This window comes from Desulfovibrio sp. (genome assembly GCA_016208105.1).
Taxonomy (GTDB): Bacteria; Desulfobacterota; Desulfovibrionia; order Desulfovibrionales; family Desulfovibrionaceae; genus Fundidesulfovibrio.
The window spans coordinates 229,554-275,089 of the sequence record JACQYS010000008.1; the positions used below are offsets into that span (position 1 = coordinate 229,554).

Consider the following 45,536-nt stretch of genomic DNA (forward strand, 5'->3'; position numbering starts at 1 on the left):
CATGTGTTCTTCAAGGTCATCCTGCCGGGATCGCTGCCCTTTATTTTCACCGGCCTGCAAATCAGCATGGGCTACGCCTGGTTCTCGCTTGTGGCCGGTGAAATGCTCTCCGGCGAATACGGCCTTGGCTACCTGATCTGGAACTCGTTCATCATGGTTCAGTACCCGGTCATCGTTATCGCCATGGTTACCCTGGGCGTGATCGGCTGGCTCTCCAGCGCGCTCATCCGCATGGTGGGCGATCGCCTGATGCAATGGAAAGTAAGAGAGGATGCCCGATGAATACTGGCGACGCTTCTTCACCCAAAAGCCGCGGACAGATAAGCATCCGCAACGTCTCCAAGGTGTACGATCCCGACGGCGCGAAAGTACTGGCCGTGGATGACTGCTCCATGGAAATCGAGGCCGGAGAGTTCTGCGTGGTCGTGGGGCCTTCCGGATGCGGCAAGACAACCCTGTTAAACGCCATTGCCGGATTCCATGGCATTACCTCGGGCGAGATACTCCTCGACGGACAGGTGCTTTGCAACGCGGGCAAAAAGGCCGCGCCTGGCTCCGACCGCATAGTGGTTTTCCAGAACGGAGCCCTGTTCCCCTGGTACACTGTGCTCGAAAACGTGACCTTCGGCCCGGTGGTTCAGGGTGGAGTCTCTGACCGGGACGCAAAGGACAAGGCCAGGGAAATGCTTGGCCAGATGGGCCTCCAGGGCATCGAGAACAACTACCCCAGCGAAATATCCTCCGGCATGCGCCGGCGGGTGGAAATCGCCAGGGCCATGATGAACGACCCGAGCGTCATGCTCCTGGACGAACCCTTCCGGGCCATGGACGCCCTGACCAAGACGGTGGTCCACCAGTTCCTGCTCGACGTCTACGACAAGAGCAAGAAGACCATCTTCTTCATCACCCACGACCTCGAGGAGGCCATCTTCCTGGGCTCCAAGGTCTACATCATGACCACCAGGCCAGCGCAGATAAAAACCATCCTGGACGTGGACATCCCCAGGCCCCGCGACTTCCGTGCCCTCTCCTCCTCCACCTACATCAGGCTGAAGAAGGAATGCATCGAGGCAGTGCACGAAGAGGCCCTGAAGGCCTTCACCGCCGGCGAGCGGGAAATGGCCTAGAAACGGGCCCAACATACCGGAGATTTCGCCATGGCAACAGCAGGCAGCCAACAGTTCAATTGGGTCAAGCTCAAGAAGAAGATATTCAGCAGGTCAGCATACCGCGGTATCTTGTCCATCATCATATTCACGGTGTTGTGGGAGATATGCTCGCGCCTGAATGCGCCCATCATCGGCAACGTCCCACCTCCATCGGCCGTCCTGGCCGCCCTGGGCAAGCAGCTCGTCAGCGTGGAGTACTGGTTGTCCTGGCGCGACAGCTTCGTACGCATTCTGTCCGGCTTTGCCATAGCCCAGGTTCTGGGTATTCCGATGGGCCTGCTGCTTGGCGTAAACCGTACCGCCAGGGAGCTCATCTATCCCCTGTTCGAGATCATGCGGCCCATCCCGCCCCTGGCCTGGGTGCCGGTGGCGGTGATCTTCTGGCCGACCACCGAACTCTCCATGATGTTCGTCACCTTCCTCGGTGCCTTCTTCACCATGGTCCTAAACATCGTGGGCGGAGCCCGCAGCATAGACTCCCGCTACGTCCGGGCGGCCCACTCCCTGGGCTCCACGCGTTCGGACATCTTCTGGCGGGTAATGCTTCCGGCCACCCTGCCCAGCATCGTGGTGGGCATGACCGTGGGAATGGGCATCACCTGGGCCGTGGTTGTAGCCGCGGAAATGATCGCCAGCCGTTCGGGCCTGGGGTTTCTGACCTGGAGAGCATACGTGGCGGGTGAATACCCATTGATCGTTATCGGCATGATGAGCATCGGCATCGCAGGCTACATTTCCTCGGCCCTTATCCGCCTCATCGGCAGCCGCCTGACCCCGTGGTTGCGGGTCTACTAAGGAGCACTTCTCATGAGCCAGACCCAACTGACCGCCGGCATGGGCGCCGGAGAAATGGTGGTGACGAACGTTTCCAAGGGCTTCGGCCTTGGCCCCTTGCACCAGCAGGTGCTGTGCAACTGCTCCTTCACCCTGGAGAAAGGCAAGCTGACCGTGCTCATCGGGCCCTCGGGCTGCGGGAAAAGCACCCTGGTCAACGTGCTGGCCGGGTATGAAGCTCCGGACACCGGCACTGTCTGCCTGGATGGCAAAAGTGTTTCCGAACCGGGCCCGGACCGTCTGGTGGTGTTTCAGGAAACCGCGCTGTTCCCCTGGATGACCACCTATGAAAACGTGAGCTACGGCCCGCGCGTGCAACGCAAGCTCCCGGAAGAGGTGTTCGCCAAGGAGACCATGAAGCTCCTGGAACTCGTTGGTCTCCAGGACTTCAAGGACAAATACCCATCTCAGCTCTCCGGCGGCATGCAGCGCAGGGCCGAACTGGTCCGAGCCATGATCAACCAGCCCAAGGTGATGCTCATGGACGAGCCCTTCCGGGGCCTGGACGCCATGACCCGTGCACTCATGCAGGAGTACTACGTCCGCCTGTTCGAGGAGCACCGGGGAACCAACCTCTTTGTCACCTCCGAGCTTGAGGAGGCCATCTTCCTGGCCGACAGGCTGCTCATTCTCACTAACAGGCCAGCCAGCGTGAAGAAAGAGATCGAAGTGTGCCTGCCAAGGCCACGCGAATTCAGCATGCTTACCTCCAAAGCCTACCAGGATTGCAAGATGGAGGCCCTGGAGCTTCTCCACGAAGAGGCCATGAAGTCCTTCGCCTCGGGTGCCGTCAACGCCGCGGACTTCCTGGAAGCCTGCTCCCAGATGGGCCAGGACCAGGCCGTGCCTTCATGCAAGGCGGACGAAAGCGGTTCCCCAAGGCACTAGACATTTGTGCCGAGGGCCTCACGGCCTGTGTCGCGGCGTTTCCGGCCAATCACGGCCCAAAGATTCGAGGAGTTGCCCCTGGAGGCACGCATGGCCAAGCGAATCATCACGGAAGCGGACATCCTGAAGGCGCACGCCGACGGAGCCAAGGAACTGCCCGCTTCGTCCGGGGAATGCATCGTCACTGAACAGGCGAGGGACAGGGCGCTCGAGCTGGGCATAGCCCTGACCGGCGATTGCGCGTCCGACGGCTGCTGCCCCATAAGTCCCGCGAGTCAGGGAGGCGGCCCTGGCATTTCAGGCCCTGCGGTCCGGTCCGGTTCGGGAACGGACGCTTCGCGCGGATCCACGGACACCGACCGTCTGGTAAGCCAGGTCGTGGCCGTCATGCGCGACAAGCTTCCTTCCGGCGCTGATGACGCCATGGTGGAACGCCTGGTGCGCGAAGCCGTGGCCTCCAAACTTGCTCCGGCCTCTCAAGGTGCCGCCTCAGCCGAGCCCATGGCCGACGAGACCGGCGTCCGTTTCATAGACTCCGCAAAGCTCTTAGCCCAAAGCGGCCAGGTCCCCCTGCCGGGAAAAGCCGTGCTGGCCGAAGCTCTGGGCCGGGCAGGGGAAACCAAGCTCGCTGCCGGGTATCTCTGTTGGGAACGGGCCTCCTTCAACCGGGTGGTGGACGCCCCCGAGGTGGGGGTGGTCATCGCCGGGGAGCTCCATCTCACCGTGGGCGGCCAGACCATGATCGGCAAACCGGGCGACATGATCTACCTGCCCAAGGGCGCCAAGGTCATCTACAGCACTCCTTCCAAGGTCACGTTGGCCTGCGTCAACGGACCGGCCTAGGCAGCGCCCCATGGACATACTTGACCGCTGCGTGCGTGCCTGCCGGGAAAAGCCCGGTGTCGTGGTCTTCCCGGACAGCCTGGACCAACGCGTTCTGGCCGCTGCCGCCCAACTGAAGGATGAAGGCCTGGCCGAACCAGTGCTCATGAGTTCCCCTTTCGCGGTCCGAGAAAAGTTGCGTGGAGCAAATATTAGCCCCGCCGGGCTGAGCGTGGTGGACCATTCAAGCCCGACCCTTCTCAAGAAAAACGCCGAGACTTTCTTCGCCATCCGCCAGGAAAAAGGAAAGCCCGTAACTGAAGAGGATGCCGAGAGGGCCATGCACTGTCCCCTGGCCGCATCCGCCATGATGGTCAGGCGTGGCGAGGTGGAAGTCGGGGTGGGGGGGAATCTGTCCTCCACCGCGGACATGCTGAAGGCTGGCCTGGCCATCTTGCCTAGGAAGGCGGGCATCAAGACCGTTTCCAGTTTTTTCCTCATGGTCTCGCCTGATGGCCAGCGCCAGTTCGTGTTCGCCGACTGCGCGGTGGTTCCCGAGCCCACGTCAGAGATTCTGGCGGACATCGCCATCGCCTCGGCGGGCATGGCCCACACGCTCCTGGGCGAGGACCCCAGAGTGGCCCTTCTCTCGTTCTCCACCAAGGGCAGCGCGGAACATCCCAGGGCGGCCATGGTCCGGGACGCCGTGGACCTGGTGAAGAAGCGCGCCCCGGACATCTCCGTGGACGGAGAGCTGCAGTTCGACGCAGCCTCCCTGCCCGAGGTGGCGGCCCTGAAGGCCCCGGGCAGCGTTCTGGAAGGCCGGGCTAATGTCTTCGTCTTCCCGTCTCTCGAGGCCGGGAACATCGGCTACAAGATGGTGGAACGCCTGGCGGGGTATACAGCCCTTGGGCCATTCCTCCAGGGATTCGAGGGTGGCTGGCACGACCTCTCCAGAGGGTGCAGCGCCAAGGACATTTTCAAGGTCGCCGTTATTGGGCTGTGCCTACGGCGTGGCCAACTGCCCCATTAGGGGATTGGCCGGGTTAACCGCCAACACGAAGGAGGCTTTGCATGGATTCCATGGACGCATTGGGCATGATCGAAACCCGGGGGCTGACCGCCCTCATCGAAGCGGCAGACGCCATGGTCAAGGCCGCGCGCGTGCAGTTGGTGGGCTACCAGCAGATCGGCGGCGGACTGGTCACGGCCCTGGTGCGCGGTGACGTGGCCGCCTGCAAGGCAGCCACCGACGCCGGAGCCGCAGCGGCCAAGCGCGTGGGCGAAGTCATCGCCGTACACGTCATCCCCCGCCCCCACGGCGACCTGGAAGACGTGTTCCCCCTCAAGAGGAAATAACCGGAATACCCGAGGGAGCCACGCGGCATGTCAGCACAGAGCGGCGTCTTGGACGCAGCGGCATTGATCCAGGCTGTCCGCCAGTCAGGAGTGGTCGGCGAGGGCGGTGCCGGGTTCCCGGCGCACGTCAAGTACGGCGCGCAGGTTGGAATCGTCATCGCCAATGGCTGCGAATGCGAACCGCTCCTGTACACCGACCAGCACCTCATGCGCCTTCACGCCAAGGACATCGTCCGGGCCCTCTCGGCAGTGATGAAGGCGGTGGGGGCTGGCCGCGGGGTGGTGGCCATCAAAGCCAAGTACCAGAACGTGGCGAAGGTCCTCGAAGAGCCATGCGCCACGGCTGGAGTGGAGTTGGCCCGGTTGGACAACTTCTACCCGGCCGGGGACGAACATATCCTGGTGCATGAAATCACGGGCCGAACCATTCCGCCACTGGGCCTTCCCAAGGAAGTGGACGCTCTCGTGGCCAATGTGGGAACGCTCGTAAGCGTGGCCAGGGCCATGGAAGGCGTACCCGTCACCAGGAAGGTGCTCACCGTGACCGGCGATGTGGCCAGGCCCGGAATACTCGATGCGCCAATCGGCATGAGCCTGACCGAATGCCTCGACCTCTGCAGCGGAGCCTCCATAGCCGATCCCGTCTTTTTGCTGGGCGGCCCCATGATGGGCCGCTTCATCGAAGACGCGCAGGCCCTGTCCCGGGCCGTGGTCACCAAGACCACGGGCGGGCTCATCGTGCTGCCCCGGGGGCACTACCTGCACGAGGCGGCCACGCTCTCGCCAGAAGTCATGCGCAAGCGCGCTTCAACCGCCTGCATCCAGTGCAGGTACTGCACGGACATGTGTCCCAGGTATCTGGTGGGGCACGCCTTTGAGACCCACAAGGTCATGAAGGCCTTTGGAGCCGGAGTGGATGCAGCCCAAGGGGCGCAGCAGGCAATGCTCTGCTGCGAATGCGGTGTGTGCGAGCTGTTCAGCTGCCCCATGCGGCTCTCCCCCAGGCGCATCAACTCCCTGTTCAAGGCGAGCTTCAGGGAACGCGGCCTGCGTTACGAAGGTCCGCGTGAAGTCCGCCCCCAGCAGGCGGCCCTGCGCCCGTACAGAAAAATCCCAACGCCTCGCCTGGCCATAAAGACCGGCCTGGCCGGATACCTGGACATCCATCCAGAGTTCATGGGCGAGTGCGCACCCAGTACAGTCCGCATTCCCCTGAGCCAGCATATCGGAGCCCCGGCCGAGGCCGTGGTCAAACCTGGAGACGCGGTGGCACCGGGAGACGTGATCGGTGAAATCCCGGAAGGCGCTCTGGGCGCTCGCGTCCATGCCTCCATCCGGGGAGTGGTTACGGAAGCCGGCGACTCGGTCGTCATAGAAGGAGCCTAACGTGATGACCAGACTCCAGGCCGTGGGCATGATCGAGTTCAACAGCATCGCTGCTGGGATCGAAGCGGCGGACGCCATGCTGAAGGCTGCCAGCGTCTCGCCGCTGATCATGAAGACCATCTGCCCGGGCAAGTTCGTGGCCGCCGTGCACTCGGACGTGGCCTCGGCCAAAGCAGCAGTGGGCGCCGGTCTCGCCTGCGGAGCCGATACGGTTGTGGATCATTTCCTTATTCCCAACATCAGCCAAAGCGTCATCTCGGCCCTTTCCTGCGCAGTGGAACATGTGCGCGGATCCGCCGTGGGCGTGATCGAAACATTTTCGGCAGCCTCGTCCATCGTGGCCGCCGACGTTGCCGTTAAAACAGCGGAGGTGGATCTCATCGAGGTGCGCCTGGCCATGGGGCTTGGCGGCAAGGCCATCTGCCTGATGGCGGGTGACGTGGCGGCCGTGCAGGCCTCGGTGTCGGCCGGGGCGGCGGCGGTGGCCGAGTCCGGACTCTTGGTGCGCAAGGTGGTGATCCCTGGCATGACGCCTGAACTTTTGCCCTACATCATGTGAGGAGGGGCTCGTGGCTTTAGACCAAACAAAACCATCCCAAGGCGACGCGCTGGGCTTCGTGGAAGTATTCGGCCTGACAGCTGCCATCGAAGCTGCGGACGCCATGGGCAAGGCCGCCCGCGTACGAGTGAAAAGCGTGTGCAACGCGGACGCCGGGATATTGAGCGTTGTCTGCGAGGGAGATCTCGCGGCCTGCAAGGCGGCGGTGGATGCGGGCAAGGCCGCTGCCGAACGCCTGGGGGGGCTTCTTTCAAGCAACCTGATCGCACGGCCCTACTCCGACACGGACGTTCTGGTCTCGGAGCACGTGGGCTCCATGTTCAAACCTAAGAAGGCCGCTCCTCCCAAACAGGCCAAGGCGAAGAAATAATACGTCCGGACCGTGAAGGCTCTCCGGGACTCTCATAACCGAAAAGACGCAAGGAGAAGGACCATGGATGCTCTGGGCATGATCGAAACCAAGGGACTCACAGCGCTTATCGAGGCGGCCGACGCCATGACCAAGGCAGCGCGAGTGCAGCTGGTGGGCTACGAGAGGATCGGCGGCGGGCTGGTCACCGCCCTGGTGCGCGGCGACGTGGCCGCCTGCAAGGCCGCCACCGATGCCGGTGCCGCAGCGGCCCAGCGGGTGGGCGAAGTGGTCGCGGTACACGTGATCCCCCGCCCCCACGGAGACCTGGAAGGCATCTTCCCCTTAACAAAGAAATAGCTGGCACACCTGTCGGACGATCTTCTCGTCCGGCTGCGCCGGAAACGGTGGGAGGGGAACATGGAACTTGGCAAAGTTGTCGGACAGGTGGTGTCCACGGTGCGCGATCCGGGATTGCCGAACCTGAAGTTTCTGCTGGTGGACATAGTGGACGCCCAGGGCAACGTCACCTGCCCCGGGCAGGTGGCTGCGGACATCCTGGGAGCTGGCGAAGGAGAAATGGTGCTCATGGTCCGGGGAAGCTCCGCCAGGCTGGTCTTGCAGGCCAACACCCCGCTGGACTTAAGCGTCATCGGCATCGTGGATCAGATTACCTCCAGGGAACAGACGTTCTACAACAAGTAAGTTAAGCTAAGGGGCTTCGCCCATGCGCAATGAAGATATCGAACGGATTGTCGACGAAGTGATCAAGCAGCTCGGCCGCAGTGTGGCCGCAGCCCCGGCCGCACCAGCCCAGGGAGACTGGGGGGTGTTCGAGCGGCTCGAGGACGCTGTGTGCTGCGCCGACGAGGCCCGAAAGCACCTGGAGACCATCGCCACCAGGGAAAAGGTGGTCAGGGCCATCCGGCGCGCCGCCAGAGCCAACGCGAGGCGTCTGGCCGAAATGGCCGTGGACGAGACCGGCATGGGCAGGATCGAGGACAAGGTGAAAAAGAACCTCCTCGTGGCGCACCGCACCCCAGGCCCGGAGATACTCGCCCCGACCGCCATGACCGGCGACGCGGGCCTCACACTGGTGGAAAACGCCCCCTGGGGAGTGATCGCCTCGGTGACCCCGTCCACCAACCCCGCGGCCACGGTCATAAACAATTCCATCAGCATGCTCGCCGGCGGCAACGCAGTGGTTTTCGCGCCCCATCCCGGGGCCAAGCGCACCACCCAGGAAGCCATCCGCATCCTGAACAAGGCCGTGCACGAGGCCACGGGCATTAACAACCTGATGGTCTGCGTCAAGGAACCCACCATCGACGTGGCCAAACAGCTCTTCACCTACCCCGGAATAGACCTCCTGGTGGTTACAGGCGGCGAGGCGGTGGTGGAAGCGGCGCGAAAGACCACCAACAAGCGCCTCATAGCCGCAGGCGCGGGCAACCCTCCGGTGGTGGTTGACGAAACCGCGGACCTGGCCCGCGCGGCCCAGGGCATCTATGACGGGGCCTCTTTCGACAACAACATCATCTGCGCGGACGAGAAGGAAATCATCGCCGTGGACTCCGTGGCCGACGCCCTGAAACAGGAGCTCAAGGCCGTGGGTGCGGTGGAGATAACCAAAGATCAGACCGAGGCCGTGGCCAGGGCCGTGCTGCTCGACTACCCGGGTCCCAATGCCCGTCCCAACCCCAAATGGGTCGGCCGGGACGCAGCTGAGCTGGCAAAGGCCGGAGGATTCTCCGTGCCGGAATCCTGCCGCTTGCTCTTCGTGGACGTGGGCCGCGACGTTGACCACGTGTTCGCCCGCCTCGAACAGATGATGCCCCTTCTGCCCCTGCTTCGGGCGCGCGACATCAAGGAAGCCATCGACTGGGCCATGCTCTTGGAGCGCGACCTGCGCCACACGGCGGGCCTGTATTCCCGCAACATCGAGAACATGGACGCCATGGCCAGACGCATGAACACGAGCCTTTTCGTAAAGAACGGTCCCCACGTGGCGGGGCTGGGCGCTGGCGGCGAGGGGTGGACGTCCATGACCATCTCCACTCCCACCGGCGAGGGCGTGACCAACGCCCGGACCTTCGTGCGGCTTCGCCGCTGCACCCTGGTGGGCAGCTTCAGGATCGTGTGAACCATGCCTATCAGTTGGGACGAGGCGCAAAAACGGCTTGAGAAGGCCGCGAGCATCCTAAACCGCGAGGAACCCGTCAGTGTCAGGGGTCCCATAAGCGTGGGAGTGGACCTTGGAACCGCAGACGTGGTGCTCATGGTCCTGGACGCATCCGGGGAACCTGTGGCCGCATTCCTGGAGTGGGCCGAAGTGGTTCGCGACGGGGTGGTGGTGGACTACATGGGGGCGGTGGACATCGTACGCGACATGGTGACCAAAGCCCGCAAGCGCACCGGCATGGAGATCACCCACGCCTCCACCTCGTTTCCGCCCGGAACGGACCGTCGCCTCTCCACCAACATACTCGAAGCCGCCTGGCTCGAGGTGGCGGCCGTGCAGGACGAACCCACCTGCGTGGCCGAGCTCTTGAGCCTCCACAATGCCGCCGTGGTGGATATCGGCGGAGGCACAACCGGAACGGCGGTCGTCCGGGATGGAAAAGTGGTTTTCAGCGCGGACGAAGCCACCGGGGGCAGGCATCTGAGTCTGGTCCTGGCCGGACATTACGGCATCTCCTTCGAAGAGGCTGAGAAGAGGAAACGCCAGGCCGCCAAGTACGACGTCTTGAACCTGGTGCGGCCGACCTTGGAACGCGTCGGGGACATCGTGGCCAGGCACATCCATGGGCACGACGTCGAACGCATCATCCTCTCCGGCGGGACCTGCTGCCTGCCGGGCGCTGCCGAGGTGCTCGCCTCCGAACTCGGACTGCCGGTCACCCTGCCGTGCGAGCCGCTCCTGCTCACACCTCTGGCCATCGCCTCGCTCTCCCAGAGCAATGCTCCCATGTCCCATGATTCTCACATCTTTCAAGGACCATACATAGGAAAGGGGTTGAGACAATGAAGGTCATTGACTTCCGCTTCAGACCAAACACGCAGCAGACCATCTCAGGCATCCAGAACAGCAAGATGTTCAAGGGGCTCTGCGAATCCATCGATTTTTCCAAGATGAAACCGCAGACCGTGGAAGAGGTGGTTGTCGACCTGGACCAGAACGGCGTCGAATGGGCGGTGATCACCGGCCGCGACTGCGAGACCACCTACGGAGCCAAGTCCAACAACGACAGCGTGATCGAGTTCGTCAAGAAATTCCCGCGTAAGTTCTTCGGCTTCGTGGGGCTCGACCCGCACAAGGGCATGCAGGCCGTGTACGAGCTGCGCGCGGCGATTAACGACCTGGGCCTGCACGGAGCCGCCGTGGACCCTTACCTTGCCCAGATCTACGCCAACGACGCCAAATACTACCCCATCTACGCCAAGTGCTGCGAACTGGACGTGCCGTTGGTGTTCACCACCGGTCCGGCTACGCTCGTTCCCGGCGCCATAATCGACCACGTGGCACCGCGCTACATCGACTTCGTGGCCCGGGATTTCCCGGATCTTAAAATCATCATCAGCCACGGCGGGTACCCCTGGGTGAACGAGGCCATCATCGTGGCCCAGCGTAACCGCAACGTGTACATCGAGCTTTCGGAATACGAGTTCTCCCCCATGTCCGAAGCATACGTGCAGGCCGCCAACACCATGATCGCGGACAAGATCCTCTACGCAAGCGCGCACCCCTTCGTGGACTTCAGGGAAGCGCTCAAGACCTACGCGCAGCTGCCGTTCAAGCCCGATGTTCGCCGCAAGATCATGTACGACAACGCGGCCAAGCTCCTGGGGATCAAGTCCGAAGCCCCGGCGGTAATACAAGGGGACGGCGGCAACCGCGACGCCGTGGCCGAAATTGTCCGCGAGGTATTGGCTCGTTTGAAGGCCTGAACTCCAGACGTTCCTGGAAGTAGCTGATTTGCTCCATTAACCGCATCCCGGAGGGAGAGCCGGCCTCGTTGCGGCTTTCTCTCCCCAACGGACGATTGCCTGCAATAGGCGTGGCCCCATGTGGCCTTGGCATGTTTTTCGGGAGGAGGTTTTCCCAATGTTCAAGGACATGAAGCTCGGGGTGAAACTCGGTCTGGGTTTCGGAATCTTGGTACTGCTAACCTGCGCGCTCGGCCTTTTGGCCATCGCGAAGATGCACTCCGCCCAGGAGGGCGGAGAGGACATGGCCCTGGCGCATATTCCCGAGGTGGTCATCGCCAACGGATTGGAGCGCTCGGTGCAGATGGCCATGCTTTCCATGCGCGGCTATTCCTTATCCTACAAGCCCGCATACTGGGAGGAAAGCCAGAAGTGGCTCGCCCAGGCGCGAGAATTTCTGGAACAAGCCCAGGCTCACCTGCAAAAATATCCCGCAGCCGCCCAGATCAAGGAAGGCGAGTCCAGGGCGACGGCTGAGGTGGATCGTTACGCTAAAGCTGCGCAGGAAACCAAGGCTATTGTCGACCTGATGGTCAAGGAACGGGGCTTCATGGACAGAGCCTCCGAAGAATTCAATGCCAACACCTCAAAATACCTTGAGAACAGAAAAAAATGGCTCCTCTCGCTGATTGATGCCAACAAGTCCGGAATGTTTCTGAAAGAGGGCCTGGAAGACGTTTTCGCCATGAACAAGATTGACGACCTCGGCTCCCAGATCCTGCTCAAGACCTTCAAGGCCCAGGCCCTGTTCGATGTGAAGCAGGTGGAAGGAGTGAAGGGCCAGTTGAAAGAGCTTGGTGAACTTCTCGACAAGCTCAAGGCGCGCACCAGCGACATGGGCGCCATGATGGCCCTGGAAGGCCTGAGCGCGAGCGCCGAGGCCTACGAAGCGACCATCGGGGACTATCTCAAGGCCTTGCAGCGCCTGGAAGAGGCGAATCGGGCCCTGGACGCCACAGGTGGCAACGTGGTGGCGGTCGCCAGGGAAATCGCCGACGCCGGAATGAAGCAGGCCCAGTTGATCGCGGACCGGTCCGCGAAAGACCTGGGAGCCGCCATGTACGGGCTCATGGGCGGTCTTGGCGTCGCAGTGGCTCTGGGTCTGGGGGTTGCCGTGTATCTGACCAGGAGCATCACCGCGCCCATGACCAAGGGAGCGGCCTTTGCTTCCGCCGTGGCCTCGGGAGACCTGGACCAGACGCTGGACCTGGACCAGAACGATGAAGTGGGCGTGCTGGCCAAGGCCATGACGCTTATGGTCGCCACCTTGAAGCTCAAGATCGCCGAAGCCACCAAGCAGGAGGTCCAGGCCAGGGAAGCGGCCACAGAGGCCAAATCGGCCATGGAGCAGGCCCAGCTCAAGGAGCAGGAGGTCAGCGAGCTGCTCGCCAGGATGAACGCGCTGGCGGACCAGGCCCAGTCGATCTCGGAGAGGATGTCCTCGGCCACGGAGCAACTTTCCGCACAGACTCAGGAAATATCCTCGGGAGCGCAGTCGCAAAGCCAGCGCATCGCCGTAACAGCCACAGCCATGGAACAGATGACCGCCACGGTCCTGGACGTGGCTCAAAACGCCTCAGAAGCCTCGTCCAACGCCGATCAGGCCCTTCACAAGGCCACCCACGGCGCAACCGTGGTTGGCCAGGCCGTCACCGGCATCGGCGGCGTGCATTCCATCACCCAGGATCTCCAGCACAACATGGAAGATCTGGGTCACAAGGCCGAGGCCATCGGCACTGTGCTGAACGTCATCTCCGACATTGCGGACCAGACCAACCTGCTGGCGCTCAACGCTGCCATCGAAGCAGCCAGAGCGGGAGAGGCGGGACGTGGATTCGCGGTGGTGGCGGACGAAGTGCGCAAGCTTGCTGAGAAGACCATGGGCGCCACCAGGGAAGTCGGCGACAGCATCCAGGCCATCCAGAACGCTGCGCGCCTAAGCGTGGTGAAGATGCAGAACGCGGCTTCGGAAGTGGAAAAAGTCACCGGCCTGGCCCAGCAGTCAGGCACCGTGCTCTCCGAAATACTGGGGCTTACCGAGACCAACGCCAAGCGTGTGGAAGGCATCGCGGCCGCGGCCGAGGAGCAATCGGCCTCAACCGGAGAAATCAACCGGGCCATCGAGCATATCAACCGCATCGTGAGCGAAACCGCCGAGGGGATCAACCAATCGGCCAAGGCCATCGAGGATCTGACCGTGATGTCTTCCGAGTTGAACGAGCTCATCGCGCACCTCAAATTCGCGGATGAGACGCAAGGTCCGAAAATGCTTTTGTAACACTGTCGATAGACTCCCGGCCCGCATGCCGCGCCAGACACGGGCCGGGACAACGACATATGGCAACCAAGAACGCATCCCCCGTGGGACGCGGGGGTACGCACAAGAATGATTTCCTTGGCCGTAATAGCCTTTTTCGTGGGCATGCTCATCGGCACCGTGGGGATCGGTGGGATTCTTCTCATACCGGCCATCAGCGCCTTCACGGGCATGGGCACCCGCGAGGCCATGGCCACGGCCCTGTTCAGCTTCATCTTCACCGCGGTGATAGGCACCTACCTCTTCGAACGCCGCAAAAGCATCGACTGGATGATCTCAGTGCCCATCTGCCTTGGGGCCCTTCTTTTCGGCTATCTGGGGGCCCTGGTGAACTCCATGGTCAACACGCTCTGGCTCAATGTCGCCCTCTCTTTGGTCATCATTTTCGCCGGCGCCTATGTTCTCATCCCCAGTCTGGGGACCAGACAATTTGAATTCGACAAGCGCTCCGCGGCCCACCTGGCCCTTTTGACCGGAATCGGAGGCGTGGTCGGCTTCGTCTCGGGCCTCACCGGGGTTGGCGGCCCAGTTCTGTCCGTACCCATCATGGTGGTCCTGGGATTTCCTCCGCTAACGGCCATCGCCACTGGCCAGGTGATCCAGGTTGCCGCGGCCAGCTCCGGCACGGTGGGCAACCTGATTCACGGATTCATCGACTTCAGGGCGGCTTCCTGGCTTTCCGTGGTCCAACTTGGCGGCTTGATACTCGGGGTGCGCTTCGCGCATTCCTTCAAGACCAACCAGCTGCGCAGGCTCGTGGCCATCGTCTGCCTGCTGGTGGGAGGGTTTCTTTTCGTCCGCTGCGCAGCAGGTATGCTGGCCGCATTCGGCCTTCACCTGTAGCCTCGCTGTTAATCAAACGCGGCCCTCCCATTTTTAAGAAGAACTTGACGAAAGCCCGCCTCTTGCGCTCCCATACATAGGTCTTTTTCACTGACACCACTTTTGGAATCGATCCAGGCTTTACGCCACGGGAGGTTGCCATGAACAGTCTGAAACACGCCTTACTGCTCTGTTCGCTTCTCGTCCTTTCGTGCCTTGGTCCAAGCGGAGCGGCCGCCAAGGAAGAGCTGATGGGAAAGACCTCGGTGGGCGACCTTACGGTCTTCATTCTCTCGGACGGATACCGCGACCTGGACGCCAAGCTCTTCCTGGCCACGGATCCCTCGCAGCAGGCAGCGGTGAAAGAAATCTATCCTCAGGGCAAGACACGCAATTCGCTCAACACCTTTCTCATGAAGTCCGCTGGGAAGCTTATTCTGGTGGATACCGGCGGTGGGGCGCTTTTGGGGCCTGACGCGGGAGGACTTCCCAAAGCCCTGGCCGCGGCCGGTTTTTCCCCGGGGGACATTACCGACGTGCTCCTGACCCACAACCATCGCGACCACATCGGCGGTCTGGCCCTGGACGGCAAGGCCGCTTTTGCCAACGCCACAGTCCATCTGTCCAAGGCCGAGCACGATTTCTGGATGAACCCCGCCAACGAGGCCACTGTCGCGGAGCGGGCCCGGACAACCTTCGTGGCCACCCGTGAGATGCTGGCCCTGTATCCGGGCAAGGTCCGTACCTTCGAGCCCGGGCAGGAGCAATTCCCCGGAGTAAAGACCCTCGCCGCCTACGGGCACACACCCGGACACATCGCCGTGCTGGTGAGTTCGAAAGGCGACAATCTGCTCATCTTTGGCGACCTGCTGCACGGCATTGACCTGCAACTCGCTCGCCCGGACATCGCCATAGCCTTCGACTCAGACCCTGCCGCCGCCGTCGCGTCCAGGAAAACCCTGCTCAGCCGGGCCGCAACCGAGAAATGGAGCGTGACCGGTGTTCACGTTCCAGGGCCGGATACGTACCGCATCCAGGCGAAAGGGGACGGCTTCGCCTTTGTTCGTTAAAATTCGTTGGTGAGTATAATCTTCCAGGGCCATACGGCCTGAAACAGATCAGACAAGGCAGACCAAGCAGCATGACGACGAAAGGACAAGAAGCGGCCACGCCTTCCTCAACACGCATCGGTTGGATCGGCACCGGGATAATGGGGCTTTCCATGTGCGGCCATCTCATGGACGCCGGATATGCGCTCACGGTTTTCAATCGCAGCAAGGACAAGGCCCTGCCGCTTCTGGAAAAGGGCGCCGTGTGGGCTGAAACTCCCCGGGAAGCGGCGCGCTCTTCAGACGTTGTTTTCACCATGGTGGGCTACCCCAAGGACGTGCGCGAAGTGTACTTCGGGGAAAACGGTGTGCTGGCCGGGGCCAAGCCCGGTGCGACCCTGGTGGACATGACCACCAACAGCCCGAGCCTGGCCGAGGAGATTGCGGCCGCGGCAAGCAACGCCGGATTGTTCGTCCTGGACGCCCCGGTTTCCGGTGGCGACATCGGAGCGAGAAACGCCACCTTGTCCATCATGGTGGGAGGTGACGAGAAGGTGTTCAAAGCCGTTCGCCCCCTGTTTGAAGTGATGGGCAAGACCATCGTGCTCCAAGGCCCTGCCGGCTGCGGCCAGCACGCCAAGATGTGCAACCAGATCGTCATCGCCGGGCACATGATAGGGGTGTGCGAGAGTCTGCTCTACTCGGTGCGGGCGGGACTTGCTCCGGAAAAGGTTCTGGAGTCCATTTCCACCGGAGCCGCGGCCTGCCCCGCCCTGACAGGATTGTGGCCGAGGATCCTTAAGAATGATTTCGCGCCCGGCTTCTTCATCGACCACTTCATCAAGGACATGGGCATCGCCCTGGAGGAATCGAAAAGAATGGGACTTCAGCTCAAGGGTCTGGCTCTGGTGGCCGACGTCTACCGAGAAGCCCAGGCCATGGGGTTCGGGCAAAACGGCACCCAGGCCCTGTACCTGGCCCTACAGAAGCTGGCCGCGTAATTCGGTCAGACCGGTCCCAACCTGCGCATCCTGCGCCACAAGGTGGAGCGGCTGACTCCAAGCAGTTTGGCCGCCTCGCCGACCCTGCCCCGGGTCTCGGCCAGGGCTTGTCCGATCTGCTCCCCTTCGTTCGGCATGGAGCAGAGCACGGGCGAAACCGGAGAGTCCTCCAGAAGCTGGCGGATCAGGCTGCCGGAAATCTCTCCTTCCTTCAGCATGGCCGCCACCCGGGCCATGACGTTCTGCAGCTCACGGACGTTGCCAGGCCAGGCGTGGCGTTTGAGCTCCTGCAAAGCGGCTGCGGAAAGAACATGCCCCTGCCCCCGGGTTTGCGCCATGGCCAGAAAGTGTTCGGCCAGGATGGGAATGTCCTGTAGACGCTGGCGCAGGGGAGGCAGTTTGAGGCGTAGGACGTTCAAACGGTAGTAGAGGTCGCTGCGGAACGCCCCCGAGTGAACGAGTTCCGTAAGGCTCCTGTTCGTTGCAGCCACCACCCTCACATCCACGGGTATCACCTGGTCGCTGCCTAGGCGCATGACTTTCTTCTCCTGAAGCACTCGTAAGAGTTTGCCTTGAATCCCGGCATCCATCTCAGCGATTTCGTCCAAAAAGATCGTCCCACCGTGGGCCAGCTCGAACAGACCCGGCTTTCCCTTCTGGCTGGCGCCGGTGAACGCACCCTGAACATAGCCGAAGAGCTCGCTCTCCAGGAGCTGCCCGGGCAAGGCCGCACAGTTCACTGCCACGAACGGTCCAGCGGAGCGGTCGCTTGCGTTGTGGATGCTCTGGGCGAAAAGCTCCTTGCCCGTTCCAGTCTCTCCCCGTACGAGCACCGTGGCGTCGTATTGGGCGAAGTCGATACCCATGGAGATTGCTTGGCGCAAAATCTCGCTGGTGCCCAAAATATCCTTGAAACGCACCGTGGCCACGTGGCCGGAAGCCAGGATGCTTTTTCTTACGGTAGCTTCCATCTTTTGAATCTGGCGCACGTCGTGGAAGGTGGCCACCGCGCCAACCGTCACACCGCGCACGGTGATGGCTGCCTTGTTGCACATTATTTCTTGGTCGAAGACACGTTCTATCTGTCCGGCATCCCCTTTCCCGGTGTCGAGCACCTTGTCCAGCCCGAGCCTTGGCCAAACATCGGCGATGGGGCGGCCCAGTGCGTCGGCCTCGGTCAGGCGCAGCATGCGCCCTGCCATAGGGTTGAACACCGTAACCGTCCCGTCCCGGTCTACAGCCACGATTCCGTTATCCGTGGAGGTGAGCACCGCGCGCATGAGCGAGCTTTTGGTTTTTTCCACAGCCCGCGCATGAGCGATGCGCCTGGCTTCCTCAACTGCGGAAAGAATGCTTCTGGGGCCGGTCTCGACCGGCTGACAGGGAACACCGAGCTCTTTGGCAACCTGGGCCATGATGAATCCGCCGACCACAATCGCGGCACCCTCGTCCCTTGCCTTTATGATCTGCGGGCCGATATCCTCCTCGCGGAATAATTCGTAAACCCCAATATCCACTCCGAACATGCGCCCCATCTCTTTGACCCCGCCGGTCATGTAGGGAAAGGCCACCACCGCTATCCGGTCGGTTTTGTGGGTGGCCTCATAGAGAGCTTTGATGAGGTCCATACCGCCTGAGGAAATGTCCACCACCGATATGTCCGGCAGAGCCCCCTCGATGATCTTGGCCGTGGCCCCTCGGGAGATGACCACCTCCACCCCGTCTGCTGCCAGCTTGCGGACCACTCCGACCGCTTCGCCCATAAGCCCTTTGGCCAAGCGAACATCCGGATGATGGACTTTCAGAACGTCCCTCGCTTGTTCAAGCATCTTGGTGTGGAGCGCAACAAAAGCGATGGTGGACATATTCTCCCCGGCATGACGAAACGCTTTGAAACAATTTGTGACTAACTGAAACACTAGCGTTTCACAACTCACAGACTTGCAGCATAACACCATGATTTACAACAACAAACTCGTTGGAACACATTCTGCTATTGTTTTGGCATAGAAGCCGTGTCCCATTCTAACGTATCGGTATGAAACCGGAAGCGAAACGCCAAGGAGCCAGACATGAAACTCGACTGGAAAGCAGCTGTTCCCCTGGTAGTTGGAGGGCTCATACTGCTCATCCCAACGCCGCAAGGCCTCGAACCCTCTGCCTGGCAGTATTTCGCCCTGTTCGTCGGCCTGATTACCGCCTTGATCCTTGAACCGCTTCCGGCAGCCGCCATCGGCCTTATAGGTGTAACGCTGGCTGCGGCTCTGCGCCTGGTTCCCGCAAAAATCGGCGTCCCCCCCAGCACCTCGGAATCGCTGAGATGGGCCTTGTCCGGCTTCTCCAACGGTACTGTCTGGCTCATCTTCGTGGCCTTCATGTTCTCCATGGGGTATGAAAAAACCGGACTCGGCAAACGTTTGTCACTGGTGCTTATCAAGCACCTGGGCAAGAGCACGCTTGGCCTCGGCTACGCCGTGGCCCTGGCCGACCTGGCTCTGGCCCCCTTCACCCCGTCCAACACGGCCAGAAGCGGCGGCACAATCTTTCCCATCATCAAGAACATCCCGCCCCTTTACGGCTGCACCCCGGATAACGAACCCCGCAAGATAGGCGGCTACCTGATGTGGGTGGCCATGGCCACCACATGTGTCACCAGCACCATGTTCCTCACGGCGCTGGCGCCCAACCTCCTGGCCCTGGACCTTCTGCAGAAGACCACCAAGCTCACCTTCTCCTGGACGGAATGGTTCGTGGCACTGGCCCCGGCAACCATCATTCTCTTCCTGGCCGTGCCTTTCCTTACCTACATCATCTACCCGCCCACCCTGAAGAAAAGCGAAGACGCACCCAAGTGGGCGGGCGATGAACTGACCAAAATGGGCCCTCTGTCCCGACAAGAGCTGACCATGGCCGGCCTGGCCGTATTCGCCCTGGTGCTCTGGATATTCGGCGGCAAGATGTTCGACGCCACCACAGTGGCCCTTATGGCGCTTTGTTTGATGGTAATAACCGGGGTGATCACCTGGCAGGATGTGACCAGCCACAAGACCGCCTGGAACGTGCTGGCATGGTTCGCCACGCTGGTGGCCATGGCCGACGGCCTGGGCAAGGTCGGGTTCTTGACCTGGTTCGCCAAATCGGCTGCGGCGTCCATGGCGGGATTCTCCATCAGCGCCCTGATTATCTGCCTGGTGGCCATGTTTTATCTGGTCCACTACATGTTCGCGAGCCTCACCGCCCACACCACGGCTCTCTTGCCCGTGATCCTGGCCACGGCAATGGCCGTGCCCGACATCCCCATGAAGACCGTGTCCATCCTGCTCTGCGGCACCCTCGGGCTCATGGGCATCCTAACGCCGTATGCCACCGGCCCGAGTCCCGTTTATTACGGATCCGGCTACATCAGCCGCAAGGAATTCTGGACCCTGGGGTTCATCTTCGGAATGATCTACCTCGTGGTCTACCTGGGTGTGGGCTTCCCCTACCTCATGATGCTCAAACCATAGGAATCCTCTCTTCCGGGCTGGACGATCCGTGGGAGTCTTCCACGGATCGCCAGCCAGGCGCGCACAAGAAATGTCATTATAAAGGACATTCCCATGAGCAAGATTACAGTGTTCGGCGCGGGCAATGTGGGCGGTGCCGTCACCAGGCGCCTCATAGAACGGAAGCTCTGCAAGAAGGTCGTGCTGGTGGACAGGGACCCGGGCAAGGCGGAGGGCATTGCCCTGGACATTCTTGAGGCCAGCCCAGTCGACCTTTTGGAGCCTGTCTGCGTCTCGGGGGACGACCTGGAGCAGACCAGAAACTCCGAGATCGTGGTCATCACCGCCGGGGCCACCCGCAAGGAGGGCATGACCCGCGACGACCTGCTGAAGATAAACGCGGGTATCGTGCACGAGTGCGTGTCCAAGGCCGCCCTGTACAGCCCCTACGCCTTCTACATCATCGTGAGTAACCCGCTCAACGTCATGTGCCACGTGGCCATGCGCGCGGGCCAGATTCCGCGTACCCGCATCAGCGGCATGGCCGGAATCCTGGATGCCTGCCGATTCCAGTACTTCATCTCCAAGGAGCTTGGCGTCTCGGTGGAGAACGTACAGGCCATGGTGCTCGGCGAGCACGGCGAAGGCATGGTGCCCGTGCCGCGCTATTCCACTGTGGCCGGCATCCCGGTCACGGAGATGATGCCCCCCGAAAAGCTCGAGGAGCTCATCGCACGCACCCGCGACGGCGGGGCGGAGATCATCCGCCTCATGCACACCAGCGCGTTCTACGCCCCTGCCTCGGCCGTTATCCAGATGGTTGCCGCAGTCATCATGGACAAGAAGAAGATTCTGCCCTGCACCGCCTACCTTACCGGCGAATACGGCATCACGAACACCTTCGTGGGTGTGCCTGTGAAGCTTGGTGCCAACGGGGTGGAGGAGATCAAGGAAATCGAACTGACCGACAGCGAACGTGCCGCCCTGGTCAGTAGCGCTGAAAAAATCAAGCAACAACTCGCCGTCATAGGCGAGGCCTGCTGAACGCGGGTCAACCGAACGTGCCGCTTTACGGCATGCTGAAACGCAAGGAGCTTGCGCATGGACAAGCAGGAAGCGATACGGTCCTTGACCGATATCATGGCCAGGTTCACCGGCTACATGGGGAAGCGCCTTCCCCAGGACGTGCTGGACAAGCTGGCTGAACTCAGGGAGCGCGAGACGTCGACCCTCTCCAGGGTGGTCTACGACTCCATGTTCGAAAACCTGGAGTCAGCGGACCGCCTCGACCGGCCCTGCTGCCAGGACACAGGCGTCATACAGTTCTTCGTTCGGGCCGGGTCAGCCTTCCCGCTCTTAGGGGAACTCAAGGCCATTCTCGGAGACGCGGTCCGGGAAGCCACCCGCAACGCCCCCCTTCGCCACAATGCAGTGGAAACATTCATTGAAAAGAACACCGGCGACAATACAGGCTCGCGTATCCCCTGGGTCGAATGGGACATCGCTCCCGGTGAAGACTCGGCCACCATCGAGGTCTACATGGCCGGCGGCGGGTGCAGCCTTCCCGGAGCGGCCAAGGTGCTCATGCCTTCGGCCGGCTACGAGGGAGTGGTCCAGTTCGTGTTCGACGTCATAACGTCTTATGGGGTGAACGCCTGCCCGCCCCTGCTGGTCGGCGTGGGCATATCCACATCGGTCGAAACAGCGGCCATGCTCTCCAAGCGGGCCATCCTGCGCCCCATCGGCACTCGCCACCCCGATCCAAGGGCAGCGGAAATGGAAAAACTGCTGGAGAAGGGTTTGAACGACGTAGGCATCGGACCTCAGGGGCTCTCCGGCGCATCTACAGTGCTCGGGGTGCACATCGAATCCTCGGCCCGGCATCCGTCCACCATCGGCGTGGGCGTGTCCGTGGGCTGCTGGGCCCACAGGAGGGGCACCATCCGCATCAATGCGGACCTGTCCTACGAAATTCTCTCGCACAAGGGGGCTACGCTGTGAAAAAGGTCCTAACCACTCCCATCAAGAGCGAGGACATCGAGTCCCTGAATGTGGGCGACGTTGTGTTCTTAAACGGCCTTCTGGTCACCTGCCGCGACGTGGGGCATCGCAGGTTGATCGAACTTAAACGCGAACTTCCTGTCGACCTCAAAGGACTCGCCATCTTTCATGCGGGCCCCATCGTGGTGAAAAAAGGAAACTCCTGGGAGATGATCTCCATCGGCCCAACCACCAGCATGCGCATGGAGCGTTTTGAAAACCGCTTCATCGAGGAAACCGGAGTCAAACTCATCGTGGGCAAGGGCGGCATGGGGGCAGACACTGCTGAGGCGTGCAAACGCCACAAGGCCCTCCACGCCGTGTTCCCGGGCGGCTGCGCCGTTCTGGCCGCCACCGAGGTTGAAGAGATCGAGAGGGTGGAATGGGAGGACCTGGGAATGCCCGAGGCGCTCTGGGTTTGCCGGGTGAAGGAGTTCGGTCCGCTCATCATCTCCATCGACACCAAGGGCAACAACCTGTTCGAGGCCAACAAGGCAAACTTCAACGCAAAAAAGGCTCCCATCATTGAAGAGATTGGAAGCCAGGTGCGGTTCATCAAGTAAAGCGTCGGAATCAATCCCGCGAGCCGGTGAAATGCTCGCTCCATGGCGGACGGCTTCAGGAGTGCCCGTGACGGACCAGACCTTTGAGGGACATTCGCCCCGCCCAGCCGGGGTCCCTGCTAAGACCAAAAGGTTCCGGTCCTTTTTTGGTATCATGCACGCCCCCCCGACGACCGCCCCCCGGCTGCAGCGTCCTGCGCTGCCATTCCTGCCGGGGGGCGTCGTTCTCTTTTGTCCGGGGAGCTTTCTAAGGCCGGGTCTACTTGTCGAAGAGAGCCTGCAACTCGGCCTGCCCCTTCACGGTCTGCAGAGCCAGCATGGTCAAAAGCCTGGCCTTCTGGGGCGAGAGGTTGTCCGCGAAAACGGCTCCAGCCGCCTTGAGGGTATTGCCGCCGCCAATGTAGCCGTACACCGGCAGCACCCGCCCGTTTGGCACGCGGGTGGAAATGACCACCACCGTACCCTGGCTCACCACCTCTTTTACGGCTTCGTACATGGCCGGGTTCACGTTGCCCCAGCCCAGAGCAGCCACCACGATGGCCTTGGCGCCGGACGCTGCAGCCGCCTTGATCAGGCCGCCGTCAGCCCCGCCGTACGAATAGACGATGTCCACCTTGGGCAGCTCGGCCATCTTCACCGGGATGTGCTGGCGTCTCACCGGGGCCCGGTAGAAGACCACCCTGTCGTTGTCCACATTGCCCAGGAACCCGAAGTCGCCGGACTTGAAGGTTTCCACATCGGAGGTATGGGATTTGGTGACCTCGCGGGCGGCGTTTATCTGCCCGTTCATGGCCAGCATCACACCCTTGTTCTTGGCTTCGGGAGCCACGCATATCTTCGCTGCGTTCAGGAGGTTGCGGGGGCCGTCGAAGTCGCTTTCAGAGGCGTTGCGCTGAGCGCCGATGAGCACCACCGGCTTGTCGCTCTTCACGGCCAGGTCCAGAAAGTACGCCGTCTCCTCCAGAGTGTCCGTGCCATGGGAAACGATCACCCCGGCCACCTCGGGCTTGGCCAGGGCAGCGCTGACCGCCTTCTGCAACTCCACCCACCGGGGCGGGTCCATGTAGCCCGACGGCACGTTGGAGATGTTCTGCACCTGGATGGTGGCCACCTTGCCCATCTCAGGCACCGTGGCCAAAAGGTCCTCCCCGGAAATCGCCGGAACCGGAGCGTTTTTCACCGGGTCGATCTTCATGGCGATGGTGCCGCCCGTGGCGATAAGCTGAACCACCGGAAGAGGTTTTTCCTTGGCGGCAGCGAAGGCTGGGACCGCGGCCAGGATTGTCACGACTGCCAAAGCGGACAGCAAGCTCACAAGATGTCTTCTCATCAGCATCTCCTTTCGTTTCACGGATTGCTTCAAGGATATGCACACACAAGCCACATGGATTTTCATCAGCAGAAGGGACACCCCCTGCCATTCATGTCTATACAATCCCAAAAACATACGAGGAAGTCAATGTAGTACTCCGCCCAGAATCTACATAGCAACGCAATGCGGCACAATGTCTACTGGCATGGTTCGCAAATTATTACAGTCATCTGATCAATAGTGGCTTTTTGCATTTCATTTCTTAGCGGACGATGCCAATAATATGGACTAAGAACGCCTCGTAACAGAAAAATGGAGGACGAGATGAAAAAATACAAAATAGCTGTCATCCCTGGCGACGGCATTGGCAAGGAACTGACCCCCGAGGGTGTGCGCGTACTCAACGCGGCCGCCAAGGCCTGCGGCACCTTCAGCATGGATTACGAATACTTCCCATGGGGATGCGAGTACTACGTGGAGCACAAGGAGATGATGCCCGCCAACGGCCTGGATATCTTGAAGCCCTTCGACGCCATCTATTTCGGAGCGGTTGGTTATCCGGAGCTGGTCCCGGACGACGTCTCCCTTCATGGACTGCTGATCAAGATCCGCCTGGGCTTCGACCAGTACATCTGCCTGCGCCCCACCACCCTGCTTCCCGGCGTCCCCACTCCCCTCAAAGACAAAAAGCCGGGCGACATAAACTTCATCACGGTGCGTGAAAACACCGAAGGCGAATACGCGGGCGCGGGCGGGCGCATGCATCCCGGCCAGCCCATGGAACTCGCTGTTGAGACGTCGGTGTTCACCCGCACGGGCGTTGAGCGCGTCATCCGCTACGCCTTCGAGCTGGCCCGTTCACGGCCACGCAAGCTTCTCTCCCACGCCACCAAATCCAACGCCCAGAAGCATACCCTGACTTTCTGGGACCAGATTTTCGACGAAGTGGCCAAAGAGTACCCGGATGTGAAGACCGAACGCGTGCTGGTGGACGCCATGGCCGCCCGCTTCGTGCTCAAGCCGGAATCCCTGGACGTGGTGGTTGCCTCCAACCTGTTCGGGGACATCCTCACCGACATTGGCGGCGCCATCACCGGAAGCCTGGGCCTCTCCGCCAGCGGCAACATCGACCCCGAGCGCCGCTACCCCTCCATGTTCGAGCCCGTGCACGGCTCTGCCCCGGACATCTACGGCAAGGGCATAGCCAACCCCATCGCCATGGCCTGGAGCGGCGCAATGATGCTCGACTTCCTGGGCGAGAAGCGCGCCGGAGCACTGATCGAAGAGGCCATCAAGGCAGTCACGGCAGAAGGCAAGACCCTCACCCCGGATTTGGGAGGCAAGGCCACCACGACTCAGGTTGCTGACGCACTGATCGCTAAAATCCAGTCGATGGCCTAATCGCTTGATAGCGGGGCTTGCTCCTGGGAGCGGGCCCCGCAAAAGGTGAAGAGGTGAAAACGATCGCACAAGTCAGGCCACCTCACCATGGACTGAAGCCTGACAAGGCTTTCTTCTTGGCTTGGCATGCCCTGCCGACACTCCCTCCTTTCTCTTGCCGATGATCGTGGTGCTCCGCGCTTTCCCTCTTCGCCAACCAGCCAGGTTCGAGGGTTTTATCCGGCGCGACCTCTCAAGCGACGAGACCGATGCTCACGATATGTTTTGTATTCCTTAATCCCATTACGTTCTTACAATGCCGCCAGTTCCAGCAAACAGACGTTTTGCCAGGAAGACCTCCATCATTTCATTCGTCTAGTGAGGCGATTGCAGGGATTCCTTTGGAATGATAAGAAAATTGAACTCCATAGTTTCTTGCTTCTAATACCAACCAGGGCTGGTCAACATGAGCACCACGGTAAACGACCCCCTCTTTTCCTCCCAGTGGTACATTCGCAACACCGGCCAATCCGGCGGCACTCCAGGCATCGACCTGAATCTGGGCGACGTCTGGAAAGACTACACCGGAAAAGGGGTAGTGGTCGGCGTATTCGACCAGGGAATCGAATTCGACCACCCGGACCTGGCGAGAAACGTTCTGCCATCCTTAAGTATTTCCGCCCAGCCCACAGGCGACGGCCAACCAGTGCTCGCAGGCGACAACCACGGCATGAACGTAGCCGGTGAGATCGCCGCCGTGCCAAACAACTCCATCGGCCTGACCGGCATAGCACCGGACGCCAGCCTGGCATCAGTCTATCTCTATCTGGGCCCGAGCAGACCGGACATGGCGGCCAATGATGAAGCCAAGGCATTCGAGTATGCCGCCGCCCACTACGACGTGGCCAACAACAGCTGGGGCGGGGATCTCCACGAATTCACCAGCTTCACCGATGGCACCCCGGAAGCAGCGGCCGCTGGCCAGGCCCTGGCGGATGCCGCCACAAAGGGGCGGGGAGGGCTCGGCACGGTTGTGGTGTTCTCGGCTGGCAACGACCGCCTTACCGGGGCCAACACCAACAGCCAGAACTGGTCCAACTCCCCGTATACGATCGCCGTGGCCGCCATCGACCACAACGGGCGTGTTGCGTCGTACAGCACCCCGGGTTCGAGCGTCCTGGTAGGCGCGCCATCCCTGAACGTCATCTACGCCAATGTGGATACGGACCACGACGGCGTACCGGATTCGGACGAGGGGCCGGGAGACCCGGTTGCTGATGGAGGCGAGGGCGGCGACGATCCGGACGCGAATTTCAGCCAAGGCGGCGGTGGAGACGACCCACAGGAGACCCCGGCGGGAGAAAAAACCCAAGAACCCGCTGCAGAGGGCAGCCAGAACCCGGACTGGGCCAAGCCCACCGTATTACAGGAGGTGGGCCGGGTCGGCGGAATCGTCACCACGGAGCTTGTGGGAAAGGGGCTGACGGAAAAAGGCGCTCCAGGCGGCGACTACTCCTTCGACTTCAGCGGGACCTCGGCAGCGGCACCTGAGGTCTCGGCCGTGGCCGCGCTCATGCTCCAGGCCAATCCGAAGCTCGGCTACCGTGACGTGCAGGACATCCTGGCGCTCACAGCTCGAAACACCGATATATCCGCCCAGTGGACCATCAACGCCGCCACCAACTGGAACGGGGGCGGCATGCACGTCAACAACGATGTGGGCTACGGGTTGGTGGACGCCCATGCAGCCGTAAGGCTTGCCGAAACCTGGACCAGCCAAAGTACGGCGGTGAATGTTCTCAAGGTTGGAGGATCGGCTCAAGTTGGGCAAGCCATTCCTACTGGAGGCGCGGGTGTGAACTCCTCCATCGCCGTGACCAGCCCGGAGCAGGTGGAACGGGCCGAGGTTATCCTCAACATCAACCATCCCCTGGCTTCGGATCTGACCATCAGCTTGACCTCGCCGTCCGGAACCAAAAGCGTGCTGCTGACCACCCCGGAATCCGTCGACCCTGACGAAGAGGAGGCCATACGCAGGCCTTTTCCTCAGAACTATTCAATGACCTCCACCCAGTTTCTCGGGGAAAAATCCACAGGGAACTGGACCCTTTCCGTGCAGGACACGGTCAATAACGGACAGAGCGGACAACTTGGGGATTGGCAGCTTGTCCTGTGGGGCAGGGATTCCTCAACCAGTTCCCTTCCTTACGTTTTCACCAACGAATACAGCTACTACGCCGCGCAGGACCCCAAACGCACAGTGCTGAACGATCCTTCAGGTACCGCTGTAATCAACGCCTCCCCGGTCACGACCGACTCGATCATTAACCTCAACCCGGGCACCACCAGCACCATCGACAAGACCAACTTCACTATCACCCCCCAGACCACCGTGAAGGCCGCATATGCAGGCGACGGCAACGATCTGCTCCTGGGCAACGGAATTGGCGACCTCCTCTACGGGGGGCGGGGCAACGATTTGCTCTACTCGGGCCCGGGTGACAACATCCTGGATGGCGGGCCGGGGTTTAACGTGGCAATCTTTCTCGACAGCCTCTTAGACAACAACTTCGTCCGCAACGCCTCCGGCAACGTAGTGGTCACACCCGTGGGGTCCGAAACTATCCGCAACGTGAGCCTTCTGGCCTTCCAGGACATGGTGGTGCCTACGTCGTCCATCACCTTCCGGGAGGAAACCGCCCGCAGCAGCGCTCCGACTGTGCTCGGCACTTCCGGTTTGTCCGGGTAGGCAAGAAATTAGGATGCCGCACTCCCTGAAGACTAAGCTGCATGTTACAACGGACAACCGGTTTCTGCCCCTGCTTCAAGGCAGCGTTCGGGTACTGGCGGAGATTGGCGGGTTATCCGGACGCGACATCCTAGCTCTTGAGCTGGCGACGGAAGAGGCCTTCCTGAACATTCGCGAACACGCCTATCCCGACGGTACCAATGGTGGCGTCTTTCTGCATGGCGAAATTGCCGGGGGCGAACTCAGGCTTTCCTTTGGTGACGAAGGATTGCCGTTCGATCCAGCTCGGATTGATAAACCGGCGGCTGAAACCGCCCGGGAATCGGCTGCCGGCTCCGGGTTGGGACTCAAACTCATTCACCATGCGGCTGATGAGGTACACTGGATCAATCAGGGGAAACACGGGAAGGAGCTACGGCTGGTAAAGCGCTTGCCCGGCAATGGTACCGTCCAGGCCGCAGCCCCCCAGCCGGTGGAAACTCCACAGGCTCCCATGCAACGATACGCGATACGGCCGTTGCACCCTGATGACGCCTTGCAGGTCTCTCGAATGTTCTGGCTGACCTATGGATATACCTACCGTTTCGAGCAGTTCTACCAGCCCGAAGGATTGCTCGAACTGGTGCAGGAGGGGAGGCTCGTCAGCTATGTGGCTGTCGCGGAAAATGGAGAAGTGGTGGGCCATGTCGGCATGCTGCGCTCTGGCCCGGCCGCCATGGCTGAAATGGTAGCGCTGGCTGTATCGCCCCCCCATCGGGGGCGAGGGCTGCAAGCTGACTTGACCGAGGCCCTGGCCGCCAAGGCGCGGGAAATGAACCTGTTCGGACTGTCGTTCGGTGCCGTGACAAGCCACGCCATCAGTCAGCGGGAGGTGGCAAAGTTTGGCGCGCAACCCTGCGGGTTGGATTTGGCTACCATTTCTCCGTTCGGCTTTAAGGCTTTGGGTCTGGAAACCGAACCACCGCAACGCGAATCGTTCCTGCACTGCTTCAAGTATCTCGTCGCTCCCCCCCCTGCCTCTGTTCATGTCCCTACACGGCACAGGGAAATCGTCCGGCATATCTACGCGAATCTCCAACGGCCCGTAATTCCGGGGGAACCATCCCGGCGCGGCACCCAGGGGAGCTATGCGGTTTCCTTCAACAAGCAAGACAACAAGGGCATGATATTAGTCAAAGATGCCGACAGCCGACAGTGGCGAGAGATTCTGCGCGCCACTCTTGATCTGATAGATATTGCCGGAGCAGACCTGATATGCCTTGACCTTCCCTTGGCGCAGCCTGAAACCCCCCTTATTTGTGAACAAGCCGAAGAAGCGGGTTATTTCTTTGCAGGCATCTGGCCCCATGAAGCGGAGGATAGCGGTGATCTGCTGCGTTTGACACGCCTGTCCACAAAGATCGACCTAACCCGGTTGCAGTTCTTCGCCCCCTTTGCCCATGAGATCGCGAACTATGTCGGTGCGGCAATGAAGCGGGCCTGTGGTGGTTCATCCGCTCCCTAGAGGCCGGCAGAAATACTCGACTCTCCCTACCCTGCACTGTTCAAACTCGGTGTGGGACTTGGCGCGGGGCTTTCCTCCAAAAACAGCAAAACTGGATAATACCTGTTAGAATGCGGGAATCCTGTTTACTTATCCATTGGCTTCACATCACTTGGCGAGGTTATGAAGCTCGCTCACGCGAATTCTCACAGGAAGTATCAAACCTTCTCGGCCGCAGACGCGGCATACTTCTCCATCTCCTTGACCTTGCGGAAAATGGTTGTCCGGTCCACCTTGAAGTGTTTGGCGACTTCCGTGATTGAGCCGTATTTATTGAGCCCTGTCTGAATGATGCTGGTTTCCAGTTCGCGCAAGATATCCTTGTAGGACTTGCCCTCGATGTCCACGTCCCGGATGACTTTGGCTGCAAGATCTCTCTTTCGTGTCGCGGAACGGGCGATGGGCAGGTCGCGAGCTTCAATTACGTTCTTGCCGATGGTCACTACGAGCCCATGAATAAGGTTTTCCAGCTCGCGGACATTGCCAGGCCACTCATATTCGGTCAGCACGGATTCCGCTCCAGGGGAGAGTGTCATGGAGCGGCGGTACTTGGAGCTGTAGAACTCCAGGAAACAATGCGCCAGGGGGAGGATATCCGCCTTGCGTTTGGCAAGTGTCGGGATGCGGATCACCGCGACCTTAAGCCTGTAATACAGATCTGACCTGAATCTGCCTTCGGCGACCTCTCGTTCCAAGTCTTTGTTGGTGGCGGCGATGATTCGCACATCGACCTTCTGGGAAACCGTTGAGCCCACGCGCATGATCTCCCAATCCTGGAGCACGCGCAAAAGCCTGGACTGCATTGTCATGGGCAACTCGCCGATTTCATCCAGGAACAACGTCCCTGTGTTGGCGGCTTCAATAAGGCCCGCCTTGCCCTGTTTGCTCCCCCCGGAAAAAGTGCCTGGCGCATAGCCGAAAAGCTCCGTCTCCACGAGGTTTTCCGGCATGCTCCCGCAGTCGGCCTTTATGAAGGGCCTGTCCGCGCGCGGGCTCGTGGCGTGCAGCCTGCGGGCGAACACGTCCTTTCCCACCCCGGTGTTGCCCAACAAGAGTACCGTGGCGTCCGTGGCAGCGATGATTCCCATCTGCCCGAAGACCTTCTTCATTGCCCTGCTGTGCACGACCCTCGGACTGTTCTTGAGCTTTTCGTACTCTGGGTTCTGAAGATTTTTGAATGTCTCCAGGAGTTCTTTCTGCGCGGTAATCTGCTCCTTGAGTTCAAGCAAGGTGGTCACGTCACGGATAAATGTCACCACCATATCTACGTCACCGCGAGAGTTGAAAATCGGGTGCCCGTCAAGAACCACCTTTGTGCCATTTTCCAAGTTCTGCACCCTGGTCGCGGGCCGCTTTTCCTTGATGACGAACGGGTTGAGCACAACGTCGAAATGTCCGCGGTCGACCAATTCGAAAACCGACTTCCCTATGAGCTCGTGGCGCGGCAAACCAGTCAGTTCCGAGTGCTTTGCGTTCAGGTGGACTATGACGCCGTTTTTGTCTGATATACAAACAGCTTCGTTGAATGCATCGAGGAATTGCTCAAAATATTGAGGGAGCATGGCTGCTTACATTCCTTTATCAAGAAGTTAGCTGTCATTGATGCGTAAAGATACCGATTGGTGAAGCGTTCTGGAGTTCCTGAGGTGAGCCCCGTGTTCCAGGGAAAACCGCTCCGCAGCAAGCCTTGGATAAGACCTGCTCTGGGCACCTGGTTTTTGTTGCAGCTATGCACTGATTTTGACTTTTAGCTTTTTGAGGGTCTCAATCCTGCCTAACCCTGACTGGCCGCGCATTTCAGGGGATTTATCCCTGCTCTGTTCCATCTTGTTGCAGATGTGCAAGACAAATGCGTTTAGAGAAGAATGGAGGCTCTGTTTTCATAAAGCAAGGATTTTCAAACTGTTTTTTCAATTTTTCCTAGCCGCCGCCTTATCCCACCGTGCATATTTGCAATACATATTGAAGATGCACTACTATACTTATTAAGAATAACTCCTTTGTCAGCACTTGCCTTAACTACTCCTGCCGGCTTCATCCTCAAACAATCATAAAATCACCCCGTTTTTGCCGCACACCACCAATTTCTGGCTCATATTTGAGTTTAACCGCGAGATCCATTTCGCACATCCTTGAATGGCAACACTGGCATTATCCTTGCTTTATTTGAGTGAATCACCTTGAGCATGAATGAGAAGAAAGACAAACAACTCCGCCATGCGTAATGTCGGCAACGTCCCGGTTATGGCGGGAATATTTTTTACCCTTGCAAGTCTTACATAAGACATATTACATATTTTTACAATCGGAATGAGGTCAGGGGGGCAGTTGGACAACTGGCTCCATAGCGCTTCGAAGGTGTCGTCTTCCGTCGTGACTCGTGAGAGAGCTCGCCGGTTAAACCCTTCCGCCAGAGGTGAATGGAACAAACAGACGCAGCATGAAGCAATATACGGAGCAGGGGACTGAGCAGGGACACAAAAAAAATGATTCGCCCCCAAGAGACTGCTCCATGGATTGTGAACTCTATACCGAATGTGTCGTCATCGATGTCATAACGTTGTTTTCTTATTACGAAGATACACAGAATCAACCTTTTACGAACTGATACGAAGGGAGGAACCGTAGCGCTGAAGAATTGAAGCAGGGCTTAAACATTTTCAAAGGAGACTTTCCTCATGAAGAGAAGCCTATTTGCCTTAACCGTTCTTTTCGCAGTACTGATAACAGCCTGCGGATTTTCCATCGCAGCAGACAAGTTTCCCATGCGCATCAGTGGCCAGCCTTGTTTGCACGGGCTTCCCACATGGCAGGCCATTGAAGACAAATCAGCCGCTAACTCTCCCCTCGACCTGAAATACTTGCTTTTCGCTTCAGGCGCTCCCCAAGTTGAAGCTTTGGCTGCCAACGAATGGGATGCTGGCGCCATCGGCACCATTCCCACCATGATGGCCAGTCTGCGCTACGGGGCGCTCTTGATTGGCATTTCCAACGATGAATCCGAAACCAACGACCTGTGGGTCCGCCCCGACTCTCCTCTGCTGAAAACAGCGGGCGCCAATCCGAAATATCCTGAAATCATGGGCACCACCGAGGATTGGAAGGGCAAGAGAATTCTTGCCACCACCGTGTCCACCGGCCACTACGCCTTGACTTCGACCCTGAAGGCTCTGGGTCTTAAGGATAGCGACGTCAAAATCGTGCACATGGAACAAGGCCAAGCCATGGCTGCGTTTGGTGCCGGCGAGGGCGACATCATCCAGTTGTGGGCCCCTTCCAGCTACGTGGCCGAGGCCAAGGGCTGGAAGAAGGTTTCTTCCGGACGCCGCGCCGGCGTCATGGTTCCCGGGGGCATCATCGTTCGCAAGGAATTCGCGGAAAAGAATCCCGACAAGGTGGTTGAGTGGCTCGACATCTACATGCGCGGCATCGAACAGATGAAAAGTGAGCCGCAGCAGAGCGAACGCGCCCTTTCCAAATACTTCAACGATTATTGCGGGCTTGAGATGACCCCGGAGCAGGTTGGCAAGGAGTTCAAGCTCCGCCCCCTCTTCAACGTCACTGAGCAGATAGAGCTTTTGACCAATCCGGACAAAGCACCCAAATGGATGAAGGACATCGCCCAGTTCATGGTGGATCAGGGGCGCATTTCGCAGGCCGAATACGATCGCTACGTGAAGGCCAATTGCTTCATCGATCCCAAGTTCATGAAAATGCTCGCTGAAAAGCGGGCCGCGAAAAAGTAGAGCGCGTTCTCCCCCGGGAAAGGCACTCTTTCCCGGGGGACTACCCTAACTGAAAGGCGGCTAACGATGCCCATCACAACGACCTCCGACGCGTCGCAGATCGAGGCGGAGCGTGAAAGCCTCTACCGGCGCTCATTACGGGAAAACTGGATATCGGTTGTAAGCTTCATTCTGTTTCTTGTGAGTTGGGAACTCATATGTCGGCTGGGCATTATCGGGCCGTACCAGTTGGTGCCTCCAAGCGACGTGGTGGTCATATTCTTCGATAAGCTCATGAACCCCAATCCGGATGGCGCGCTGCTGTATGAACATTCAGTGACTAGCCTGGTCGTGGCCTTAAGCGGGTTTGTTGCGGCGGCCGTCATCGGTGTTCCGCTTGGGCTGCTCATGGGATGGTATCAGCCGCTGAACCTGCTGGTCCGGCCCATGTTCGACGCTGTCCGGCCCATTCCGCCCATCGCCTGGATTCCCATTGCCATCCTCTGGCTGGGTATCGGACTCCAGGCAAAGGCCTTCATCATCTTCCTGGCCGCATTCGTGCCATGCGTGATCAACTCGTTTACCGGAATCAGGTTGACCAACCCGGTGCTCATCCGGGTTGCCCAGATATATGGGGCCTCCAACTGGGAGACCTTCCTTAAGATTGGCGTTCCCTCGGCCGTGCCCATGGTCTTCACTGGGCTTAAGCTCTCCCTGAACGCTGCCTGGACGACCCTCGTGGCCGCTGAGCTTTTGGCCGCCTCCCAGGGGCTGGGCTACATGATCCAGATTGGCCGGCGCCTGGCCAGGCCGGACATCATCATCGTCGGCATGCTGACCATCGGGTTTCTCGGTGCGCTCATGTCCTGGGGGCTCACACGATTCGAAGCCCGCTTCTCTTCTTCGAGGAGGTTGACCCTATGATTGCTTCCAAGGCCAAAACCAAATTCCTTACCATCGCGGCCCCTATCGGCTCGGCCATCATCTTTTTGACCTTCTGGAAGATAACGACACTGATCATAGGGACCAAACAGCTTCCTTCACCGGAGATGTTCTTCAATGAAGCCGTGCGCATGTTCACCGTCAAGATCGGCGGGAACAGCATATGGATGCACATATACTACAGCATGCGCCGGGTGCTCATCGCCTATTTCTGGGCCGGAATCATCGGTTTGCCCCTTGGATTGTACATGGGCTGGAGCCGGGTATGCGAAAAGATCGTCATGCCCATCTTCGAGCTTCTTCGCCCCATTCCGCCAATCGCCTGGATTCCCATAGCCATCCTCTGGCTGGGCATCGGCGAGGGGCCGAAGGTATTCATCTGTTTCGTCGGCGCCTTCGTCATCTTCATACTCAACTCGTACACCGGCATGCGCTACATTGATCCCTTGCTGCTGGACGCCGCCCGTTCCTTCGGTGCCACTAGAAGCCAGCAATTCTTCAATGTGGCCATACCCGCAAGCCTGCCTTCGGTGTTCGCAGGCGTACAGAACGCCCTGAGCATGTCCTGGATGTGCGTTCTGGCCGCGGAGCTCGTCGGCGCCCGGGAGGGCGTTGGCTTCATAATCATCCAGGGAATGGACCTCAACAAACCCTCCATGATCCTCGTGGGCATGGCGATAATCGGCTTGGTTGGGGCTTTATTGGCAGCGACATTCAGATGGATCGAGAGGAGGTTGTGCCCATGGCGCAGGGAGCTGGTGTAACCAAAATCGAATGCACGAACGTCTCGAAATCCTTTCATGTGCAAAATCACAGGATGCAGGTGTTGGATGACGTCTCCCTGACCGTGCGCGAAAATGAGTTTCTTGTGATCCTGGGACCGGGACAGTGCGGCAAGACAACGCTGCTCAACTGCATCGGCGGGCTGCTGGGTCTCGACGCGGGTTCGATACTCATAAATGGCCAGCCCATGACCGGCCCTGGCCCGGACAGGGGCATCGTCTTCCAGCAATACGCCCTTTTTCCCTGGAAGACCGTCTTGGACAACGTGGCCTTCGGTCCCATGGTGAACGGTGTGGGCAAGGAGGAACGCTACGCCACGGCCAGGAAATACATAGAGCTGGTGGGATTGCAGGGTTTCGAGGACGCCTATCCGTTTTCGCTTTCCGGAGGCATGAAGCAGCGGGTTGGCATTGCCAGGGCCTACGCCAACAACCCGGACATCCTGCTTATGGACGAGCCTTTCGGCGCCCTGGACGCCCAAACCCGCTACGCCATGGAAAAAGACATCCTGCAAATCTGGCAAAAGGAACAACGCACCGTTCTCTTTGTCACCAACAACATTGAGGAAGCGATCTACCTGGGCGACCGGGTCGTCCTCATGTCGGCCCTGCCCGGGAAGGTCAAAAACGAATACGTGATCGACGTTCCTAAACCCAGGGCATACACGGACCCGACCTTCCTGAAACTGCGTAAGGAAATCTCCAACGATACCGACCTGGCGCTATAGGAGGATCAGCAGTGATACCGCGCACGAAGGAAGAATACGCGTCTGGAAAAGAGGTGAAGGTCAAGGTGGAGGACTTCACCAAGTACTATGACGACCTGCTGGTGCTCAAAGACATCAACTTCGACATATACAAGGGCGAGATGCTCTGCATTGTGGGCCCAACGGGTTGCGGGAAAACCACGTTCCTCAACTGCCTGTCGCGGTTCATACCCATGAGCAAGGGGGATATCCTGGTGGACGGGGTCCCTGCTAATCCTCAAATCCACAACATCGCCTTCGTCTTCCAGGAAGTATCGGCCATCCCCTGGCTTACCGTGGAGGACAACCTCCGCTTCGGCCTGCGCATCAAGCGCTTGCCCGAGGAGGAGGTGGAAAGCCGGGTCGAGAGCATGCTCGACCTTGTCGGGCTTCGCAAATACCGCCGCTACTTCCCAAAGCAGCTCTCAGCCAGCATGGAGCAACGGGTGGTGATCGCCCGCAACTTCGCCATTCAGCCCGATCTCTTGCTGATGGACGAACCCTACGGCCAGCTTGACGTGAAACTGCGATACTATCTCGAGGACGAGCTTCTTCGCATCTGGAAGGAGCTTGGGACCACGGTTTTGTTTATCACGCACAACATCGAGGAAGCGGTGTACCTTGCCGAGAGAATTCTCATCCTTTCGCCCAAGCCCTCCACAATAAAGGAGGAGGTCATCGTCGACCTGCCAAGGCCTCGCGTCTACGACGATCCGGAATTCGTGAAAATCCGCGACCATGTCACGGAGTGCATCAAATGGTGGTAGGTTATTCGGCCATGAGCCCCATATCCGAAAGCCATTGCGGATTCTGCGATGATTCCCTGAAGAAGACGAGCACAGGCGAGAGACATGTCATTTATTGAGAGCCTATTCGGACTTGCCGGGCGCGTGGCCCTGGTGACCGGAGGCAATTCCGGACTTGGGCTGGCCATGGCCAGGGCCTTGGCGTTTGGCGGAGCCCGGGTGGTACTCTGCGGCAGAAACGCGCAACGGCTGCAAACAGCGGTCGAAGACCTCGGCGATTGCGCAGGCCAGGCCGCGTGTGTCGAATTCGACGTCTCGCTCACGGACAGACTCCCGGAACTCGCTCACCTAGCTGCTCGCCCATTCGGCCCACCGGATATTCTCGTCAACGCCGCCGGGGTGAACCCGCGCCTGCCTTGGGAGCAAGTGGACGTGGCCTCGTGGGAGAAGACTCTGGCGGTGAACCTTGGTGCCGCGTTCTTTTTGGCCAAGGAACTTGTCGGGAGCATGCTCAACCGTGGATTCGGTCGCATCATCAACCTCGCCTCGCTCCAAAGTGTCCGGGCTTTCGAAAACAGCGTGGCCTACGGAGCATCAAAGGGGGGCGTTTCGCAGCTCACCAGGGCCATGGCCGAGGCATGGTCGAGAGGCAAAAGCGGTGTCACGGCCAATGCCGTGGCTCCCGGTTTCTTCAAGACCAGGCTCACTGAACCGCTTTTCGAACAACCCGGACTTGCCGAAGGCCTGGCATCAAAAACCCTCATAGGAAGAACCGGCGAGCCGGAGGACATCCACGGAATAACGCTCTTCCTGGCCTCCCAGGCATCGTCCTACGTTACCGGCCAGGTTCTTTTTCTCGATGGAGGTTGGACCGCGGCATAGAGGCAAAGGTTGACTGAGTCGCGGTTTACCGCGCTTGTAATCATGGCAAACAGCCAAGGGGACATTGATGGAATTGGTATCATGTTGATTGGACAATCTTCTATAATATATAAAATATTTAATATAACTATCTAGAATCGCTCGAAATACATCTGATTCCAGGCGTCCATGCGACGCACCGAGCGACGTGAAATGCACCAGGGGGATCGACCCTCTGAACAAGAACTTGAACCAGAATGAAAGGAGCATGCGTCATGAAGATCGGATTTATCGGCGTAGGCCTGATGGGCGGCCCCTTGGCGAGGAACCTGATCCGCAGTGGCCGTAGCGTGTCCGTGTACGATCTGAGCAAGGAAGCCGTTGATCGTACCCTCGCCGCTGGGACCACCGGCAACGCCGCCGCCAATGTGGACGAGTTGGCTTCCTGCGACCTCGTGTTCACCAGCCTGCCCCTGCCTCAGCACGTCACCGGGGTGATGCTCGGCGACTCCGGACTGCTCGCCAAGTTAAAAGGCGGCGCCATTTACGTTGAACTCTCCACCATCGACCCGGCCACCTCCAAATCCCTGGAAACCGCCGCCAAGGCGCGGGGAATAGGCTTTCTGCAATGCACTTTGGGCAAGACCCCCGGGCATGCAGAAAAGGCCGAGGAACCGATGTTCATCGGCGGCGACAAGGCCGTTTTCGACAAGCTGTCTGATATCTGGCCCGTCATTGGCAAACCAGCCTACTACCTGGGCCAGGTCGAAGCCGCCTGCGCGGTCAAACTCATCAGCAACCTCATGGGCATGACCAATCTTGTGGTGCTCGCCGAAGGCATCAAGATCGGAGAGAAGGCCGGCATCGACAAGAAGCTTCTCATCGAACTGCTCCAGGATACCGGCGCGCGCAGCTTCCAGATGGATGTGCGCGGCCCCTGGATTGCTGAAGGGGACTTCAACAATCGTTTCGGGCTCGACCTGGCACTCAAGGACGTGCGCCTCGGCTGCGAGATGGGTGACGCCTGGGGCATGGAGCTCCCGGCCATGCACGCGGCGCTTGAGGTGTTCAAGAAGGCCAGTGCCGCCGGACATGGCAAGGAAGATTGCAACGCCGTCTACAAGGTGACGAAGTAGCCGGAGAAGGGAGCCCCGTGTCCACCACCGGACAGGAATTGCCCATTTGGAGAGGATAAAAACATGCCACACGGATACAACGGCAAGATACTTCATGTGAATCTGACAACCAGAACATGGGAAGTGGAAGAACCGGGTGAAACTTTTTACCGTCGGTACTGGGGCGGAGGAGCTCTAGCCACGTATTATCTGCTTAATAATGTAAAACCGGACACCGATCCGCTAGGCCCCGACAACGTGCTCGTATTCGCCTGTTCGGTGCTGACTGGGGCTCCTCTGTCTGGTTTCTGTCGCTACACTGTGGCCGCCAAGTCTCCGCTCACCGGCGCATTCGGCGAAGCAGAGGCTGGCGGATATTTCGGCCCGGAACTGAAGTTCTCCGGTTTCGATGCCGTCGTCATCCGAGGCGCGGCAGACAAGCCTGTCTATTTATGGATTCAAGACGGAAATGTTGAATTGCGCGACGCTGGCTTTCTCTGGGGCCTGGATAACGCACCAACCCAGGATGCTATCCGTAAGGAACATAAAGACAAAAAAATCCGGGTGGCCTCCATCGGCCCTGCCGGAGAGAACGTGGCTCTCATGGCGTGCGTCATCAACAATTTGGCCCATGTCAACGGTCGATGCGGCATGGGCGCGGTCATGGGTTCCAAGAAGCTCAAGGCCATCGCCTGCCGCGGTTCGCAGGAGCCGTACGAATACGCAGACCCCCAGGGCCTGGCTGAATTAAATAAATGGCATTTGGCAGCTATCCGCAGCCACATGCCCAACGTCAACTTGGGCAAGTTCGGCACACCGATGCACGTCATGGCCCAGCAGGGACAAGGGATATTTCCCACTCGGAACTGGCGTGAGGGGATATTCGAGGGCGCTGAGAACTTGGGAGTTCCAGGATACGAAAAGATCCAGACGGGTCGCGAGACTTGCTACAAATGTGGCGTAGCCTGCAAGCGCAAAGTAAAAATCGACGACCAGATGGATGAGCGTTACGGCGGCGCGGAGTATGAAACCCTTGCCGCTTTCGGCTCCATGTGCGGCGTCTCAGACCTCGTAGCCGTCACGAAAGCGCATGAACGTTGCAACGCCTGGGGCATGGACACCATCAGCGCGGGATGCACCATCGCCTTTGCCATGGAGTGCTTCGAAGAGGGTGTCCTTGGCCCTGACGACGCTGAGGGTCGCGTAGTAAAGTTTGGCGACGCACAAGGCATGCTCTGGCTGCTCGAAAAAATGAAGGACGGCAAAGGAATCGGAGCCATCTTGAATCAGGGTGTCGAACGGGCCGCCTCCGCCATAGGTCGGGGGGCCGAGAAGTATGCGTTCACGGTAAAAGGGCTTGAACCGGGCCTCCACGACCCGCGCGGCAAAACCGGTGTGGGCCTTGGCTTCGCCCTGTCCCCGACCGGTGCCGACCACATCGAATGCCCCCATGACGTGGCTTTCCAGGGTGAGGGGTGGCGCCTGATCGCTCCCCTTGGACAATTGAGCTCTCCGGTAGTGCGGGATAACGGGCCTGAAAAAGTGTCCTTCTTCAAGGCCGGTCAGCTTACGTGGGCCATGAACAACACTCTTGGCATCTGCAACTTCGTGGTGCGCCCCATTTTCGCATTGACCTACGACAAGCTCTTGGAAGCCATCAAAGCCATTACGGGCTGGGAGACCAGCCTCCTGGAACTTATGCTCGGTTCCGAACGTTCGGTGGTCATGGCCCGCATGTTCAACATCCGTGAGGGCTTTAGCGCGAAAGACGACAAGCTCTTCAAACGCTTGCACCAAATCATCCCCGAAGGTCCGGCCAAGGATGCCAAGATTGACGAGGAGGAGTTCGGCAAAGCCATTAAAATGTACTATGAAATGATGGGCTGGGACGAAGTCGGAAACCCGCGTCCTGGCAAGCTTCATGACCTGGGTTTGGGTTGGCTGGCGTAATCCCTGTGTTTGTATGAAGACCGGGGCTTCGGCCCCGGTCTTTACCCCGCTGGTAATCGCTCATGCGGCAGGGTTATGGGTAGTACATGCGGATACATCTCAAGTTAGAGGGCATTCTGGCCGCGCATGCGCCTGAGAACGCCCATTCCTACCCCATCCCCGAAGGTGCCACCGTGGGCTGGCTCATTTCACACCTTGGCCTTTCTCCGGAACAGGTGACGCTGGTCTTCGTCGACCACCAGCTAGCCGAGGCCAACACACGCATCCCCGATAATGCCTTCGTCAACTTCTGCCCTTTCATATGCGGAGGATGAACGCACTCGCTTGGCAAGGCAGACCGCAACGCCGTCAGGAGTGATGATATTAATGGGGCGAGCTCTTCTCCAATTGAGTGGCACATCATTGTTTCCGATGGAGTCCGATGCCCGTCTGCAAGGAGTTTGCACTCCAGATCGGAAATTTAAAATTTTTCAAGACCCAGTGCTCTCTTGACGGCAAGTGGACCAACGCAAACGATGGCAAGACCATAGAGGTGAACAACCCGGCATCCGGCGCGATCATAAGCACCGCTCCCAAAGCAGGCCGCACCGAAACCGCAACCGCCGTCGAGACCGCCTCCCATGCATTTGGGCCATGGAAGCGTTTGACCGCTTTGCAGCGCGCCGCCCGCCTTCACGAAAGGATGGCGAAAGCGAGGGGATTGAGGATTTCATGGAGGCCAAATACGTCCTTATGGGAGGCATAGGCGCATAGGACTTCGCCTTATTAGCCAAGAACGGGCTTGGAACGATTTTTCCTGGGCAACTGCCTGATGGCGTATTCTTCTCCCGGCCCATCACCAAATTCGGCGTCATCCTCTTGAATGCTGTTTGCCTGCACCCAATCAGCCTATCCCCACATTACCAGGACAAAGACTGTTTTTCTTTCTCATTAATATAAACTAGTTCCCATGGCGGTTGTTGCCGTGGAATCGCTTGGGAGGATGGCCGGGTGAAGGGAGAAACTAAGGCGGTGTCGCCCCTGGCGGTGTTGTTCACCGTGTGTTCAGCCCAGTTCATGGTGCCCTTGATGCTCACTTCAGTGAGCGTCGCCCTGCCGGCCATGGGAAACGAGCTGAACGCCTCGGCCCAACAGTTGGGCCTGGTTGAGCAACTCTACGCCCTGTCCCTGGCCATGACCATGCTGACCTTCGGCCGCCTGGGCGACTTGGTCGGGCGGCGCAAGGTGTTTCTCACAGGGTTCGCCTGGTTCACGCTTCTGACCTGTTCCATAGGATTCGCCACCAACATCGATGTGGTCATCGCCCTGCGCTTGTTGCAGGGCACCGGGGCCTCGCTCCTGCTGTGCGGCAGCATGGCCCTGGTGGCTTCGGTTTTTCCTGTCCAGAAACGAGGCAGGGCTTTCGGAATAGTGGGTGCCTTCACCTACGCGGGGCTGACGCTGGGCCCGGTTCTGGGCGGGTACGTCACCAGCCACCTGGGATGGCGCTTCGTGTTTCTCACTGTGGTGCCTTTTGGCCTTCTGGGCTCTCTCTTGTGCCTCACCCGCATGCGTGGCGAATGGCGCGCGGACAAGCCCGGCACAATGGACTGGCTGGGAGGCCTTGTCTACGCTGCTGGCCTGGCCCTGTTCATGGTGGGGGCCTCGCACCTGGGTCAGGGTATGGCTCCGGTTCTCATGGTGCTGGCCGGAGTGGCCTGCCTGCTCGGTTTCGGCGTGCTGGAGACCAGGCTCAAGCACCCCCTGCTGGACGTGGCCACGCTCTTGGCCAACCGATTTTTCAGCCTGAGCTGCCTGGCGGCAATGGGCACCTATGCCGCTACTTTCGGCGTTACCTTCTTCATGAGCCTCTACCTGCAATACGTGCGGGACATGTCCCCGCACGAAGCCGGGCTTCTTCTGCTGCTGCAGCCGCTCATGCAGGTGCTGGTCTCGCCCGTGGCCGGGCTCATCTCGGACCGGGTCCATCCCGTTCGCCTGTCCAACCTGGGCATGGCCTTGAGCAGTCTGGGCCTCTTGCTTGCAGCCTGCACCATCGGCCCAGCCACCCCGACATGGCTGATCGTTGTCGAACTCGCCCTCATCGGTCTTGGCATCGGCGTCTTCATCACTCCAAACACCGTGATCATCATGGGAAGCGTGGAGCAAAGCCAGTACGGAGTGGCCTCAGGCATGATCGGCACCATGCGCACCTTGGGCATGGTCACCAGCATGACCACGGCCACGGTGATCTTTTCCCTGCTCATGCACGGGCAGTCAGTAGCCAAGGCGTCCTTACCCGATTTTTTGGAGAGCATGCGCATCAGCCTAGTAATTTTCACTCTGTTCTCATCCTGCGGCATGCTGGCCTCGTTTGGCCGCAAACGGGGAAGAAACAATACCGGCAAGGAGCAACACGCCGGACCTCGAGACCAAGAACGCTGAATCACTCCTTAAAGAGTGCTGATGGATATATCATTGCCTTGTAACTGTTCATCATGTTCCGGGTAGAAGCATGTCGGCCAAAGAGTTCTCATATTATCTGAACTAACCGTGCGATTCATCTCCTTCCATTTCGGTCGAACACACTGTGTATAGCGCGGGGTAAAAAGAAAAAGGCTAACAGCAATATCACTGTAATCCTTTGAATTTCTTTGGCGTCCCCAAGCGGATTTGAACCACTTTTAGCGGCGTGAGAGGCAGCAGCTACTCACACGAATGCCAATGATTTAGCCATGCTAGAAATACATCCACGGACTCTAAGTACATCTAAATACACTCAGGAATGAACCCCATCTACCCCTCTCCATCTGTCCTGACAAATGACTACCTGCGTAAAATAACATCTATTCACAGAGTCATGTGAACTCTGCCCGGCCTTCAAATCTCTAATTCGATGGCACGAGAAGCCATAATTTCTCAGCCACCCTCCGCCTTCATGAGGCCTTCTGTATACATGTCTACCATAGACAGTTTACATGTCTACTTTTGTAGACACACCCCAAGGAAAGCTTCACTTCGTGTTATCAACCACCAGACATAATATTCAATAACATAAGCAACTTATAAAAACACACTTTGACATCCCCGATTTCTACTTCCAGCCAGAGACATGGCATGCCCTTTGCTCTGAAAGGTCTAGACAAAGTGGCCATCTGCCCTGGGTTCTCATTGGGAGTTTGCAACATGTGAATATACCTAGAAAACCCAGTACAGTGAGCTCCCTTCGAGCTTCACACCGAAAGCTTGAACTAAAGAGCTCAGCGCGGACAAGCTGCTTGAACTACCAGGACAGAAACGACCGCGGAAAGAGGCCATAGCAGGTGAACACACTTACCGCCGACATGAGGAGGAAAGATGGCAACGAAACCACAGGTTCAGTCCATCAAGGGAATTCAATCGATTTTGATCAAACGGACCATCACCTTCCTGGCAGCCATGACCGTTCCATCGCCCCTTACTCGCGGAGACTGTGTTTGATCAAAACCGACCGTTCATCTGTGATTTCTCTATCTGTCGTTGCAGTAACAACTTAAAATATTGCCGTTGCGGATAATCTTAAATCGCAATGCTTTTGCAACTGCCGCTGAGAGGTAACATGTATACAAAAAAACAACTTCTTTTCATCACCCTCGGGCTGCTGGCTATGCTCATCATTGTTTACGCCACGCCCCCCATACAAGGCCTTAGCCATCAGGGCAAAGCCGCTCTCGGAGTTTGCGCATTCGCTATTATATCGTGGATATCCCAGGCCCTCGACGAAGCCCAAAGCGGTTTCTGTATCGTCATCCTGCTCGTTCTCATGGGTGCGGCCAAACTCGGCAGCGCTCTCAGTGGTTATGCCACCAACGGATTATGGATTGTCACCCTCGGCATGATCATGGGCACCTTAATGAACAGCTGCGGTCTTTCCAAACGGATGGCCTTTTTCATGGTCAGCAAGGCCGGCAAAAAGGCCAAGAATTTATATTGGGCTGTTTCGCTCATCACCCTTGTCATGTCATTTTTCATTCCGTCGCTCGGCGTGAAAACGCTTCTGGTCATGCCCCTGGTCACACAGATGGGCCTGGCCTTCGGCGCCGAGAGAGGCCAGAGCAGTCTGGTCAAGGGTCTGCTCTTCGTCGTTGCCAGCGCGGGCACCATGTACTGTGTGGGCATCATGACGGCGAACGCGGCCAACCCCATAACCGCCAGCCTGGTTCAGGCCGCTACCGGTTACCAGATCACCTGGGCTGAATGGTTTCGCATGGGCTTCCCCCCGGCCCTGCTTATGGGGCTTGGTTCGACCTACATCGTGTACAAAATGTTCCCGCCCGAAGTTGAAGACATCTCCGCCGGGCAGGGAGAAATAGCGCGTACTCTCAAAGAGATGGGACCCATGTCCTTAAAGGAGAAGTACGCCCTCGTCGTCTTTCTCACCACCCTCTGCCTCTGGGCCACCGATTCTCTGACCGGGCTTAATTCAACCCTGACAGCGATGATGGCCGTAGCGGCCATGATCCTGCCCGGACCGCAGCAGATCCTGGACTGGAAGGAGACGGAAAAGAAAGTAAGCTGGAAGGTTTTTATTGTTTACGGCGCGGGCCTTTCCATGGGGAGCATTCTCGTCAGTTCCGGCGCGGCAAAATGGCTTGCTGCGACCTTTTTCTCCCCCATACTCACATTTGATGTGCGCCTGCAGGTGGTCATCTTCATCTGGCTGATCACTTGTATGCAGGTACTCTTCACCGGCGCGGGCCCGAAAACCACAGCTCTTACTCCGGTAGTCATTGCCCACGCCATGGCCGTTGCATCTCTGCCGTCCCACGCAGGCATGCAGGTCTCGATGTTCGCGATCCTGGTCGGCGCCAACATGCTTCACCAGTATCTGCTGCCTGTTACCAACCTTCCGAACATGATCGCCACTGCCACCGAAGAAGTAACGGGAGGCGAAATAATTACGTGGCTATCCCCTTAACTCCGCATAGGTGACAGGGGTGGCACTGGAGCAGGCCCTCAAGAGGCGGTCGAAGCCCTGCCCAGGCCAGAAACGGCGGTTGAATCGGTAGCAGAATTCATCGAGGTATTTTTGAAGAT

42 protein-coding genes (1 of these 42 only partly in view) are annotated in these 45,536 nt (G+C 59.2%); 38 read left to right on the forward strand and 4 right to left on the reverse strand.

Annotated features, from left to right (window positions below; genetic code table 11):
• The 19 genes from HY795_03885 to HY795_03975 all read left to right on the forward strand — a co-directional run.
• A protein-coding gene (locus HY795_03885) for an ABC transporter permease (protein MBI4804357.1) crosses the window boundary here: on the forward strand, positions 1-282 show its 3' portion. 591 nt of this gene lie to the left of the window's left edge; the window shows 282 of its 873 coding nt (coding positions 592-873); its start codon lies off the left edge, out of view; its stop codon occupies positions 280-282.
• Positions 279-1,127 carry an ABC transporter ATP-binding protein gene (locus HY795_03890; GenBank protein MBI4804358.1) on the forward strand — a complete coding sequence of 283 codons (849 nt, stop codon included), beginning with the start codon at positions 279-281 and terminating at the stop codon, positions 1,125-1,127. Before HY795_03885 ends, HY795_03890 begins: the two co-directional genes overlap by 4 nt.
• Before the next feature lie 30 nt (positions 1,128-1,157).
• Positions 1,158-1,964 (forward strand): ABC transporter permease, encoded by an 807-nt coding sequence (locus HY795_03895; protein MBI4804359.1) that lies wholly within the window; start codon positions 1,158-1,160, stop codon positions 1,962-1,964.
• Between the two features lie 12 nt (positions 1,965-1,976).
• Entirely contained in the window at positions 1,977-2,891 is a 915-nt protein-coding gene (locus HY795_03900) for an ABC transporter ATP-binding protein (protein ID MBI4804360.1), read from the forward strand.
• A gap of 90 nt (positions 2,892-2,981) precedes the next feature.
• Complete coding sequence (locus tag HY795_03905) at positions 2,982-3,734, forward strand: cupin domain-containing protein (protein MBI4804361.1); 753 nt, start codon at positions 2,982-2,984, stop codon at positions 3,732-3,734.
• Positions 3,735-3,744: 10 nt separating this feature from the next.
• Positions 3,745-4,746, forward strand: a complete 1,002-nt coding sequence (locus tag HY795_03910; GenBank protein MBI4804362.1) for a phosphate acetyltransferase — start codon at positions 3,745-3,747, stop codon at positions 4,744-4,746.
• 50 nt (positions 4,747-4,796) lie between these two features.
• Positions 4,797-5,072 carry an ethanolamine utilization microcompartment protein EutM gene (eutM, locus tag HY795_03915; protein ID MBI4804363.1) on the forward strand — a complete coding sequence of 92 codons (276 nt, stop codon included), beginning with the start codon at positions 4,797-4,799 and terminating at the stop codon, positions 5,070-5,072.
• 48 nt (positions 5,073-5,120) lie between these two features.
• Positions 5,121-6,458, forward strand: a complete 1,338-nt coding sequence (locus HY795_03920) for a 4Fe-4S dicluster domain-containing protein (protein MBI4804364.1) — start codon at positions 5,121-5,123, stop codon at positions 6,456-6,458.
• A gap of 4 nt (positions 6,459-6,462) precedes the next feature.
• Positions 6,463-7,017, forward strand: a complete 555-nt coding sequence (locus tag HY795_03925) for a BMC domain-containing protein (GenBank protein ID MBI4804365.1) — start codon at positions 6,463-6,465, stop codon at positions 7,015-7,017.
• 10 nt (positions 7,018-7,027) lie between these two features.
• Positions 7,028-7,387: a BMC domain-containing protein gene (locus HY795_03930; protein ID MBI4804366.1), complete on the forward strand. Its 360-nt coding sequence runs from the start codon at positions 7,028-7,030 to the stop codon at positions 7,385-7,387.
• 63 nt (positions 7,388-7,450) lie between these two features.
• A complete protein-coding gene (eutM, locus tag HY795_03935) occupies positions 7,451-7,726 on the forward strand; it encodes an ethanolamine utilization microcompartment protein EutM (GenBank protein MBI4804367.1) in 276 nt (91 codons plus the stop codon).
• Positions 7,727-7,786: 60 nt separating this feature from the next.
• Positions 7,787-8,071, forward strand: coding sequence for a EutN/CcmL family microcompartment protein (locus HY795_03940; GenBank protein ID MBI4804368.1), 285 nt, complete (start codon positions 7,787-7,789; stop codon positions 8,069-8,071).
• A 22-nt stretch (positions 8,072-8,093) separates the two neighbouring features.
• Positions 8,094-9,509, forward strand: a complete 1,416-nt coding sequence (locus HY795_03945; GenBank protein MBI4804369.1) for an aldehyde dehydrogenase EutE — start codon at positions 8,094-8,096, stop codon at positions 9,507-9,509.
• A gap of 3 nt (positions 9,510-9,512) precedes the next feature.
• Positions 9,513-10,394, forward strand: coding sequence for an ethanolamine utilization protein EutJ (gene eutJ, locus HY795_03950; protein MBI4804370.1), 882 nt, complete (start codon positions 9,513-9,515; stop codon positions 10,392-10,394).
• On the forward strand, positions 10,391-11,314 hold the full coding sequence (locus tag HY795_03955) for an amidohydrolase (GenBank protein ID MBI4804371.1): 924 nt from the start codon (positions 10,391-10,393) through the stop codon (positions 11,312-11,314). The genes eutJ and HY795_03955 overlap by 4 nt, the downstream gene beginning before the upstream one ends.
• A 157-nt stretch (positions 11,315-11,471) precedes the next feature.
• Complete coding sequence (locus tag HY795_03960; protein MBI4804372.1) at positions 11,472-13,631, forward strand: HAMP domain-containing protein; 2,160 nt, start codon at positions 11,472-11,474, stop codon at positions 13,629-13,631.
• A gap of 108 nt (positions 13,632-13,739) precedes the next feature.
• Complete coding sequence (locus HY795_03965) at positions 13,740-14,513, forward strand: sulfite exporter TauE/SafE family protein (GenBank protein MBI4804373.1); 774 nt, start codon at positions 13,740-13,742, stop codon at positions 14,511-14,513.
• Positions 14,514-14,653: 140 nt separating this feature from the next.
• Positions 14,654-15,562 carry an MBL fold metallo-hydrolase gene (locus HY795_03970; GenBank protein MBI4804374.1) on the forward strand — a complete coding sequence of 303 codons (909 nt, stop codon included), beginning with the start codon at positions 14,654-14,656 and terminating at the stop codon, positions 15,560-15,562.
• 71 nt (positions 15,563-15,633) lie between these two features.
• The gene (locus tag HY795_03975; protein MBI4804375.1) at positions 15,634-16,542 is read left to right on the forward strand and encodes an NAD(P)-dependent oxidoreductase; all 909 of its coding nucleotides are present in this window, start codon (positions 15,634-15,636) and stop codon (positions 16,540-16,542) included.
• Positions 16,543-16,547: 5 nt separating this feature from the next.
• Here HY795_03975 and HY795_03980 read toward each other — a convergent pair whose 3' ends face one another.
• A complete protein-coding gene (locus tag HY795_03980; GenBank protein ID MBI4804376.1) occupies positions 16,548-18,407 on the reverse strand; it encodes a sigma 54-interacting transcriptional regulator in 1,860 nt (619 codons plus the stop codon).
• A gap of 207 nt (positions 18,408-18,614) precedes the next feature.
• On the opposite strand from HY795_03980, the gene HY795_03985 reads away from it, so the two are divergent.
• The 4 genes from HY795_03985 to ttdB all read left to right on the forward strand — a co-directional run bounded on the left by HY795_03985 (position 18,615) and on the right by ttdB (position 22,630).
• A complete protein-coding gene (locus HY795_03985; protein MBI4804377.1) occupies positions 18,615-20,048 on the forward strand; it encodes an anion permease in 1,434 nt (477 codons plus the stop codon).
• A 93-nt stretch (positions 20,049-20,141) separates the two neighbouring features.
• Positions 20,142-21,071, forward strand: a complete 930-nt coding sequence (gene mdh / locus HY795_03990) for a malate dehydrogenase (GenBank protein MBI4804378.1) — start codon at positions 20,142-20,144, stop codon at positions 21,069-21,071.
• A 57-nt stretch (positions 21,072-21,128) separates the two neighbouring features.
• Positions 21,129-22,028, forward strand: coding sequence for a L(+)-tartrate dehydratase subunit alpha (gene ttdA / locus HY795_03995; protein MBI4804379.1), 900 nt, complete (start codon positions 21,129-21,131; stop codon positions 22,026-22,028).
• Entirely contained in the window at positions 22,025-22,630 is a 606-nt protein-coding gene (gene ttdB, locus HY795_04000; GenBank protein MBI4804380.1) for a L(+)-tartrate dehydratase subunit beta, read from the forward strand. Before ttdA ends, ttdB begins: the two co-directional genes overlap by 4 nt.
• A 259-nt stretch (positions 22,631-22,889) precedes the next feature.
• On the opposite strand, the gene HY795_04005 is transcribed toward ttdB, so the two are convergent.
• The gene (locus HY795_04005; GenBank protein MBI4804381.1) at positions 22,890-23,966 is read right to left on the reverse strand and encodes an asparaginase; all 1,077 of its coding nucleotides are present in this window, start codon (positions 23,964-23,966) and stop codon (positions 22,890-22,892) included.
• Between the two features lie 300 nt (positions 23,967-24,266).
• Between HY795_04005 and HY795_04010 the strand changes: the two genes are divergently transcribed.
• The 3 genes from HY795_04010 to HY795_04020 all read left to right on the forward strand — a co-directional run bounded on the left by HY795_04010 (position 24,267) and on the right by HY795_04020 (position 29,575).
• Positions 24,267-25,343 (forward strand): tartrate dehydrogenase, encoded by a 1,077-nt coding sequence (locus HY795_04010; GenBank protein ID MBI4804382.1) that lies wholly within the window; start codon positions 24,267-24,269, stop codon positions 25,341-25,343.
• Positions 25,344-25,788: 445 nt separating this feature from the next.
• Positions 25,789-28,071, forward strand: coding sequence for a S8 family serine peptidase (locus tag HY795_04015; GenBank protein ID MBI4804383.1), 2,283 nt, complete (start codon positions 25,789-25,791; stop codon positions 28,069-28,071).
• A 13-nt stretch (positions 28,072-28,084) separates the two neighbouring features.
• A complete protein-coding gene (locus tag HY795_04020) occupies positions 28,085-29,575 on the forward strand; it encodes a GNAT family N-acetyltransferase (GenBank protein ID MBI4804384.1) in 1,491 nt (496 codons plus the stop codon).
• Positions 29,576-29,772: 197 nt separating this feature from the next.
• On the opposite strand, the gene HY795_04025 is transcribed toward HY795_04020, so the two are convergent.
• Positions 29,773-31,176, reverse strand: a complete 1,404-nt coding sequence (locus HY795_04025; GenBank protein MBI4804385.1) for a sigma 54-interacting transcriptional regulator — start codon at positions 31,174-31,176, stop codon at positions 29,773-29,775.
• 1,116 nt (positions 31,177-32,292) lie between these two features.
• Between HY795_04025 and HY795_04030 the strand changes: the two genes are divergently transcribed.
• From HY795_04030 to HY795_04085, 12 genes are all read left to right on the forward strand, one after another.
• On the forward strand, positions 32,293-33,360 hold the full coding sequence (locus HY795_04030; protein MBI4804386.1) for an ABC transporter substrate-binding protein: 1,068 nt from the start codon (positions 32,293-32,295) through the stop codon (positions 33,358-33,360).
• Positions 33,361-33,426: 66 nt separating this feature from the next.
• Positions 33,427-34,263, forward strand: coding sequence for an ABC transporter permease (locus HY795_04035; GenBank protein MBI4804387.1), 837 nt, complete (start codon positions 33,427-33,429; stop codon positions 34,261-34,263).
• Positions 34,260-35,045 (forward strand): ABC transporter permease, encoded by a 786-nt coding sequence (locus HY795_04040; GenBank protein MBI4804388.1) that lies wholly within the window; start codon positions 34,260-34,262, stop codon positions 35,043-35,045. Before HY795_04035 ends, HY795_04040 begins: the two co-directional genes overlap by 4 nt.
• On the forward strand, positions 35,024-35,791 hold the full coding sequence (locus HY795_04045; GenBank protein MBI4804389.1) for an ABC transporter ATP-binding protein: 768 nt from the start codon (positions 35,024-35,026) through the stop codon (positions 35,789-35,791). The genes HY795_04040 and HY795_04045 overlap by 22 nt, the downstream gene beginning before the upstream one ends.
• 14 nt (positions 35,792-35,805) lie before the next feature.
• Positions 35,806-36,576 carry an ABC transporter ATP-binding protein gene (locus HY795_04050; GenBank protein ID MBI4804390.1) on the forward strand — a complete coding sequence of 257 codons (771 nt, stop codon included), beginning with the start codon at positions 35,806-35,808 and terminating at the stop codon, positions 36,574-36,576.
• 84 nt (positions 36,577-36,660) lie between these two features.
• Positions 36,661-37,437, forward strand: a complete 777-nt coding sequence (locus HY795_04055) for an SDR family oxidoreductase (GenBank protein MBI4804391.1) — start codon at positions 36,661-36,663, stop codon at positions 37,435-37,437.
• Between the two features lie 254 nt (positions 37,438-37,691).
• On the forward strand, positions 37,692-38,552 hold the full coding sequence (locus HY795_04060; GenBank protein ID MBI4804392.1) for an NAD(P)-dependent oxidoreductase: 861 nt from the start codon (positions 37,692-37,694) through the stop codon (positions 38,550-38,552).
• 63 nt (positions 38,553-38,615) lie between these two features.
• Positions 38,616-40,481: an aldehyde ferredoxin oxidoreductase family protein gene (locus tag HY795_04065; protein ID MBI4804393.1), complete on the forward strand. Its 1,866-nt coding sequence runs from the start codon at positions 38,616-38,618 to the stop codon at positions 40,479-40,481.
• Positions 40,482-40,567: 86 nt separating this feature from the next.
• Entirely contained in the window at positions 40,568-40,795 is a 228-nt protein-coding gene (locus HY795_04070; GenBank protein MBI4804394.1) for a thiamine S protein, read from the forward strand.
• Positions 40,796-40,902: 107 nt separating this feature from the next.
• Positions 40,903-41,226, forward strand: coding sequence for an aldehyde dehydrogenase family protein (locus HY795_04075; GenBank protein MBI4804395.1), 324 nt, complete (start codon positions 40,903-40,905; stop codon positions 41,224-41,226).
• Positions 41,227-41,537: 311 nt separating this feature from the next.
• Positions 41,538-42,905: an MFS transporter gene (locus HY795_04080; GenBank protein MBI4804396.1), complete on the forward strand. Its 1,368-nt coding sequence runs from the start codon at positions 41,538-41,540 to the stop codon at positions 42,903-42,905.
• 1,153 nt (positions 42,906-44,058) lie between these two features.
• Positions 44,059-45,417 carry an anion permease gene (locus tag HY795_04085; protein ID MBI4804397.1) on the forward strand — a complete coding sequence of 453 codons (1,359 nt, stop codon included), beginning with the start codon at positions 44,059-44,061 and terminating at the stop codon, positions 45,415-45,417.
• Here the strand turns inward: HY795_04085 and HY795_04090 are convergent.
• A partial coding sequence (locus HY795_04090) for a DDE transposase (GenBank protein MBI4804398.1) occupies positions 45,406-45,536 on the reverse strand: 131 nt, incomplete at its 5' end. The genes HY795_04085 and HY795_04090 overlap by 12 nt on opposite strands.

Coding starts and splice junctions, on each gene's coding strand:
- HY795_03985 (MBI4804377.1), top strand. CDS start 18,615: ATGAAACTCGACTGGAAAGCAGCTGTTCCCCTGGTAGTTGGAGGGCTC.
- HY795_04065 (MBI4804393.1), top strand. CDS start 38,616: ATGCCACACGGATACAACGGCAAGATACTTCATGTGAATCTGACAACC.
- mdh (MBI4804378.1), top strand. CDS start 20,142: ATGAGCAAGATTACAGTGTTCGGCGCGGGCAATGTGGGCGGTGCCGTC.
- HY795_03965 (MBI4804373.1), top strand. CDS start 13,740: ATGATTTCCTTGGCCGTAATAGCCTTTTTCGTGGGCATGCTCATCGGC.
- ttdA (MBI4804379.1), top strand. CDS start 21,129: ATGGACAAGCAGGAAGCGATACGGTCCTTGACCGATATCATGGCCAGG.
- HY795_03925 (MBI4804365.1), top strand. CDS start 6,463: ATGACCAGACTCCAGGCCGTGGGCATGATCGAGTTCAACAGCATCGCT.
- eutM (MBI4804363.1), top strand. CDS start 4,797: ATGGACGCATTGGGCATGATCGAAACCCGGGGGCTGACCGCCCTCATC.
- HY795_04025 (MBI4804385.1), bottom strand. CDS start 31,176: ATGCTCCCTCAATATTTTGAGCAATTCCTCGATGCATTCAACGAAGCT.
- HY795_03945 (MBI4804369.1), top strand. CDS start 8,094: ATGCGCAATGAAGATATCGAACGGATTGTCGACGAAGTGATCAAGCAG.
- HY795_03980 (MBI4804376.1), bottom strand. CDS start 18,407: ATGTCCACCATCGCTTTTGTTGCGCTCCACACCAAGATGCTTGAACAA.
- HY795_04005 (MBI4804381.1), bottom strand. CDS start 23,966: ATGCTGATGAGAAGACATCTTGTGAGCTTGCTGTCCGCTTTGGCAGTC.
- HY795_03890 (MBI4804358.1), top strand. CDS start 279: ATGAATACTGGCGACGCTTCTTCACCCAAAAGCCGCGGACAGATAAGC.
- eutJ (MBI4804370.1), top strand. CDS start 9,513: ATGCCTATCAGTTGGGACGAGGCGCAAAAACGGCTTGAGAAGGCCGCG.
- HY795_04075 (MBI4804395.1), top strand. CDS start 40,903: ATGCCCGTCTGCAAGGAGTTTGCACTCCAGATCGGAAATTTAAAATTT.
- HY795_04015 (MBI4804383.1), top strand. CDS start 25,789: ATGAGCACCACGGTAAACGACCCCCTCTTTTCCTCCCAGTGGTACATT.
- eutM (MBI4804367.1), top strand. CDS start 7,451: ATGGATGCTCTGGGCATGATCGAAACCAAGGGACTCACAGCGCTTATC.
- HY795_04020 (MBI4804384.1), top strand. CDS start 28,085: ATGCCGCACTCCCTGAAGACTAAGCTGCATGTTACAACGGACAACCGG.
- HY795_04060 (MBI4804392.1), top strand. CDS start 37,692: ATGAAGATCGGATTTATCGGCGTAGGCCTGATGGGCGGCCCCTTGGCG.
- HY795_03970 (MBI4804374.1), top strand. CDS start 14,654: ATGAACAGTCTGAAACACGCCTTACTGCTCTGTTCGCTTCTCGTCCTT.
- HY795_04030 (MBI4804386.1), top strand. CDS start 32,293: ATGAAGAGAAGCCTATTTGCCTTAACCGTTCTTTTCGCAGTACTGATA.
- HY795_03910 (MBI4804362.1), top strand. CDS start 3,745: ATGGACATACTTGACCGCTGCGTGCGTGCCTGCCGGGAAAAGCCCGGT.
- HY795_03955 (MBI4804371.1), top strand. CDS start 10,391: ATGAAGGTCATTGACTTCCGCTTCAGACCAAACACGCAGCAGACCATC.
- HY795_03900 (MBI4804360.1), top strand. CDS start 1,977: ATGAGCCAGACCCAACTGACCGCCGGCATGGGCGCCGGAGAAATGGTG.
- HY795_04070 (MBI4804394.1), top strand. CDS start 40,568: ATGCGGATACATCTCAAGTTAGAGGGCATTCTGGCCGCGCATGCGCCT.
- HY795_04080 (MBI4804396.1), top strand. CDS start 41,538: ATGGTGCCCTTGATGCTCACTTCAGTGAGCGTCGCCCTGCCGGCCATG.
- HY795_04055 (MBI4804391.1), top strand. CDS start 36,661: ATGTCATTTATTGAGAGCCTATTCGGACTTGCCGGGCGCGTGGCCCTG.
- HY795_04040 (MBI4804388.1), top strand. CDS start 34,260: ATGATTGCTTCCAAGGCCAAAACCAAATTCCTTACCATCGCGGCCCCT.
- HY795_04035 (MBI4804387.1), top strand. CDS start 33,427: ATGCCCATCACAACGACCTCCGACGCGTCGCAGATCGAGGCGGAGCGT.
- HY795_03940 (MBI4804368.1), top strand. CDS start 7,787: ATGGAACTTGGCAAAGTTGTCGGACAGGTGGTGTCCACGGTGCGCGAT.
- HY795_04045 (MBI4804389.1), top strand. CDS start 35,024: ATGGCGCAGGGAGCTGGTGTAACCAAAATCGAATGCACGAACGTCTCG.
- HY795_03960 (MBI4804372.1), top strand. CDS start 11,472: ATGTTCAAGGACATGAAGCTCGGGGTGAAACTCGGTCTGGGTTTCGGA.
- HY795_04085 (MBI4804397.1), top strand. CDS start 44,059: ATGTATACAAAAAAACAACTTCTTTTCATCACCCTCGGGCTGCTGGCT.
- HY795_03895 (MBI4804359.1), top strand. CDS start 1,158: ATGGCAACAGCAGGCAGCCAACAGTTCAATTGGGTCAAGCTCAAGAAG.
- HY795_03905 (MBI4804361.1), top strand. CDS start 2,982: ATGGCCAAGCGAATCATCACGGAAGCGGACATCCTGAAGGCGCACGCC.
- HY795_03975 (MBI4804375.1), top strand. CDS start 15,634: ATGACGACGAAAGGACAAGAAGCGGCCACGCCTTCCTCAACACGCATC.
- HY795_04010 (MBI4804382.1), top strand. CDS start 24,267: ATGAAAAAATACAAAATAGCTGTCATCCCTGGCGACGGCATTGGCAAG.